Below are 57,671 nucleotides of genomic sequence, written 5' to 3'. Positions count from 1 at the left end.
ACAAGGGTTTTCGGAATTTAATCTCGGCTTCCCTCACAACCAAAACCAAGCCGAAATCCTTGTACAAATCACTGGTTGTTCCACCCAACCGTCGTATACTTTCTGTCCGAGCGCGATCTGCAATTCCGAAATAACGGGCATGATAGACGATACCTGCCGCATCAACATCTTCATAACAAACCCTGAACCGGTAAGTTTCGACTTCCTCTTTCGCCAAAGCAGGATTACTTATACCTTTGTCAAATGAATTACTAGGGATGATCTCCATAATTTTCATTCCTCTTCCACATCATTATCCAGCAAATCAAATTGAGTATTTAATAATGCAGGGGGTTTCAGATGAAGATGTTGCCAGCCTCTCTCTCCCAAAACACGGCCACGACTTGTACGAAGAACCAAACCTTCCTGGATCAGGAAAGGTTCAATAACATCTTCAAGAGTATCCCTTGATTCTGCCAAGGCCGCAGCTAACGTTTCAACACCGACCGGCCCACCCTGATGAAATTCAGCAATACGCAATAAATAGCGACGATCCATTGCATCCAATCCAAGCTGATCAACCTCCAATCTTGATAAGGCTGCATCAGCAATCTCGCGATCAACCGCTTTTTCACTCTTATGCTTGACAAACGCAAAATCACGTACACGACGTAACAACCTGCCCGCTATTCTGGGCGTCCCACGAGATCTTCTGGCAATTTCCGCAGCCCCATCTTCAGTCAATTCAAATCCTAGCTTACAGGCCCCTCTTTCAACAATCAATTTGAGTTCATCTGTTGTATAAAATATCAACCGTAACGGAATGCCAAACCGATCCCGCAAAGGTGTGGCAAGCAAACCTGACCGTGTTGTTGCTGCGACAAGCGTAAAAGGGGGCAAATCTATACGAACCGATCGAGCCGCAGGTCCTTCCCCGATTATTAAATCAAGCTGGAAATCCTCCATTGCCGGATAAAGAATTTCTTCAATTGAAGGATGCAATCGATGAATTTCATCAATAAATAATACATCCTTTGGTTGTAAATTGGTTAAAATTGCCGCCAAATCACCAGCCCTTTGAATTACAGGGCCAGATGTTGCACGAAAACCAACCCCCAACTCCCTGGAAACAATCTGCGCCAAGGTTGTTTTTCCCAGCCCTGGTGGTCCATGTAACAAAACATGGTCCAACGCCTCATCTCGCTGTCTTGCCGCCTCTATAAAAATTGAAAGGTTTTCTCGTGATGATTTTTGTCCAATGAATTCAGCCAAAGATTGAGGTCTTAACGCGACCTCCACAGTGTCTTCCTGACGTTTCGTTGCATCTATGGGACGATTTATTTCAGACTTCATCGGGCCAACTCACGTAAAGCTTCTCGAATAATATGATCAAGTTGAAGGGGTTGATTTTTCTCTTTCAAACCTTTAATCACTCGCCCGACGATTGGTTGGGATTCCATTCGACGAAATCCAAGTCCCTCCAGGGCCAGCAACACATCCACAACAATATTAGTCTCATTATTGTCGGTTGTCTGACCTGAAATTGTAATTGAATTAATCACATCTGAACCAGAAGCCACTTTACCATTCAGTTCAGTTAATATGCGCGTAGCCAATCTTGCCCCTACGCCTGGAGCCCGCATTAAACTTGCCTTGTCAGCTGTCATAATGGCCGAAGTCAATTCATCCGGCGTAAGAACGGATTGAATCGCCAGCGCCATACGAACCCCAACACCTTGTACCGTTGTTAGCAGCCTGAACCATTCCTGTTCCTTTCCATCAGCAAATCCATAAAGTAATATGGCATCCTCTCTGACGATGGTTTCAATCAATACACGGGCAATTTCTGGAGGACGAGGCAATTTTGATAAGGTCCGGCTTGAAACATAGACCACATATCCCACCCCATTCACGTCAATGAGACAACGATCCCTGTCATTTTGGTCAATCAAAAGCCCAGTCAATTGTCCTATCATGCCATTATTGTTCCTTTATTAACACGAATTTGACTTATCCGATGATGGGCATGACAAATCGCTATCGCCAAAGCGTCAGCTGCATCAGCTCTTGGAATTTTGGCTCCCGGCAATAAACGCTGAATCATAACAGATACCTGATCTTTGGTCGCCGCTCCCGTTCCAACCACGGCACGCTTAACTGTTTTAGCACCATATTCATTAACATTAATATATTTTTGCGCGGGCACTAATAATGCCACCCCCCTAGCATATCCCAACTTCAAGGTGGCAGAGCCATTCCGGTTGACATAGGTTTCTTCAACCGCAACCTCTTCAGGTTGATAAAGACCAATCAGTTTTTCCAAACCTGATGCTAATACACAGAGACGTTGAGGAACAAAATGATCACTATTCGTAGACAGGACACCACTTGCCACATAGGTAAGACGGTTGTCACGTGCATCAATTATCCCCCATCCGGTAAACCGCAAACCGGGATCTATCCCAAGAATTCTAACCACAACTCTTAAGCCGATAGCCGTTCAGCAATCTCGTCCGAAAGGTCAAAATTGGCAAAAACATTCTGAACATCATCATGATCTTCCAGAACTTCAATTAATTTTAGCAAGGTGCGAGCATTATCTTCATCTAATGCAACTGTATTGGATGGACGCCATTCAATTTTTGCACTTTCAGGATCTTTAAACCGGGCTTCCAATGCGTCACGGACTGCAAAGAAATTTTCCATCGCACATGTTATTTCATAAACATCATCATTTTCTTCAACATTATCCGCTTCTGCCTCAATAGCCGCCTCAAATATTGAATCAAAATTTGCAACCGTTTTTGGATAGGTAATAACTCCCATACGTTCAAACATGAATGCGACAGAATTCATTTCCCCCAAGGATCCGCCATATTTATTGAATGCGGCCCTAACATCTGAAGCTGTACGATTACGATTATCTGTCAATGCCTCAACGATAATGGCAACTCCGGATGGACCATATCCTTCATAGCGCACTTCTTGATAATTATCTCCATCTGCGCCACCTGCGGCTTTCTTAATCGCACGATCAATATTGTCCTTTGGCATATTAACAGCACGAGCTGCCGCAATGGCTGCACGTAAACGGGGATTGGCGGCTGGATCAGGTAAACCTGATTTTGCTGAAACGGTTATTTCACGAATTATTTTTGAAAATTCTTTTGCCCGACGGGCATCCTGAGCCCCTTTGCGATGCATAATATTTTTAAATTGCGAATGTCCTGCCATTAATTTTTCTCTTAATTCTTACAGTTTGATTTCAATCTTAATCTAATAAACATGTCCCGATTTTTAAACAAACCGACCATGACAATGTTTAAATTTTTTACCTGAACCACATGGACATGGTGCATTTCTGGGCGTATCTGCCCATTCTTTTGGTGCATCAGATAATGTCTGAGGGGTTTCCCCCTCTATAAAATCCGAAGAAGAATTTTCCCCTTCATCATCAGAGACGTTGACTTCAACCTTGGCCAAAAGTGAGGTAATCCGTTCACGAAGCTCATCCAGCATATAATTGAAAAGAACAAAAGCTTCCTTCTTATATTCATTAAGCGGATCTTTCTGACCATAGGCCCGCAGTCCGATACCCTGACGCATTTGATCTAATCGCAACAAATGTTCTTTCCACACAGCATCAAGCGTTGTTAGCAAAACTTGCTTTTCAACATATCGCATAATTGAAACACCATAATTCGCGACCTTGGTGGCCATCATTTCATTAGCGGCTTTCGTAATGCGCTCTTCAAGTGTATCAATTGAAATATCTTTCTCTTCTGACCATTCATTAATCGGTAGATCAAGATTAAATATCCGTTTTATATCCGCAGTTAATTCTTTAATATGCCATTGTTCTGCAAAGGATTTTTCAGGTATGTATTTTTCGATCAACATATTGATCACATCATGTCTTATAGACGCAATCACTTCTGAAACATCTTCCAGAGCCATATATTCCCGACGCTGAGAATATACCTCCTTACGTTGATCATTGATGACATCATCATATTTTAAAGTGTTTTTACGCATATCGAAATTGCGCGCCTCAACTTTTTTCTGGGCTTTTTCAAGTGCCTTGTTGATCCAGGGGTGAACAATGGCCTCCCCTTTTTTCAAGCCCATTTTTTGAAGCATACCACCCATGCGTTCGGAACCAAATATCCGCATCAGGTCATCCTCGAGGGATAAAAAGAAACGTGAATTTCCCGGATCTCCCTGACGCCCCGAACGTCCTCGCAACTGGTTGTCAATTCGACGACTTTCATGACGTTCCGTACCAATTACAAACAGTCCGCCGCTCTCTTTAACCAGTTCATGATCTTTTTGAACTTTTTCTTTAAGGGCCGTTTCTTGTTTCAAGCGTTCATCTTCATTCTCGATATGGGAAAGCTGCTGATGGATAAGCATATCCACATTCCCACCCAATTTAATGTCAGTACCACGACCCGCCATATTCGTGGCAATTGTAATGGCTCCCGGAATTCCAGCTTGAGCAACTATCTGAGCTTCTTTTTCATGAAAACGCGCATTCAATACATTATGCTTTATGCCTTTTTTATTCAACAAATTTGAAAGATGTTCACTTTTCTCAATCGATGTTGTTCCAACCAAGATAGGCTGTTTCTTTTTATGAACCTCTTCGATAAGCTGGCTAACCGCATCATATTTTTCAGCCGCGGTCAGATAGATTTCATCATGTTCATCCTTACGCTGAACTTTAAGATTGGTTGGAATTGACACAACGTCCAGCTTGTAAATTTCGGCAAATTCATCGGCTTCTGTCATTGCCGTTCCCGTCATACCGGCGAGTTTCGGATAAAGACGAAAATAATTTTGAAAAGTGATTGAAGCTAGAGTCTGGTTTTCCTGCTGTATTTCCACATGTTCCTTGGCTTCCAGTGCTTGATGCAATCCATCGGAATATCGACGTCCATCCATCATACGTCCAGTAAATTCATCAATTAAAATTACCTTATTGTTACGGACGATATAATCCACATCCCTGGCAAACAAGGTATGCGCCCGTAATGCCTGCTGCATATGATGCACCAACGCGATATTATGAGTGTCATACAGCCCCCCCTCTTTCAATACACCCTTTTCACGCATTAACTGCTCTATATGTTCGGTTCCCATTTCTGTTGGAATGACATTACGGAATTTTTCATCTTTTTCATAATTGGCAGGATCTTTGACTATCTCTTTTATAATCTCATCAACGGAACGATATAGATCTGAACTGTCATCCGCAACCCCCGAAATAATCAATGGAGTACGAGCCTCATCTATCAAGATCGAATCAACTTCATCCACAATGGCGTAATTAAACGGACGCTGAACCATTTCATCAAGACTGTATTTCATATTGTCACGAAGATAGTCGAAGCCGAATTCATTATTTGTCCCATATGTAATATCGGCGGCATAAGCAGCCTTACGTTCAATATCACTCAAATCCGCGATAATCGTTCCGACATTCATGCCAAGAAAACTATAGAGCCGGCCCATTTCAGCAGCATCACGTGAGGCAAGATAATCATTCACCGTTACAACATGCACCCCTTTTCCCGATAGTGCATTCAGATATACGGCCAAGGTTGCCACCAATGTTTTACCTTCACCCGTACGCATTTCGGCAACCTTACCATCGTGAAGAACCATTCCCCCTATCAGCTGGACATCGAAATGACGCATTCCCAAAACCCTTTTCGAAGCTTCTCTGACCACAGCAAACACTTCTGGCAATAAATTGTCCAGTGTTTCTCCATCAGCTAACCTTTGACGAAATTCAACCGTTTTATTAGCCAATGCAACATCATCCAGAGCCTGTATTTCAGGTTCCAATTGATTGATTTCAGGTAGTCGCTTTTGATAAGCTTTTAATGAACGCTCATTAGAGGTGCCGAAAAAGACACGGGCAAATTTTGCAAACATCAATGTTTTCCAAATAACGCTTTGTAATCCTGCCTGTCATTACAAAGGGCTAGTTATAATTAAATTAGAACACAATTCAATCCAGACAGAAAAATACATATAGAAATAAGTTCATCGGTATTATAACCAACTTTACTTACACCATAAATATCATTTTAAAATTTTAAAAGTGGTTTAACTTTTTTTCAAGAAAGGAACTTTATTAAAATAATGGGACAATTTCACCTTTCCATGATATAAACATATTCAAAATTATCTTTAATCCTCTCAATAATAAAGGTACTATATGTCTTTTTACAACAAATCATTCAAATTTGCAGCAACCCTTCTTTTTTCCTCAAGCCTTTTGACAACAGCAGTTATTGCCGCTGAACCTGCTGTCACAACTACCCCGTCAGCACCTGCCGCTCAAAATCAGTCAAGTCCCAGCAAAATAGATGAAAATACTGTTTTGGCAACTGTTAATGATAAAAATATTACGTATCATGATGTCCAAAACATGCGCAAGATGTTGCCCGATCAATATAAAAGTCTGCCTGCACCTGTTTTGACAACAATAATCCTTCAGCAATTAATTGTTCAAAATGCAGTGCTACAAGTTGCTGAAAAACAGAATTTACAGAATTCCCCTGAGGTCAAGCAACAAATTGAATTCATGCAAAAGGATATCCTGTTTTCGACATTCCAAAAATCTGAATTGGAAAAGAATTTAAAACAAAATCCAATTGACGATAAAGCCATTCAAACTTTTTACGATCAGCATTTCGCCAACGCAGCCCCTGTTAAAGAGGCGCATATATGTCATATTCTCGTAAAAACACAACCGGAAGCTGTAAAAATCATCAGTCAACTTCATGCAGGCAAAAATTTCGCTAATCTTGCCAAACAATATTCAACCGATAAAGAGAGCGGTAGCGAAAATGGCGGTGATTTGGGATGGGTCAAACAAAATGACCCTCTTGCACCGGAATTCATCAATGCAGCCTTTGCGCTGAAAGCAAATACAATTACAACCGCTCCGGTGAAAACCCAATTTGGTTGGCATGTCATCAAGGTTCTTGGTTATAGAAACGCTCCGGTACCACCATTGGATAAGATAAAAGATGAAATTCGCAAAAACCTGTATCAACAAAGAATGAAAACCATTATTGAAAATGTAATTAAACAAAGTAAAATTACCAAAAATGATGAAGCCATTCATTCTTTAACACAAATGCCTGCCACACAAAAAAAATAACTCTGACAGAACAAATCATTAAAAATTTTTATAAAAGGGAAAATAAATTTTCCCTTTTATAAATTCAAAATGTTTATTGATTAATATCCCTAAAAAATTTAGTTCAAAAAACATATCATTAAATCCTTTTTTCTTATAAAGAAAACTTGTAAAAAACATTTTCAGTAAAATATAAATATTTCATTATAACCGGATATGAATCAACCCTGTCGTATCCATTATTTTGCTCCATTGTTGAAAAAGAGTCTACCATGTCGAGTTATCCTGTTTCTCCGCTTGCCGTAACCCTCCCTGAACTTTGCCCCGTTGCCGGTGTAAAACTTGCATCTGTTCAAGCGGGATTACGATATACTGGACGTCTTGATTTATCGTTAATGGAATTCGCTCCGAACACAACCGTCGCAGGAGTATTTACCAAAAACAAATGTCCAGGTGCACCTATTGATTGGTGCAGAAAAATTTTATCTCGCGGTAAGGCCAGGGGATTACTTGTCAATGCCGGTATTGCCAATGTATTTACGGGTCAGGCAGGTTTTGATGCAGTTAAATATTCAGCACAGGCAGCTGCAAAAACAATAAACTGCGCACCCGAAGAAATTTTTGTTGCCTCTACAGGGGTTATTGGCGAACAGCTTCCTTATCAAAAAATCATCAATTATCTTCCAGAACTTTATTCGAAATTGGCTTCTGATCAATGGAAGGAAACAGCTCAAGCAATCCTGACTACGGATACATTTGCCAAAGGCTTTTCCCTTAAAACAGATATTGACAATATTCCTGTCACTATTCAGGGAATCGCCAAGGGGAGCGGTATGATCGCACCTGATATGGCCACTATGCTTTGTTTTGTTACAACTGACGCAAAATTGCCCGCTACTGTCTTACAAAAATTATTAAATGAAAAAGTCAAAACAACCTTTAATTCAATAACAGTTGATTCCGATACATCAACCTCTGATACCCTTCTTTTATTTGCCACGGGTCAGACCCCCAATACCGAAATCAATGATATTGATGACCCAAGATTAAGCAATTTTTCAAATGCCTTAGAAAAATTGTTACAAGAATTGGCTCTTTTGGTTATTAGGGATGGTGAAGGCGTAACAAAACTGATTGAAATCAAGGTTGAAGGTGCCGTTAACAATGAATCAGCTTTTAAAATCGGACAATCAATCGGTAACTCCCCTCTTGTGAAAACAGCAATAACAGGTGAGGATGCCAATTGGGGACGTGTTGTAATGGCGGTAGGCAAAGCCGGCGAACCAGCCGACCGTGACCTTTTGTCAGTGGCAATAGGTAATATTTGGGTTGCCAAACAAGGTGAGGTTTTATCAGATTATGACAAAGATAAAATTAACAAGCATATGCAAGAACAAGTCATAAAAATTAAAGTCAACCTGAATCTGGGAGAGGGACACGCAAAAATTTGGAGCTGTAACCTAACACAAGGTTATATTGAAATTAACGGCTCTTATCTGCGTTCCTAATTTCTTTTATTTATTATCAATTGAATCGTTTCTTTATGAATACCCCTATTATCTCCGATTTTTCTGAAGAAGAAAAAAAAAGAATTCTAGCAAAGTCAGCACTTTTCAGTCCTCCGTCCTTGAAATTATCAGATGGAAGACAAGAACTTGTTGGACTTTCACGGGAAGAATTGGAAGAGGTCCTAATGGGTATGGGGGAAAAATCCTTCCGTACGAAACAGTTATGGCACTGGATTTATCATAAAGGTGTTACCGATTTCTCTTTGATGAGTTCAATCAGTAAACCCTTGCAAGCCAAATTGGCAGAACATTGTGTGATCAGCCGACCGGAACTGGTTATGCAACAGACCTCAAAAGATGATACCCGCAAGTTTCTTTTTCGCTTCAGGGATAAACAAGAAGCTGAAACAGTTTATATTCCAGATCGTCGAGAAGATCGTGGTGCTGTCTGCATTTCCTCACAGGTCGGATGTACGTTGTCCTGCCGTTTTTGTCATACCGGCACGCAAAATCTGGTTCGAAATCTTGGTGCAACAGAAATCGTAGGTCAATTCATGGCGGCAAGGGATAGTTATAATGAATGGCCAACCCCGACCGCTGGAAGACCCCGTCTTCTATCAACCATAGTTCTGATGGGAATGGGCGAACCTCTTTATAATTATGACAATGTTGCCAAGGCAATGCGTATCGTTATGGATGATGAGGGAATTGGAATCTCTCGTCGCCGGATTACCTTGTCAACGTCCGGTGTAGTTCCCATGATGGATCAATGTGGAAGGGAACTGGCAATTAATCTAGCCATTTCCCTTCATGCTGTCAGGGATGATTTACGAAATGAGCTCGTTCCCTTAAATCGTAAATATCCTATCAAAGACGTTCTGGCAGCCTGTCGTCGATACCCTGCAGCAAGTAATTCACGTCGTATAACGTTTGAATACATTATGTTAAGGGGAATTAATGACAGTGAATCAGATGCACGTGAACTGGTGCATCTATTAAAGGGTATTCATGCCAAGGTTAATCTAATTCCATTTAATCCATGGCCAGGCAGTGATTACAAACCCTCCAAAACTGAACAGGTGCAAAAATTTGCCGATATCATTATGCAGGCAGGTTATTCCTCGCCCATCCGCACCCCAAGAGGGCGTGACATTCTTGCAGCATGCGGACAATTACGCACTGAAAGTCAAAAAGCCAAAATTTCTAAAAATTTAAAACAAAACGAAACAATTTCTGACTGACAATATTGTTTTAAAATCAAATAAAAATTGTGAAAATGATTTATTTAATCTTATTTTCACAATTTTTCGAAATAAATTAATTCACATGATTATATGAATTTATCATCAATAATTATAGACTTGAAAAATTTCTACCAGGCATAGGCTTCAGGTGCCTCACCCCCCATACCGGGCCAAATATCATTTAAAGTATGTATTATTTCATCTGACAATGTAATGGAAAGCCCTTCAATAGCATTATCCAGCTGTGTTTCAGTACGAGGTCCAATAATCGGTGCTGTGACATCAGGTTGATGTCTTAACCAGGCAAGGACTAAATTTGCAGGAGTTATTTTATGTTCAGCAGCAAGATTCTCATATTTTTCAAGTTGGTATCTTAATTTTTCAATTATTTTCAGTTCCTGTTCTCCAAAACATCGCTCGCCATTTTTCTGTTTCGAGAGGACACCCCCAAGCAGTCCACCTGCCAATGGAGAATAGGGAGTAAATCCAAGACCATGATATCGACAGAATAGAAGGACTTCCAGCTCAACTGTACGTTCTGTCAGATTATAGAGGCTTTGCTCAGAAACCAGTCCGTAAAAATGACGTTCCTTGGCCAATCCCTGAGCTGTGGCTATTTGCCAACCAGCAAAATTACAACTTCCTATATATAAAACTTTTCCCTGTTGAACCAATAACTCCATTGCCTGCCATATTTCCTCCCATGGAGTTTCTCGATCAATATGATGCATTTGATAAAGATCAATATGATCAGTTTTTAGGCGTCGCAAACTGTCTTCACACGCTTTTCGAATATGATAAGCTGACAAATGCCGGCCTTCGGCCCAAAATCCATAGGCTGGTATTTTTGGTAGCCAATACAACCTTGTCCTCTCTGACCGCTCTTTTTAAACCATCGTCCTATAATTTCTTCAGAAATGCCATATCCCCCTTGAAATTTCTGACCATTGTAATCCTCCATAAACATCTGCCGTATCAAAAAAATTAATTCCTGCATCAATTGCCTTATCCATAATCATGCAGCTTTCTTTTTCATCCGTGACATCACCAAAATTCATGGTTCCAAGACATAAATCACTTATCGTCAGACCTGTTCTTCCCAAAAATCGATATCTCATGATACCTAAATCTTTTTATTAACAATTTTAAATATTTTTGATTTTGCAGATAAAGCAATTCAAATGAATTGGAATATCTACACCCTGGGCGGTGTAATTGTCATAGGTTCCTTTGACAATGGAGGAATAATTCCATTTACAGGATGCGGTACATACGGTGCTTCAAGACTGTTTATTTCATTTTCTGTTAAAGAAACAATCAAGCGCCTTTACAGCCGTTGTCAAATGTTCAGCCTTTGTTACCCCAATAATAGGTGCCGTTACGTATTTTTTTGATAATAACCAGCCCAATGCGACATATGCACGAGGGACATGATGCAAGTTGGCAATCTTTGCGACAACCTCCACGACTTTTCGATCCTGCTGTTCTGCATCCTGATACATTTTCAAAGCAAAAGCATCATTTTGAGTACGTCGTGTAACCTCATCAAAATCACGAGTCAATCGTCCCCTTGCCATTGGACTCCAAGGAATAACACCAATACCTTGATCCGCACAAAAAGGCAACATTTCACGTTCCTCTTCCCGATAAAGCAAATTATATTGAGGCTGCATGGAAACAAAACGTGTCCATCCATTTTGCCTTGCAATATGTTGCATTTTTGCAAAACGCCATGTTTCCATAGAGGATGCTCCAATATAGCGAACCTTTCCTGATTTCACGATGTCATGCAAGGCCTCCATGGTTTCCTCGATCGGGGTTCCATGGTCAAAACGGTGAATTTGGTAAAGATCTACATAATCCATTTTTAATCGTGACAAACTGTCATCAATTGATTGAAAAAGAGCTTTACGCGATAGAAAACCTGTATTAGGCGAATTCCGCCAAGGGAAAAAAACCTTGGTCGCCACCACAATTTCTTCTCGCCGTGCCATATCATTCAATGCTCGCCCCGTTATTTCCTCTGAACTGCCTCCAGAATAAATATTTGCCGTATCAAAAAAATTAATTCCCGCCTCAATGGCCTGTTTAAAAAAAGGGCGTGCAGCAGTTTCATCAATTGACCAGGCTTGTGGCAACCGGTTGGGTTCACCGAAACTCATGCATCCCAAACATAATCTCGATACTTTAAGACCCGTATGACCTAAATTTATATACTTCATTTTTTTATCTCAAATATGATATGAAAATTATCGAAAATCTTTTTTATTGTTTGATTTTCAAATAAATAATACGGTAAAAAAAGCGTTGTATAATATCTTGATATTCCGTAATAATTACCTGATCCTGCAAATAATTTATGTTTAGTTATAAAATCTGAATAATCATCAATTTGTCTAATCCATTATAATGACACTCAATCAGTCTTCAGACAGTCAAACCGAATTATTTTATCAAAAAATAATCAATATTCTTGAACGACATGTAAAAACACCGGGTGCACATACCACCCTGATTAAAGATCTCAAACTTTTTAGAAAAGAGATACCTCGTCAAGCATGTGCCTGTTTTTATCAACCGAGTATCAGTTTGTTATGCCAGGGTACTAAACAGATAATCGTTGATAAAAATATCTTTCCATACGACAAACATCATTTGCTCATTACTTCTCTGGACATCCCTACGAACAGCCAAATAATGGAAGCATCCCCTATTAAACCCTGTTTTGGAATTTCCTTAAATTTGGAACGCAATATTATTGCAGAGTTAAGTACACAAATTGATCTTAGGAATTCAAACAAAACGAAATGTAGCAGTGTATCTATTTGCAGTGTTAATGTATCCTTTTTGGAACCCATGTACAGGCTTTTATCCTTAATGGATGAGCCCGAAACCATTCCAGTTCTTGCCCCGTTAGTCATCAGGGAAATTTACTATCGACTGCTAACCAGCGATGCCGCACCAATTCTTTTACAGATTATAACAACTGGTAATACAGGATCTAATATCAGAAAAGCAATTGAATGGCTTAAACAAAATTATTCTCAACCCTTGAAAATAAGCCATCCTGCCAGTGCTGTTAACATGAGTCCCTCAAGCTTGCATCATCATTTCCGCCAACTAACCGGAAAAAGCCCGTTACAATATCAAAAATGGTTACGCGTTAATGAAGCAAAACGTCTGATGATCAATAATAATCTTAACGCTGCCACTGCTTCCTATCAGGTTGGTTATGAAAGTCCCTCACATTTTAGTCGTGATTACAAAGCCATATTTGGCAAGTCTCCCCAAAAAGATATAAAAAATTTTAATCAAATATAGTTTTTCATTCCAGAATGTCATTCTTTCGTATAGCTCCACTAAAAAAATGCTTATTCAGTTTCTAACAGTAATTTTACCTGACTGGAATTATTCCTCTCATAGAAAGGTCCACGATGTCGATCCGTTTTAATGCTTATCAACAACCGATTGGTCAAGCTCTTCCTTCATGGAAAAAAGCAAAGCTTCCCAAAAAAGTAACAATCACGGGACAATATTGCCGGCTTGAACGCATAAATGTCAGACAACATGCTTTGCAACTTTATGATGCCTTTTTTAACGGTACTGATAAAGGGCTATGGACCTATCTTTTATCCGGCCCGTTTAATGACTTTAATGAATATCGGGAATGGCTACTTAAATTAGAAAATATCAAAGATCCATTTCATTATGCCATTCTTGACAAGAATTCCAATCAAGCAATCGGTTCAATTGCTCTCATGCGAATAGATCCAACAAATGGAGTGATAGAAATTGGTAGCGTTATTTTTTCTGAACGATTAAAAAAAACAACAATGGCCACGGAGGCAATCTATCTTTTAATGAAATATGCATTCGAGGAACTTGGTTATCGTCGTCTTGAATGGAAATGTGATACCTTAAATGCACCCTCTCGCGCTGCGGCATTACGCTACGGTTTCACATTCGAGGGAATATTCCGTTAAGCTTTGGTTATTCATGGCCGTAACCGGGATACAGCATGGTATTCAATTCTCGACCTTGAATTTCCAAAACTTTCCAAGGCATTTAATGACTGGCTTGATCCTGACAATTTTGATTCTGAAGGAATTCAGAAGAAATCCTTGCAAAAATTGATGGATTATTATGTTAAATAAAAAAATGTAATTGTATTTCAATAAATAATCAATTTTTTAAAAGAAAAAATACAATCAACAAAAATAAACCATAGTTTTCCATTAGTTTGTTTAGTAAAATCAATAACTATCCATTATAATGATGAAAATTAAACTATGATTGTAAACCCGAAACGTGGACTTCTTTTTCTTATACAGACAAGTTTTAAACCTTTACTCATTTTATTTATTTGGGACATGCTAGTCGTAATTGGATATAAAATTTTTAATCTACACTGGTTTGATCAATCGGCATTACCGACCGCCCTGATTGGATCTGTGCTCGTCCTTTTTATGAATTTCAGAAACAATACGGCATATAATCGATGGTGGGAGGCACGTATACATTGGGGATCAGTCACAAATAACTGTCGATCATTTGCCAGGCAATGCATGAGTATTCTCGATAGCAAACCCGAGCTTATATATGCCATGGCCGGATATGCATACAGTCTATCCTATCATTTAAGAAATAAAAATTCCCTGACCAGTTATAATGTTAAAAAAATATTGCCCCATTCCATTCAAACCTATATTAAAAATCAGCGCAACCAGCCTAATGGCATTCTCGTTCAGATCGGCTATATGGTAACCCAGGAAAGCCGCCAAAAAAATATTGACGGCGCCCTTCACTCTCAAATCGACAGAATTTTATCTGACTTGGCCAATGCACAAGGTTCCTTGGAAAGAATTAAAAATACACCCTTATCAATCCAGTTTTCCACCCTGCCCCGTTTACTAAGTGAAGTTATCTGCATCATTCTTCCTTTTTCAATGGTGGATACACTTGGGTGGATCACACCATTAGGATCCGCACTTGTGGGTTTCTTATTTTTGGCTCTGGACCGAATTGGAAATGATTTGCAAGATCCCTTTGATGAAAGTCCGCATTCCTTGCCCATGTTAACAATGTCACGCAGCATCGAGATCGATTTGCTTGAACAAATCAATCAATCTTCTCAACGCCCTATTCCTTCCATTAACGGAATTCAATGGTAAATTAAAATAAAATACCTATATATACACATTATATAAAATTTTGCCTTTTCTAAAATATCAAATGACAATTTATCCTGAATATGGTATAGTATATTAAATGAGTGTATTGAAAAATTCTTCCAAAGGTGGTGTAACCGACGAAATGGCTCAAGCAGCCGTCGCAGAAACCGCCGCACAACAATCCAATAGTAAAACCTCTTTTCCTTTTCAAGAAGGCGATGCCATTGTCTATGCTGCACATGGTGTAGGCCGAATTGATCGTATTGGCGTGGAAGAGATTGCAGGCACGAAACTGGAAATGATCCAGATCTCTTTTCCAGATAATCAGATGACCCTGCGTATCCCTTTAGATAAAGCAAAAAAAGCTGGATTACGCAAAATTGCTTCTCGTGAAATTGTCGGAAAAGCCATGTCAATTATTAAAAGCAAGCCGCAAACCAGCAAAGGTATGTGGGCAAGACGGGCTTTGGTTTATCAGGAAAAAATCAATTCTGGTGATCTGATGCAGATTGCTGAAGTTTTAAGGGATCTACGCAGAAACGCTGACAGTCTTGATGGCAGTTTTAGCGAAAGAAAACTATTTGAAGCGGCTCAAGACCGTTTTGTAACCGAGGTGGCCGTTTTGGAATCAAAAAAACCAGAAGACGTTCTCAACGAATTAACAAACGTGATGAAAACAGCTTAGAATTTATCAATTGATCATTACAATTACAACGAAAGGAGAGTTACTCTCCTTTTTTTATGTCTTTATTTGTAATAAATGAATATATTAATGACATTTTGTTAGTCTTTACAAATGATATTAAACAAGTATGATAAAAGGCTTATTAACTATTTATAAAAATTATTAGAACCTGAATAATTTTTAGATTGTCAAAAGCGTATACAAAATGTTTTTTCAAAAAAAATCGATTTCTGCCTCTCATAATACATCCAATCAAAATTTGATTGCTCAATTAACAAAAATAACTGGAAGCAGAAACGTTATAACTGACCCATCCAAAATGGGATTATATTGTAATGGTTTTCGATATGGATCTGGGAAAGCAATAGCAATTGTAACGCCAGAGCATATTCTGGATCAGTGGAATGTTGTCAAGGCCTGTATAGAATCAAATGTAATAATTATCATGCAGGCCGCCAATACTGGACTGACCGGTGGATCTACCCCCGATGGCAATGATTATGATCGTGACATTGTCATTATTAACACCATGAAAATGAAAAAAATTTATGTGATTAATAATGGTGAGCAGGTAATATGTCTTCCCGGGGCGACTTTAAATGAACTTGAACAAAAATTAAGGCCCTATCATCGTGATCCTCATTCTGTAATCGGATCATCTTGCATCGGTGCTTCAGTTCTTGGAGGAATAAGCAATAATTCTGGTGGGGCATTGGTTCAGCGAGGCCCCGCCTATACCGAGATGGCCCTTTATGCCCAATGTAACAAAGAGGGTAAATTAGAACTTGTTAATCATCTTGGCGTTGAGTTGGGAAACACACCTGAGGAAATTCTGGGACGACTTGATCACGGTAATTTCGATCATGAATTGATAAAACAATCTGATAAATGCTGTTCAGACCATCATTATAGGGATCATGTCTGCGAAGTTGATGCCCCTACACCCGCCCGTTATAATGCCGATCCCAATCATTTATATGAAGCCTCTGGATGTGCCGGTAAACTCTCAATTTTTGCTGTACGCCTTGATACATTTCCACAGGAAAAGGAAACAAGAGTTTTTTATATCGGTACAAACGATCCAAATGATCTTACCAATATTCGATATAATATGCTCAGCAAGAAAATAGTTCCCATATCCGGTGAGTATATCCATCAAGATGCTTACAATATTGCCGCTATTTACGGAAAAGATACATTCATTTTTATAAATTGTCTGGGTACTGCACATATTCCACAATTATTCTCCCTGAAAAACAAATTTGATTTTATTACAAATAAAATCCCGTTTTTCCCAAAACATTTCAGTGACAAGGCAATGCAGTTTTTTAGCAAATTATTTCCCCAGCATTTGCCGGAACGAATGAACGAATATGCAAAAAAATATGAACATCATTTGCTATTGAAAGTGGGCAAAGAAGAAATTGAACCTGTTCGTTCCCATTTAAAATCTTATTTTAAGGAAAAAACATCGGGTAGCTTTTTTGAATGCAATGCCGAAGAAGGTCGCAAAGCATTCCTGCATCGCTTTGCCGTGGCAGGCGCTGCTGTTCGTTACAGGAATGTCCATACGGATACGGTTGAAAATATTCTGGCCATTGATGTTGCCCTACGCCGTAATGATAAAGAATGGGTGGAACATTTGCCTGAAGAAATAGAAGAACCAATTCTCCATAAATTATATTACGGTCATTTCTTTTGTCACGTTTTTCATCAGGATTATATTATTCAAAAAGGATATGATGTATTTGCACTTGAAGAAAAAATGTTGAGAATTCTTGATCAAAGAGGAGCGGAATATCCCGCTGAACATAATGTCGGTCATCTTTACCCAGCCAAAGATCCTTTGAAGAATTTTTACAAAGACCTTGATCCTTGCAATGCTTTCAATCCTGGCATTGGAAAAACTAGCAAATTAAAAAACTGGAAAGAATAACAGCTTTAAGAAAAAAAGACGCTTGAATAATCATACTGTTTCAAAACATATTCAAATCGTCTTTTTTTAATGTTAAATAAGCGAATTCCTGATTGGTTGTATAAATTCTTGATATCAAATTAAAATTAATATTTTCTGATTTACCTTAATAATCAAACTCATAAAGCAATCCCACGTTACTACCTGGATCATTATCTGGGGTAACAAATCTTGAATTGTCTTTTCCCGTACCAACCGCTGCAGTAGCTTTCAAGTGTTTGGTGATATCAATCTGCATCTCGGCCTGTGTACCTGCATTGCCTGTAGATTGTTTGGCACCAATATAAACACCTTTTGCCACATACTTCCCTGCCGCAACACTTGCTCCATTATTGGAGCCTCCATTTTCATTGCTACGACTCCCCCCTCCTAAAGAAAGTCGATCCAATCCAAGGCTTTTTCTCACGGTACCCAAGGGATCAATCCCTGCACTTTGTCCACCCAACGTTGCCAATGCCAATCCTATTTCTGCCATTTGGGTTGCCGAAAGACTTTGTGAATCAACACCAAATAATAGAATGGCTAGAACCCTGTCTTGTGACAATGGAGGGGAAGAGGTTAACGTGATTTTGGGTGAACTTGCAAAACCTGTAATCAATAATCTGGCCGTGTTTCCTTCAACCGTTTTTTTTACCTCAAAATCCAGAGAAGGATCAATCTTGCGATCTACATTACTTCCCTGAAACCCGATCACACCCCTTGTGAAATCCAATGATATTCCTGAAAGATCAATATGACCGTTTTGCATCTTCATTCCCCCCGCAACTGAAGGCGCATCAGCTGTTCCAGTGATATGCAATGCGCCTGCCATATCTGTAAACAGTCCGAAACCTTGAACCAAGATTTGACCGGCAGATTTAATGGTTAAATCCAAACCGATAATGGGTCCTGGAAGATTTGGCCTGCTTTCTGTTTCAATCTTGTCACCTGGACGAATTACTTTTAATGGTACAACAGAACTTGAAATAGAATGCGGTATATTAATCTCGGCATGTTTGATCCTAATTGTTCCCTTCATATCAATTTTTGATTTTGCCATTCCACTAACATCGATATCGCCATCAAGAATGGCTGTTAACAAATCACTAACCAATGGACGGGCATTTTTCATATTCATATGCAAGCTTACCGGAATACCCGGTTGAAAAACTCCAATTTGTCCATTGGCATATATATCCCCATGTCCCGCCTTGGCAGTGAGTGATTCAAGGGTTATATGATCTTTTTTCCCAACAAGCTTTGCCTGTATATCCTGAATACTTGTCCCTTGTGCGTAATCTCTAAAACTTCCTTTGAAAAGCTGTACAGTTCCATTAACAATCGGTTCCATAAAACTACCCGCAATTTGCATGGCAAGATTGATATTGCCCTTGACTTGCTGACCATAGGCACCCGCAATCGCATTTCCCAATCCCAAATCAATTTTCCCTTCGAGATTCAAATCCATCTTACCATTTGAATTTAAAGGTATTAAACCATTCATACTCAAATCACATTTCTTTCCCATCAGTAAATGCGTATGCGTTTGGGCATTTTTACCCATCAAATTTGTCCGAGAAATCAATTGTGCAACAGGTAGAGAGGCGGCTTCTCCTGTAAGCATTTTAATATTCGCTGCTTTAATTTGAATTGAACCTGTGGGTTTTTCCAACGTCCCTTTTAACCTAGCCTGGGCATCCAAGGTTCCATTAGCCTGTAACTGAGGTAAAAAAGGTTTTAAAATGGCAGGAGTCACATTTTGAATACTAGCATTCAAATTTAATGCTGGCATAATTACTCCAGCCAAATCGATAATGGCCAAGGGCGCATTTGGAGGAGCCAAGGTTAAACGAAAATGATCTATGGCTACTTTCTCCCCAAAATCCACCTTGGCTGGAGCAGTCAGGTGTATATTTTCACCTTTTGCCAATACATTCAGTTTTTGCAAAAAAACATTTTTTTTCTTCAAATCCAACACTAGTGCTGTATCAAATGCACCTTTATTTTGCATTAACAAAGGAAAATCAGCATTTGCCACTACTTTCAAGTTATCGATAAAACCATTGGCACTTAACTGGATATTACCTTTTGCCTGTGGAAGCTGAAAATCCGAAATTTGCGCCTTTAAATTGATTAAGGGCTTGTCTAATGGATGATCAATATAACCCGTTAAAAGCAAATTATTGAACCTGTAATTAGGCATATTCACTTTGCTGCTTGCATTAACGAATAATTTTTGGTTTGTATGCGGTGAGGAATGAATTAGTAAGGCAAGATTGCCTTCAATATTCTGTCGAACCAATTTTTTAAAATCGGCCAGTCGAGTTATTTTTATATCAAGGTTACCATTAGGAATTATATTTTTACCGGAAATACTAAAATCAGCGAGACCATTCAAGGATCGCCAATTCAATTTTCTTAAATTAAAATAATAATTATCAGTATTTTTCTTTTGACTTGCCAACAGTTCCATTTCTATCGGTGAACGGTCAAGATTTCCATTCAAGGATACCAAAAGCGTTGGTAGCGCAAATAAATGATTCAGCTCAGCCTTCATTTTTAAATCGCTTGGCGCTATTGCATAATCTCTTTTTGATGATGTTTGAAATTTAGTAGCCATTTCAAATTTCAAACCCAGATCTTCCAGAGATCCATCAGCTTTTAAAACAGCCTTTCCCTGACCCGTCAATAACGGGGAAAGTGCCATAAGATTATTTATATTAAGATTAACAACCGCCCTGACCTGTTGATCCAATAAATGTCCATTACCTTGAATTGATAAATTTTGACCTGATATTGTCAAATTATCCAAATAGATATCAGGTTTTTCTTTATGGAAAATACGTGCATGAATACCAAGATGTCCCTTGGATCCAACCATATTTACTATTTCAGGTAATCCTTGATTAACCTGTATGGGACCATCCAAATCAAATAAAATTGGATTATCTGCATGCTCTGGCATGGTAAAAGCAAGATTGAATACTGATTGACCTCCCAACCTAACACCTGTAAATTCGGCTATATCACTTAAATGTGGTAGAGCCAGATCAATCGATCCTTTTAAGACAGGTTGAAAAAAGATATGTCCCACAGCCTTCACAAGGTCATGTTGAACTCGAAAATCAATTGATTGTTCAGGTTCATTTACTCCATATACAGCATCAGCTATAATTGGGACTTTGGCAAACATCATTGGATGTTTTCCGGGAACACGCAACCCTTCTGCAATTAAATGTATATGGGCTCTATCGATTTGCCTTGAATTTATGGCTTGCAAATCATCATTTTGCTCTCCCGAAAAAGAAACAATAAGATTATTCAAAAACATTTTACCAGCCGCTAGATTGACCAGTTTGAATTTTCCCTGACCGATTGGTTTTGTTAATAATCCAGTTAATCTGGCATCTAGATCCCATCCATCCCAATGAATTTGTGGATTCAAGGTCACTGCTGGAGAATGACCGGATAAATCAACATTCATTTTTGAATGATTAAGGTCAATATGTCCATTTTCCCTTAAATACGTCTGATTTGATTTCAGTTCCATTTTTGTATTCAATGAATCAAACGGTCCATCAAGCGACAAATTAAATGATAAGGGAGTTAATTGATCGGACTTTAATAAACGTTCAAGAATTCCATCTGGATTGGATTTTGCCAAAAAAGTTAACTGTCCTTTTGAAACCTGATGATTTTTAACTGTTAACTTCAAGGAAAGATTTGTTGATTTATTAAGTTCTTCACCATCAAGCTCCAGATTTGTGTCAGGCAATGCATTCAGTTTAAATTCATCTAGAAAGAATAATAGATTAGAAGTCGATAGTTTTCCGTTAACTTTTAAATCAAACGTTTTTGAAAAAACTGTCTGAGCAAGATGCAATTTATTAATTTGTAAATGGTTAATCGAGGCAGATAACCAAAAAAATGACAAATCGGATGATGTGGAATATGATGCTTCTGGTGATTGTGTGGATTTTGGTAAATCCTCAATATCTATTTCTTCAGCCAAAATACTTTGAATAAATAATTTTTTATACAGTAATTCAAAAAAAGACCAATCAAGTTTGACTTTTTTTAATATTAACCACGATTTATCCGTTGATGGCAATTTTTTCAACGTGATTTCTTCAACAATCAGATGATTAGGAAAATTCCCGTGAATCCCCTTAACATTTATGGAATGATCGGTCCAAACATCAATTTTATCTGAAAGAAATTCTTTTCCACTCTGCGTATTAAGATAAATGAATAATGCAAAAACCATAGCTACAAGCAATATGAGTATGCTTGCCAGAAACCATAATATACACTTGCTTATAGAATATTTGACTTTTCTAACCTTTATATTCCTTGACACTTTGTCGATGGATTGCTTCTTTTCAGATTCCTTACTAGATTGAGACATTAGAAGGTTTCCCCCAAACCTATATAAACTTCGAACCGATCTCCTCGATATGGTCGCTTAACGGGTACTGCGATATCTAAACGTATGGGTCCCATGGGCGTATAATATCGAAATCCACCACCAACACCTACCTGAACCTTTCCCTCAAAAGGCATACTGTCACTGCTGACCTGACCGGCATCAATAAAGGCTTGGACACCAAATTGTCCAAGGATTCTTTGTCGGAATTCAGCCGTTCCCGTATCCATTGCCTTTCCCCCTTTTGCATATTTACTCCCCTTAAATTGAGGACCGACACCCTGGAAACGAAATCCTCTTACAGTTGAAGTACCTCCTGCGTATAAACGTTGGTCAGGGGGAAGATTCATTCGTGAAGCCCCTTGAATACTGCCAATGTTTCCACGAAATGCAAAAATTGAACGACCAGGTTTCGTTAATCCCAGATGCGTTAAATCAAAATAGGTAGAGGCTGTTCCTTGCATGATTGCAAAAAATATAGTCTTGTCTCCAAAAGATTCCGTCGGCGTTATAGAGACAGATGCTTTCATTCCGTGATCTGGAGACATCATTGGATTGGCCAATTCCGTTCCATCATATGCCGCACCCAGTGGAAGGTTGATCATGGTATAATTGTTTCTTTCACCTCGCTGAATAATATGTTCTTGTATTCCACCCAAATAAGCTGACATGCTCCAGCGTTTACCAAATTTTCTTGTCATTCCAACCTTTGCAAGAAACGCTGTTTGATTATACGAGTACAGCTTCTGTTTTACAGCTTCAACACGGGCATTAAAATCCTGGTTACGATGTCCAAAATCAGGCTTGGTAAAATCCGCATACACATCATATCCCAGTCCCCGTTGGGCTGTTCCTGCTATACCCGTCGCTATGGCTGCCAATTTTAACTGTTCGGCATTACCAAATATGTTATGATGCGTCCATTTTGCACCTAACCTTCCCCCAAGATCCGTCGAATATCCCGCTTCAACACTTACGGTTCTTCGTTTAGCCTCTTTAAAGGTTATGGTTAATGGTATTCGACCCGATTGATCAACATGATCTGCAACGTGCATATCAATACTCGAAAAAACACCAGTTGAAGAAAGATCCATGCGTGCGTTTTCAATAGTTGAGGGTTGATATAACTGTCCAGCATGCAATAACAACCGGCGACGAATATATTTCGCGTTGACCTTTTTCAAACCCTTGAAATCGATATCACCTATGTCCACTACAGGACCCATATTCATATCAAAAACAACATTCAAGGTTTTATTGTCTGGATGCAGATAGGCAACGAGCTCTCCCATTTTAGCCAAGGCATGTCCCTCTTCCTGCAACCCCTTGATCAATTTGTCCCGAGCGGCAACGATATCAGCAGAAACGGCAGGATCACCAATTTTCAATCCGAATTCCCTTTGCTGCCTAACTGATAACTGGATGATTTCATTTTTTTGTAAGTTCTTGAACTCTAACTGACCTATGCGATATTGGGATCCCTTTTGGATATGAACAATAATGATAACATCCTGCTGGACAGGCACTTTATCAATAAAATTCGGTAAATCCGTACTTGCACCATCAATTATTCCATTGGCAATGATATCTTTTTCATGTTTGAATATATCATCGGATTGCTCTCTTTTATTCAATTTTACATTTTTTTGATTATGTAACGCAGCCGCAGTTCCAACCTTGATACTGATTTTCGCATCATAATATCCGAAACTGTCCATAGCATTTTTAAAACGGGCATAATCACTTTTAATTCGACCAGCCAACGCAAACGCATTTACAGCATTTGTTTTTTGTAAAGTAACCAAATTGGATGTGTTTGACAAAACTTTATCAATTGTCTCATTTCCTATTGAATATATTTTCACTCTATAATATTGAGGATCTGCAGCCACTCCCTGCTTAAAACAGCTCAAAATAAATAACACTATGAATATGAAATAATCACGAATGCCTAATTTTCTATTATCACCTTTATATTGTATGGATTTTTCGTTTTCAAACCAAAACCACAAAGATGACAAAACGCATATTCCCTATAGTATACTGAATAAAAATTGGATTTTATAAAAAGTATTTTCTTTTATAAAAATTAAAGGAACTCTTCAAAAGAAAAATACATTAAAATAAAAAAACGCCAAAAATTTGGTAAATTATTTTAAATTTTTCTTTATGAATAAATCTTGTCGTTACACATATTTTCAGATAACAATTATAAAGTCCGTGATTATTACTTTTATATTACAATACTGAGAAAACTGTATTTTATTTTTTGTTAAAATTATGAATTTTGTTATTTATGTTATCCAAAATTAAGAATATTATTTTTCATTCAAATAATAAAAAAATTAAAGATAGGTCACGTATAGATTTCAATTCATTATTTGACAATAATGAAAATGCAGTTAATACCTATAATCCTAAATTTTTGAAAAAAATTAGGGCAATACTCAGAATCTTCACCATTTTGGGATGGACTGGAATGGCTATTCCAGTACAATCAATCTTTGTCAAACTCCCTGGAAAATTAAAAACCAATTTTGCAGGGTATTATTGGTATATTGTGGGAAAATTACTGGGGCTACGCCTTCATACCTTCGGCAAGATTATTGCCCTGGACTCAAAAAAAGGACAGGATCGTCCAATCTTATACATTGCCAATCATTGTTCATGGCTGGATATCGTCACTATAGGCGGATTATTGCCTGGATGTTTTGTTGCAAAAAAGGAAGTCGGAACCTGGCCTCTTATCAGTATTTTATGTAAACTTGGCCGCGTTTCCTTTGTCAGCAGACAACGACACTCAACAGCTAAAGAACAAATTGAACTACAATCAAGATTAAGAAACAATGATAGCCTAATCTTATTTCCAGAAGGCACCTCTTCTGATGGATCGCATTTATACCCTTTTATGTCCTCTTTTTTTGCATTGGCAAAACCCAATGGTAAGAACACCATAACTTATAAAATACCCATTATTCAACCAATTTCAATTACATATGATCGTTTGGACATGTTACCTGTCAACAGGTTCACCCGACCCATTTACTGCTGGTATGGTGATATGGAATTGGCACCACATTTATGGAATCTCAGTCAATATTCCGATATGCATGCATCCGTTATTTTTCATGATCCTTTATATCCAGAAAATTTCAAGACCCGTAAACATCTTGCGCAGGAAACCTGGGATATTATTGCCAAGGGTACTGTTGCATTAAGATCAAATCATTCTAAAGATGAAATAAAGAAAATAATTTAATATTTTTATCCGATAAAATATGAATTACGATTTATCATACCTATATTAAATTATATAAATGTTAATGAACTAATTCAATTTTTTCTTGCAACATTTCTGGATATACAAAATATTAATTCATATTTAAATAATAAAAACCTTTTACTTATCTTCAATTTGAATATTAATTTTCATATATTAATGGATAAATAGCTTGTATCTATTCCTGTCTTTTTATAAAAAGTGTATTTTATTGTAATTCAAAAATATCCTAATACCAAGGCCAAATCCTGATATGGTTCAACGAGACTTTACTTTGACAAATGCAAATTTAGATAATGAAACATCACGGCGATATCTGCATATAATCACATGGGGATGTCAAATGAATGTTTATGACAGCAACCGAATGGTCGATTTGCTGCGTCCATTAGGATACAAAGTAACGGATAAAGCTGAACAGGCGGATGTTCTCATTCTTAACACTTGCCATATACGCGATAAAGCCACTGAAAAGGTTTTTTCCGAACTAGGACGTTTGAAACAGATAAAGGAATATCGTAATCAGCTGGGTAACCCCACCCTTATAGCAGTGGCTGGATGTGTAGCTCAGGCTGAGGGAAATATCATTCTTCAGAGGGCTCCCTATGTTGATATCGTGTTAGGTCCTCAAACTTATCACCGTCTTCCAAAAATGATTTTGGAAGTGGCTCGGCAATCGGGGAGTATAATCGAAACCGATTTTCCTGTTGAAAGCAAATTTGATTTTTTGCCCATACCTCAGGAAAATACAGGTTACAGTGCTTTCTTAACAATTCAAGAGGGATGTGACAAATTTTGTTCATTCTGTGTTGTTCCCTATACACGTGGTTCCGAAGTCAGTCGTCCAGTTCAGGCAATTCTTGATGAAGCTACTCATCTTTGCAGTATTGGCGTAAAGGAAATCACTTTACTGGGTCAAAACGTTAATGCCTATCATGGAGAGGGTCCTGACGGAAACATTTGGAATCTGGCTCGTCTCGCAGAAAAACTTTCAACATTACCAGAATTAAGCCGTATTCGTTACACGACTTCCCATCCAAGGGATATGGATGACAGCCTTATCAACGCACATCGTGATTTACCTGCATTAATGCCATTTCTGCATTTGCCGGTTCAGTCCGGATCAGACCGTATTCTCAAGGCCATGAACCGTGGGCATACAGCTGATGAATACCGTAAGATTATTGATAAATTGCGCAAGGCACGTCCTGATATTGCTTTATCTTCAGACTTTATTGTCGGTCATCCTGGTGAAAACCTGAAAGATTTTGAAGATACCATGCAACTTGTCCGTGACGTTCAGTTTTCACAAACTTTTTCCTTTAAATATTCCCCCAGACCCGGAACGGCTGCCGCTATTTCCATGCATCAGGTTAGGGAAGAAGAAAAAGATGCTCGTCTTCAGGTTTTACAGGCTTTGTTAAGAGAACAGCAAGATCAATTTAACCAGAATACGGTCGGACGTACCATTCCCATCCTTTTTGTTGGTAAAGGTCGAAAACAAGGTCAGATAACGGGAAAATCCCCCTATTTGCAAGCGGTTCACATTCAGGGTGACACATCGCTAATCGGTCGGGAATGTCAAGTTAGAATTGATAAATCTTTGACAAATTCGCTTTCAGGAACATTAGTTTAAAAAGGAACCATTTTGAATAATAAAATTTCCCTACAGATTTATCCCATTCTTTTATCAGAAGAAGTAAAAAACGAATCTTTTTTAAAAACAACCCTGCAATTTCCTGACAATTTATTACTGGCTCAAATGTTGGGAGATCATGACCGTTATTTGGTTCAGATTGAAAACGAACTTCAGGTCACCATGGGTTGTCGGGGAAACTATCTGGTCATTGAAGGGGATATCCAACAGGTTGAACTTACCAAAACAGTAGTAAGCAATCTGTATCAACATATATATACCCATAATGAAATTAACTCTACCATCGTTAATAATTTCATACGCATGGCCTATAACGGACTCTTATCCATTCTTTATCCATCAAAGCAAAATGAACCTCCTGAATCCATGGAACTCAAACAACCAGAATCAATTCCAACAATTTCTGTACGTAAAGGTACCATTTCACCTCGCACAACGGGACAGGCAAACTATTTGAAAATGCTGGCAAGAAATGAAATGGTTTTCGGAATTGGCCCCGCTGGAACAGGAAAAACATTTCTTGCTGTAGCCCAGGCAGTTTCCATGCTTTTATCTGGTCAGATTGATCGTATTATTCTATCTCGTCCCGCTGTAGAGGCTGGCGAGCGATTGGGGTTTCTGCCTGGAGATATGAAAGACAAAATTGACCCATATCTTCGTCCCCTTTACGATGCTCTATATGCCATGATGCCAGGAGATCAAGTTGTCAAAAGACTGACCAGCGGGGAAATTGAAGTGGCTCCTCTTGCCTTTATGCGAGGCAGAACACTTGAACATGCCTATGTCATACTTGATGAAGCCCAAAATACCACTCCTGCTCAGATGAAAATGTTTTTGACACGGTTAGGGGCTGGTTCACGAATGGTCATAACCGGCGATCTTAGCCAAATTGATCTGCCACCCATGATCAAATCAGGATTAAAGGATGCAGTTGATACATTACAGGATGTTTCTGGTATTGAGATTCTTCGTTTCAAGGCAGAAGATGTTGTCAGACATCCTCTTGTTAATCGTATTGTAAGGGCTTATGACAAACAGTCAGCAAAATTAAAAATATCTTCCGAGAATAAATCCTAGAAAGAAATTTCCTGATGACGTTCCTCTTCCGGCAATATCGATATCAAATTCTTGATTTTCTTTTTAGTGAAGTAATAATTATACAAGACAAGAGGTGGTATAAACTGATTCCTGATCTCAAGGAATTGATATACCGTATTTATACCCTGCAACCTTTTGCTGAACAAACCACGCTTTGTTTTGCCAATGACCAGACAATACAAAAATTGAATTGCCAATTCAGGAATAAAAATAAACCTACAAATGTTCTTACTTTTGAGCATCCAGATCCCCAATCCTATGGAGGGGACATTATTCTTGCCTTGGAAACCATTCAAAAAGAATCCCGTCGAGCTCGAAAACCAATGCGCCATCATTTGACACACCTTATTTTTCACGGCTTATTGCATTTAGAGGGATATGACCACCTTAAATGTAATGAAACAAAAATCATGGAAATGAAGGAATCCTATTTTTTAGGTAAAATCGGGATCCCGAATCCCTGGAAAAACTCGTCTTTTGGGAGTATATAGCCATGTTTCGTGCGCCAGGTAATAATGCGCCGAATAATACCGCATCAGAACAGTCACAATCAAACACAAAGCCAAACCGTTACAGATCTTTTTTTAAACGTTGGTTCCATCAAAGACATCAGCACAATTTGCGACAATCAATTGTCAACCTTGTAGATGACAGAAACAATCATTTACCTACAATTCCCGATGACAACAAGGAGGAATTCAATCCGCATGAGCGATTACTGATCTCCAATATATTGAGATTGAAAGATAAAACGGCTGATGATGTAATGATACCAAGGGCTGATATATTTGCCATTGATGATTCAATCAGTTTCAAGCGGGCACTGGAAATTATGCAGCATGAAAATCATTCCCGAGTTCCTGTCTATCATCAGGAATTAGACAATATCCAGGGGATGTTGCACGTTAAGGATCTTATTTCCTATATTGGACACAGTGAAGATTTCGATTTTGGTAAAGTCATTCGACAGCCTCTTTTTATCGCACCTCAAATACCAGTTCTTGATCTCCTGCTACAAATGCGTGTACACCGGATTCATTTGGGGCTGGTAATTGATGAGCATGGCAGCATTGATGGATTGATAACGATTGAAGATCTGGTGGAAACAATCGTGGGCGATATTGCTGATGAACATGATGAACCTGAGGCCAACATGATTATCGAACGGGGAAACAATACGCTGGATGTGGATGCAAGAGCACATCTTGAAGATCTTGAGGAAAAAATTGGAACATTCTTGACCGAAGAAGAAAAAAATTCAGATATGGATACGTTGGGTGGACTTGTTTTCCATCTGGCTGAACATATTCCGACCAAGGGAGAGGTATTAACTCACCCATCTGGATTGATATTCAGGGTTCTGGAGGCTGACCCGCGACATATACGTCGTCTGCGAATGCATATCCCTCAAAACTGGTCTTTACCCACATCCAACGATTCAGACACCCTATCAGAAACCAATTCAAACAATATATAACCCTGGTTATCAAACAGGGTTCATATCACTCTATAATTTTATAGCTTTCCTTTTAATCCGTTCATCAACCTCTTGTTCCCAAGGAGGATTGGCTCCACGCCGTTCACAAATCATTGCCGCAGCAACCGATGCATATTTTAAGGCTTTGGTAATTTCAGCAGGCGTGATAGTCTTAATTTTGTCAAGTGTCAAAAATCCATTTTTTTGTAAATAGGTCAGGGTTGCCGCCATAAAGGTATCCCCTGCCCCGATTGAATCTACCACATCATCAATATAATCAGGTGGAATCTCAATGACTTCATGACCTGGCAGATAACAAAGAACACCCTCGCTTCCACGTGTAATGATAACAATGGAGGTACCCTGATTGATCCAATGTTTGGCAGCATCATCAACTCTGGTGTCAGGCAATAAGAATTCCAGATCAGATTTGGATAATTTAATAATATCCGCCATGGCTGTCAGACGTGCCATACGTGCTCTATAAACAGCTGGATGATGTGTATTGCTGGGTCGACAATTTGGATCAATTGATAAAATTCTTTTTCCTTTTTCCATTCTGAACATCTGCTCACAAGATTCAGAAATAGGAGGTTCAATCAGAGAAGTAGAACCAATGTGGATCAAATTGACATCGTCGGAAAATCCGGGGGATTGTGAACGGACCCATAATCTCGATACAGTATTTTCATCATAAAAGGCATAGGCGGGTTCTTCATTGCCCAATTCAACAAAGGCAAGGGTTGTTTGTTGGTTTCCCCTGGCAACATATCTTACATCAACGTTGGATGTTTCGAGAAATTCCATCAATTTCTCACCCCAAAAATCAGTGGAAATTCCGCCCATAAATCCGACAGCGCCACCAAGACGACCTATTGCAACAGATATATTTGCACAAGATCCGCCCGGGGCTGGACAATAGCAATCTGCACCATCTTTTGTTTTATCGGGAATGAAGTCAATTAAAACATCACCACAAACAATAATCATCCAAATCTCCTTTTTGAAAATACTGCATATTTTGATGAATCACCAAGATGTTACTAACATTATATTAGGGAATACAAATTAAAAAACCAGTATTAATATTGTAAAAAATAGAAATCGAGACACAAATAACAATCCCAATTTATTTAAAAATTCATTTTTAAATAAATTATATTGGAAATAAGATTACTCTTTACACCTTATTCATTTCAATCATTCCAAGATTGATATCACCAACAAACCTATGAACATAAGGAAAATCTATGCCTGTTTGGCTTATTACAGCATTGATGCTTGTCTGCTCAAATTTATTCATGACCTATGCATGGTATGGTCATTTGAAAACATTATCCGGCAAACCCTGGTATATAGCTGCATTAATCAGCTGGGGCATCGCTCTTGGAGAATATCTTATCCAGGTTCCTGCCAACAGGATTGGGTTTACAAAACTATCCCTTGGTGAGTTAAAGATTATGCAGGAAGCAATAACTCTTTCCGTATTTATCCCTTTCAGCATATTTTTCATGCATCAGTCTTTTAAGCTTGATTATATATGGGCAGGTTTATGCATTATGGGAGCTGTATATTTTATATTTCGTGGTGGTTGAAAGTTTTTTAACTTGCTTTCCAGCACTGTATGGTTTTTCTTTGTTATAAAAATTATAAATGAGAAATAATTAATAATTTTACCAATCCTTTGGGATATTATCTAAATTGTAATTTCTCTCATACTTGAACTTATTTTACTGGAAATAATATCATGTCCATAACACGACGCTCTTTACTAGCCTCAGTTTTGCCTGTTTTGACTATTATGGCAACCAAAATTCCGACTCATGCGGAAATACCTAAAAATTTTTCAACTCCTCGTACACTCGGGAATTCCAATGCAAAAGTTCATGTTGAAGAATGGTTTTCGCTAACCTGTGTGCATTGTGGACGTTTTGCACATGATATACTTCCTCAAATACAAAAAAAATATATTGATACTGGAAAAGTTTTCTACATTTTTAAAGATTTTCCCCTGGATAAAATAGCTCTAAAAGCCGCGATTGTGGCACGCTCCCTACCAGTAGATCAATATAAACCGTTTATTACAGCCCTCCTGAGTAATCTTGATCAATGGGCTTTCAATGAAAATGCTGATCCCTTGCAAGAATTGCAAAAATATTCAATTTTGGCTGGTATGTCCAAAGAGCGTTTTCAGCAGGTAACTCATGATGATGCAATTCAAAAAATAATATTGGAAGAAAGCAATTACGCTGAAAAACATTTCAAAATAGACAGTACACCAACCTTTATCTTCAACGGTAAAAAGGTTGTTGGTGAATTAACGCTTGATAAATTTGATCAGGAAGTTAATGATTCGTTGACAAGACCTGTACCTTCATAATTTCATTACCAACAAACTTATATGCCAATATATTTTACCCATTTAAAAATTTCTGGTTTTAAAAGTTTCGCAAATACGACTTCACTTGATATTTTACCTGGATTAACTGGTATAGTTGGTCCCAATGGATGTGGTAAATCAAATATTGTAGAGGCTATTCGCTGGGTTATGGGGGAAAATTCCGCCCGTTCCCTTCGGGGTACAGGAATGGATGATGTCATATTTGCAGGAACTGCACGACGTGCAGCCTTTAACATTGGCGAAGTTGCAATAACTCTTGAAAATATTAAAAACCAAACCGAAAACGGGTTTGATGAGGTTATTCCAAACTGTTTTCACAACCAAAATCAAATTGAGATTTCCCGCCAAATTGAACGGGAAGGAGGCAGTCAATATCGCCTTAATGGAAAAATACAACGCGCCAGGGACATTCAAACACTATTTGCTGATCTTGGATCAGGTCCACGTTCAACAGCAATTATAAGTCAAAATCGCATAGCACAACTTATTTACGCCTCACCAGAGGAAAGAAGACAGGTTCTAGAAGAGGCTGCAGGGATATCTGGGTTATATAACCGTCGACGAGAGGCAGAGCTGAAATTAAAAGCAACTGAAGAAAATCTAGACAGATTAAATGACCTGAAAGAGCAGCTGACAAATCAAACCCAAACACTTAAAGAACAATCTGTACAAGCCACTAGATACCGTGAGATATCTACAACTGTACGCGATAAAGAAACCAATTTGCAGATACTTTATTACCAACGGGCGCAAAAACTGCTTCTTGATCTTAAAACGCAAGTTTCAATTATTCTAAGTAGAATTAGGGAAAAAGAAAATTGTATTCTGGATTTGCACAACAATCTGAAAGCTATGGAAAAAGAATCCTCTGTCCTGCATCAACAGGAAATTCAGGCACACGTTCATTGTGATCATCAGCGTCAGCAGATTTCTAGACTTGAAAATGAATTAAATCAGAAAATACAAGAAATAAAACAATTGAATGACCGACTGAGAGAAAACAAAACCCAACTGATAGACATACAGTCTCATCTTGAAAATAATCAATCCGATCAGGAAAATATTCTAATCAAAATCAACACAATTAATGAAAAACTTGACCATCATCCAACAAAAATTCTCCAGATTGAACAGGAGGTTAAAACCCTAGAAGAAAAAAGTGCTATCCTGCTTGATTTAATCCATGAAGATGAAAAAAAACTGTCTGCATCTATAAATAAAAATCATGAGATAACGCAATATTTTAATCAGGTGAATGATGAAAAAACCAAATTTCAATCCGAATATGAACAGCTTTTATCCGAACAAAAAAGTTGTCTTGAAAAACTTCCTTCAGCTGAAAAACTGCAAAAAAAACGAGAGCAACTAAATATTCTCGAAAAAAAACTAGAGGAGATTGAAGCAAACCGAAAAATTCTTCAGAAAACCATTCAGTCCAAGGAATTTGAAAAGGAAAAACAAACTTATCATTCTCAACAGGTAGAAAAAAATCATAATGATCTCAATCAGACAATAAGACAAATCAAATCACAAGAAAAGCGATTAAATGATGATTATCAAAATGTTATAAATCAGATCACTCAACTGCAAAGTCAGTCTTTAGCAACAGAAGAACAACAGCAATTTCAGGAAAAGTTGATCAACACACAAATTACTCTTGAAAAAAGTAAAAAAGAAATTGATTTGGCACTCGAGCATCATCAAGCAGCCATAAAAAAACGCTTTGAACAGGAAAATTCTTATAATCAAGCATTACAGATCCATGATCAAAACAAAAAGAATCTTGACATAATTCATACCAACTTACAACAGGCACAGAATTCATTCGAGACTTTAACCAAACAACAGGAATATCTGGCAAAACAGCTAATTGCTCCTGAATATCTTCAGGAACAACAAACACAATATGAAAATATTAATTTACAATTAAAAAAACAGCATCAATTAATTGAACAAATTGAAAGTAATCTAAAGAAAAATACAGAAGCTTTGGAAAAACAGTCCTCCATTGTCCAACAACATGAAAGTGAAATTCGTAATTTAGAAGCAAGACAGCAAGGATTGGCACAAATCCTTAAACAAACATCAGAGGAAAACATCAATACTGAATTACCAGCCGTTCTTGATCCTTTATCAATACCTCAGAAATGGATAAAAACTATAGCTGCAATTTTTGATGACACTATTGATGCACCAACTGGTCTTGATGCATCCCGGGGCTGGGTTACCCTAAGTAATATCAAGACAACATTAACAGGTGCATTGCCAACCCTGTTTGATGTTATTTCCCCGCCTCCGCCCTTACAAAGAGCATTTCAGCAAATTGGAATTGTAAATTCAGTTGAAGAAGGGAATAAACTTTTTCCCTATCTTTTACCAGGACAAATGCTGGCTACTCAACAAGGAGATATCTGGCGCTGGGATGGTTATTACCAAACACATGCCATTCAAAACAAATCTGCCCAACGATTGGTTCAAAAACACCTTCTGCAAAATATCGAAGAGGATTTAAAACGTCATTTACAAAAATCACCACAGATAGAAAAGTTGTATGAACAATTAAAAAATACACAAATAAAATTTAAAAATAAATTATTGCAAATCAAAAGCGAATATAGGGATATTGAAAAACGCGCACAAATAATTACTCAGGATTTTTACGCTTTGCAAAATGAAGCCAGAATGGCTGAGACGCAATTTAACGCCATTGAACCTGCTGTCCAACAGGCTCAAAACGAGCTTAAAACAAAAAAATTATATTTTGAACAAGCACAAAAAAAGACCCAGATACCCTTGCCAGATAAAGAGAAAATTTATCAATATTTACGTATAGAACGTGAAAAAGAACAGATTGTCCAGCAAAAAAAAGAGGATTGTAATAGATTTGAACATCAATATTCATTAGTCAAGGAACAATATCAACAACGCTTGAACCAAAATGCACAAAACAAAATTCAGATTGAATCTCTACAGGAAAAACTTGCACATCTTGAAATAGAGATTGATCGAAACAGGAAAAATTTAAATAATTTGGAAAGGCAACTGAATCAAGCAGAAAATCCTAAAGAAATATTTCAATCTGTTCATGTTATTGAAGATACGATCAATACGCTTAGCAAAAAGTTAGATAATGAAAATGAATTTTTTCTAAAAACGGAAACTGAATTAAATCAGGCTCAACTTTCTTATCAATCTCTTAAGGAAATTACTATTCAGCAGCAAAGCCGGCTGGATGCCCTGACTCCACGATGTCAGAAACTTGAAAACGATCTAAAAGAAATTTCCGTTCTTTTTCATCGAGCGGAATATAATCTTAATCATCGCATTAATTGTGAAGAAATGGAAAATAAATTAAAAAAACTGAAAGAGGACTATGGAATTAATGAAACAGAAAAAGAAAAAAAACGGCTTGACTATCATTTAATTCTTCAAGAAAAAGATAATCTGGACATTCAAAAAAAATCCCTTGCTCAGCAATTGGACAAATGGCAAGAACATTTCAGGGAAAGACAAAACGAAAAAGAGCAAATTCTTAAAAAAATACTGAATCTTGAAAATCAACTTAAAGATATAGATAAACTACCTGAGATCTTAAAATCCAAACTTAATGAATTTAAAAATGCAGAACGGCAATCTGTTGCAGATTATCAAGAATTGCAAAAAAGAAATATAGAATATGATCAAGCAAAAAAAAATGCCGAACAGAATTTACAAAATATAAAGCTGGAAAAAAATAAAATTCAAGAACAACTTATAAAAGCCGAAACCAAAAAAGAACAAGCCGAGATTGTATTTGCTCAACTTGATAGCGACATTACCGACGAAATCAAAAACCTGTCAAACGAGAGAAATGATCATGATCTGGATGATCAGGCAGAAAAAAAATTAAAAAATTCAATTGCATCATTAAAGGCACAGCGGGAAGCACTTGGAGCTGTCAATTTGCGGGCAGACATCGAATATCAGGAAAAACTGACAGAACTTAACCATCTTGAAAACGAATTCAATGAATTAACCACAGCAATCCAACAGTTACGTGAATCTATCTGTAAACTTAATAAACAGGGAAGAAGCAAATTAAACGCTATTTTTAAGGAAGTGGATCATCATTTTCAGGAATTATTTACCCGTATGTTTAATGGCGGACAAGCTTATCTTAAGCTTTTACCTCATGAAGATCCATTACAATCCGGTTTGGAAATTTATGCTCAACCTCCAGGAAAAAATCTTTCAACGCTCTCTTTACTTTCTGGTGGTGAGCAAGCGTTGACAACCTTATCACTTGTATTTGCTGTCAGCCGATGTAATCCTGTTCCAATTTGTATTCTTGATGAAGTTGATGCCCCTCTAGATGATCCCAATGTTGAACGTTTCTGTAAATTGTTGTCTGACATGTCACAGGCAGGGACACGTTTTTTAGTTGTAACCCATCATCAACTTACCATGAGTCACATGCAACGCCTCTATGGTGTCACGATGCAGGAACGCGGCATAAGCCAACTGATTTCAATCGATCTTGAAGATGCTGTTAAAATTCAACAAAATAAACAACATGAACAACTGGAACTTTATTAGTTTGTCAAAATGTAAATTGTACCCTGGACATAATCAGATTACTTGTGCGTCCAGTTGAATTATAGTAATTATTTCTAGACCGTGTCGCCATTACATGATTATAATCAAGTGATATCCGCATATGTGACGAGGGATACCAATTCAACCCTGTTGCAAATATATTTTGTTTTCCTCCTTGAACCCCAAGATAATGACCGTTTTCATTCATACGATATTTATAATGATTAAGGTCCATGTTGCTCCATCGGATTGACCATTCCAAAGCTCCCCATTCTCCCGCGACAGGATTGAAAAAGCTCCCGACAGGGGGAGTGAAAACAGCTTTACTTTCATCATAGGATCTTGGTTGTCCAAACAGGACATAATTGACGCTAATATACCAGCCAGAAAAATGCAAATTGGGCCTATTGCCTGACTTTTCCGCAACCCGTTGCAAAAACATGGAGTAATATTCAGACTGTATCAGAAAACGATTCAATCTTACCGCAAATTCAGGTCCTATTGCCCATATATTATTAACACCCTGAATAGTTCCTGTTCGCAAATAAGGACGGCCCAACCAAACTTGCCCCTCCTGTCCCGTACTTAATGAATATTTTCGGCTATCACCATGTGTCACAAAAGTTGTTGATAAACCCAAATGCATATCATAATGATTGATAGCTAAAGGTCTTACCGCCGCTCTTACAATACCGCCAAGTTCATTTCTTTGAAAATCCTGATAGGTTCCTCCCAACCTTTGTCCGGTAACTGAAGCGCTAAGATAATACCGTTTATTCCAGTGAGTCATCATCAAGGCAAGACGGGCATCTGATCCTGTTAAATTTCTAACCAGATCAACAATCATTGGACGTTCAACCAAAATAAATCCATTTGAGCTTTCAGTATCCAGCATAGTTATGGGAGGTTGTAACAGACCGATAGCGATAATGGTGTTTTCAAATCCGACATATTTTAAATAGGCCTCATAAATGGAATTATTAACCAATGCTGGGCGCCCTGCATCCGGTGTTATATTAATGATGAAATCATCATAGCGGATAGCAACATTAAATCGCCCCCTACGCAAAAATGCCTGTGAACCATCCATTCTAGATCCATTGCGTTTATTATCCGGACCTATAATTCCACCAATATCAAACTGTAAACTTGCCCCAAGAGAGATACTAAATCGACGATCACTGGATACCAGAGTTGGATGTCCCTTGGGAAAATTCAAATTGAAATGACCTATTTGATAAGAAATATCCCTATAAATATCAATGTTTCGAATTTTGTCAGCATTCCACATTGTACAATCCTGTTTATGATCCAAACATAGGTAAATGGATTGTTTGTTTCTGGAATTAGGCAACGCAGAAATCAATAAATTAGAAACACGTTCTGTTTGAGCATAGGCAAAAGAAATAGTAGCTTTTAAAACAATAATATTAAATGAACATGACAAAATAGGTCTTATATTCCTATATAAGGCCTCTACACTATTTATTCGATTTTTTTGAACCATGAAGGATCCTACTGTATTAACAGCTTTAAACTGAAGAAAGATTAAACAGAGCAGTTCTGTCTATAAATTTTGTCTCATTTCAGTAATGAATAATCATTCAAATCCTTTTAAATTTGTATATTCTCAAAAACAGCTTAAAGCCTTACCTCTAAAAATCAAGCCCTTGGGAGAATTAAATTTCTAAAAATTAAATTCGATACGAGAAATGAGAATATTACTTTTACGACCAGCACTATTGTAATAATTATTTCTTGAACGAGTGGCAAAAACATAATTATATTCAAGCGAAAATCGCATCTGATCAGCTGGATACCAATTGAAACCTGTTGCGATAACGTGCTGTTTTCCACCATGTATATTTTTTGGTTTGCCGTTATCCCAATCGTATCGATGGCTGTTTAAATTCATGGTGCTCCAGCGTGCTGTCCATTCCAGTGCTCCCCAATCCCCTACCGCTGGATTAAAAAGCGCATTTTTTGGTGCGGAAAAATAGGCACGTTCGGAATAATATTGTCTTGGTTGACCGAACAAGACATAATTTGTACTGACATACCATCCAGCAAACTTTAAATTTGATCGGCGTGAATTATTTTCCGAATTTCTTTGCAAATCAATTGAGTAATATTCTGACTGAATAATAAAACGGTTGAATCTAAAGACGAATTCAGGACCTATTGCCCAAACATTGTTTACCCCGTTAATTTTTCCGGTACGAATATAGGGACGCCCCGGCCAGATAAAGGCCTCTGGCAGTGCATTCATGGAATATCTCCGATTATCTCCATGAAATGCGACCGTTCCACTCACTCCCATATGCAAATCATAATTTTGAGATCCTATTGGATGGATGACAGCACGAATAATTCCCCCTTTTTGATTCTTTTGAAAATCCTGATAAAATTTACCAAAACGCTGTCCGGTAACTGAAGCGCCAATATAATAATTTTTTCCCCAATGAGAGGCTGTAAATCCTATTCTGGCATTCGCACCGGCTATATTTCTTACAAGATCAATGATCATGGGGCGTTCTACCAGGGTAAATCCTGCAGATGTTTCAGATCCCAGCAAAGTGACTGATGGTTGTATCAAACCAATGGATAAATCTGTATGATGAAACCCGATATAATTAAGATTAATCTCATGAAATGAATCATTAACCAATGCACCACGTCCAACATCAGGAGCAACAATAATTTTAAAGTTATCATAGGCAATTGTTATGATAAATCTTGCACGCCTCAATACAGCCTGTGACCCACCCATATCGGGTTGATTATGTTTTTTATCGGATCCTATGAAACCACCAATATCATATTGAATGGACGTTCCAATTGATAGACTGAAATGATTATTCATTGATTTTAATAAAAATCTACCTTTGGGAAAGCTGATTTTAAAATCACCCATGTCATAAATTATATTTTTATATGGATCCAAATAAGTAACCTGATTTGTTTGGAATAAAGAATCATCATTGGCTTTCGCGGCTGAAACCCAATTCAATAAAAAATATAATGATATTGAATAAATCCCGAATTTTGAAAAAGCCATAGAAGTTTCATAAGATTTTCGCATTTTACAATTTCCATGGATTTTCTTTAATAAAGACCTGTTTAATCTTTGAAAGAATTTTCAATTATTTTTTTCAAATATTAATGTATCCAGTATTGATTATGTATACAATATTTTTGTAATATATTTTTATTTACGTTAAAATATAGTATTATATTTAGAAAAAATAATTTTTCATGTTAAATAAATTTTAAAAATAGCACTTCAAAACCTTAAAAAGTTAGTTGTAAACGTGAAATTATTAAATTGCTATCCTTTTTTCTTAAATGCCATAAATTGTTTCTAGCACGTGATGAAATTATATGATTATAATCAATCATCACCCTGAAATGTGGTGACGGATACCAGTTAAACCCCGTTGCTATGACTTTCTGTTTTCCACCTTGCACCCCTGCTGCATATTTGTTATTTTCATAATCCCCAGCATGACTATTGAGGTTCAGATAACTCCAACGGACTGACCATTCCAAAGCTCCCCAATCCCCAGCGGCAGGATTAAACAGTGAACCTTCTGGTACTGCAAAAATAGCGCGAGAGGGTAAATAATGACGATGAGCCCCGAAAATCGCGTAATTTAAACTTCCATACCATCCCCAAAAATGAAGATTATCATTATGTCCATATCCCTCATTCTTTCTTGGCATAAAAAATGAATAATATTCCCCTTGAAAAATCAACCTTTTCCATCGTAAGGCAAATTCAGGACCTACAGCCCATATACTGTTGACACCATTGATGGTTCCTGTCTTAAAATCTGCCGCGGAAGGAAAAAGACGGGATTCATTATAACTTACAATAGAATATTTTCTATTTTCACCATGAACGGCAAATGTTCCTGTTACGCCCAAATGAAGATCAATATTTCTTGAAGCTATTGGACGACCCGCCAATCTTAAAACGCCTCCCTTCTGCCCCTGTTGAAAATTGGTAAATTTTTTACCAACGCGTTGCCCTGTATAGCCAACACTGATAAGGTATCGCTGCCCCCAATGAATAACATTGAAACCAGCACGAGGTTCCCCTCCGGCAACATTTCTTAACATATCGATAACCATGGGTCGTTCTGCAAGAAAAAATCCCCTGGAAGTTTCAGAATCCAACATTGATAAAGTGGGTTGGAGTAAACCCCCTCCAATTACCAGATTCTTAATACCTGTATATTTCAAATCCGCTCCGAACAGATCATGATGTTCAAGTCCAAAACGTCCAATATCTGGTGTAACCGTTAAGGCGAAATCAGTATATTTTACAACAATAATCGGACGTCCACGACGTAAAGTTCCTTGATAACTTGAAACTTTTGGTCCATTTGCTCGTTTATTTGGACCTAATAAAGCCCCAATGTCGTAATTAATATAAAGACCAAAAGCGATACTAAGTTTTTTACTCGCTGAATAAAATGTCGGTCTTCCCTTTGGAAAGGCAAGCGTTGAATAACCTACTTGATAATGAAGGTCTTTATATGGATCAACATTTACGACCCTATCCGCATTCCACATTGTGCAACGGATGGATTTTTCATAACAAATATATTCAGCCTGTTGATCATTTTCATCTTTGTCTTTTTTTTCTTCTTTTTCTTTATTTAAAAAAGGAGTTATATTTGATCTCCATCGGTTAGTCTGATAGACATTTGCATAAGAAAATGAAATCGAGATCTTCAAAAAAAGAATACCCATTGTACATGATCGTAAAAACCCTTTTTTACGTCCATATGAGAGGTTACTTTGTACGGCTTCAATATTGTTTACCATTATCAATGACCCCTATATAATTTTATTAGACGAAAATAAGCTCAATACCCATTTATAAGCCACTTAAGATTGAAATATAATTTCACAAATATTTCAATTTTTATTCAAAAATGTTAAAATAAACCAAATTAAGTTTTTAATAATTTTATAATTTAAAATAATTGTCGAATAACAAACGTGAGATGATATGTCACTTTTCCGAGATTTTTTCTATTTTGAAAGGTTATTACCCTCTAAATATCAAAAAAAATGGTGCCTGATTTCCGTAAAATTACATAAAAAATTACCCAAAACGATCCCATTGTATCTATATATAAACCATAGGGATGACCCAACATTTGAACCTTTAACTTATCTTGTCTCCGGTAGGTTTCTTCCCAACTTTTGGCGTGTATCTCTTGTTTATTTTCCTGAGAAAACGAACTGTTTACGAATCTATCCAATCGCCAAAATTTTTAATTCCGCTTTACAATCAATTTCATCAGTAAAAATTCAGGCTCTGAGCCGCTTAACGACGGCTTTAATATTAATTATTATAAATCCTTTTACTTTTATAAAAATTTTTTGTTATCCCTTCATTCATCTAAACAAACGTATTCGAATGGGATTATTACAAAATCAACAAATATTTTTTCCTAATTTACCATATAAATATTGGTACAATTTATATGAAAACTGGAATGGTAACGAGATAAAGAAACTATATGAAAGTAATTATATTCATCTATGGCCTGTTTTTTCATTATTTACATATTATGGTAAAACCATGGAAATTGACTGGAACAATTTTTACCAGCATCCGAATACTAGAGGAAGAACCACTCCCCAAGCTTTTCAAGCACATTATATCATTCTTAAAAATTCAAACGAAATTTTAGAAGAACACAGTTTGGCTGTTTTTGCCGATCAGGCTACTCGTCAACATTATCCGGCCGCACTTTACGCTGATTCAGATGAAATCAATAATCTGAATGAACACAGCAACCCTGTATTCAAGCAAAATTTTAACTTGTCGATTCTACTGACAGGTTTTCTTACCCAAGATATATGGATTATCAGAAAAGATATATTTGATGATTTCATAAAAGAATTTGATTCTCCAATTCGTTCCATTTATGCCATTAGAATGGCTTTGGCCCTTTATTTATGGAAAAAAAATCATTTTATTTATCATGTCCCTCTGATCTTAAGTCATAGGACTGCAAAAGTATCATTACATGATAAAAATGAAATAATTGAAATCATCAAAAATTTCAAAACTGAGCTGAATTGGCAATTTAGTGTTAATACGCATATATTTCCCTTTGATATAAATTATATAAATTATCAAGATCCCGTAAGTCTCATCATCCCGACAACCCTCAGTTCCGAAACCATACATCAATGTATTACAAAACTAATAAAAAAAACCTCTTACCCAAAATTAGAAATTATTCTTGTCATCTCGCAAAATAAACCGTTGACAAAACAACAGGAAAAATTTCTCAGTTCATTCCAGTATTATAAATATTTAAAAGTTCTATTTGTTAAAACAGATCAATTCAATTTTTCGAAAAGTTGCAACGTTGCCATCAGGCATTCTAAATACCCTTTTATAGCCCTAATAAACGATGATATTGAACCTCTGAATCAAAACTGGTTATCCTTAATGATGGGTCATATGCAAAATGAAAAAGTAGGCGCTGTTGGTGCAAAACTATTTTATCCTGATAAAAATATTCAGCATGCGGGCGTTATAATGGGTGCCGCTAATTTATGTGAACATGCCGGTCGTTTTCACAAGTCAGATAATTTTTACCTGACGCATGATCATGAGGTCAGTGCCGTGACGGGTGCCTGTATGGTTATTCGCCGTCTGGCTTTTAACGACGTAAATGGATTTGATGAGACATTTGAAATAGCATATAACGATATTGATTTCTGTTTACGTTTAAGAGAGAAAAAATATCATATCATCCAGTGTCAGAATGCACAATTGATCCATTACGAATCTCTTTCACTCGGAAATCATTACAAGGGTGAACGTGCCGGAAAAGAACGACAGGAAATTCTTTCCCTGAAAAAAAAACATTTTAAAATCATAAATCATGATCCATTTTATAATCCCAATTATTCCCTGCAACGTGGAAGAGATTACCAGCTTGCCTTTCCTCCTCGCATTTCAATTCCATTCGGATTAACTGAAAATAATGTCTGATTCCAATCCCCCAAGCATTTTGATAGAGAATGTTTCATTAACCTTCAATAATTGTCAATTGTTCAAAAATCTAAACACTGTTTTTCCAGCCGGAAAATTCAGTATTATTCTTGGTGCAAGTGGTGTGGGTAAAAGTAGTCTTTTAAAAATTATTGCAGGATTGCAACATTGTAAGCTGGGAAGTGTAAAAGCGGATGATAACAAATCTTTATCAAAACGGATCAGTTATATGGGACAACAGGATCTGTTAATGCCTTGGGCAAAAATACTATATAATGTCACCCTAGGCAGTAAACTCCGTGGTGAAAAACCAAATCGGCATAAAGCTTTAGATATCCTTGAACAAGTAGGCCTATCCCATGTTGCAAATGTATATCCATCCGAACTGTCTGGCGGAATGCGTCAACGTATCGCTCTTGCAAGAACACTGTATGAAAATCGCCCCATCGTTTTAATGGATGAACCTTTTTCAGCATTGGATAGTGTAACACGAACCAACATGCAAACCTATACGGCAAAATTGTTGAAAGGTAAAACAGTTATTCTTATCACACATGATCCTTTCGAAGCTTGTCGATTGGGAGAACAAATTCAGATTATGGCAGGAACTCCTGCAAAACTATACGATTCTTTGGTAGTTCCTGGATCTATACCTCATCCGCTGGAAAATCTCGACTTACAAAAGGCCCAAGCCCATTTATTATCTCTTTTGATAGAAAAAACACAATCATGAAAACTCATTTACATGAATCTTTTTTAATAAGTATCCGCATTGTTTCATTAATCGGAAGCTTGATTTTTATCTGGTGGTTGATCAGTTTTTTCAATTACATCCCCGCTTATCTTTTACCCTCACCTTCAGCGGTCATTCAGGCTCTAAACATTAATCATCAGCTTTTATGGCAAGCCACGCTTACAACAACACAAGAAACCATAATAGGGTTGGTAATTGGATGTTTTTTTGGAATGTTTCTTGCTCTTTTTATGATACTTGTTCCTTTTCTCCGTCACTGGTTAATGCCCATCATCATTATCAGTCAATCAATTCCCACCTTTGCTCTAGCCCCTTTACTCGTATTATGGTTTGGTTTCGGAATAAGTTCAAAAGTTGTAATGACCGTTATAATGATTTTTTTTCCCGTAACTTCATCCTTTTTTGACGGCCTAAACAGAACACCTCAAGGATATCTTGATTTAAGCAAAACCATGAATACCTCTGCCTTACGACAACTTTTGTTTATACGTATTCCTGCTGCTTTACCCGCTTTTTCGTCAGGTTTGAAAATCGCAGCAGCTATCGCTCCCATTGGTGCGGTCATTGGAGAATGGGTCGGCGCGTCTTCCGGTTTGGGATATTTAATGCAAAACGCCAACAACCGTTTTCAAACAGATTTGATGTTTGCCGCTCTTTTGATATTATCATTCATGACAATGAGTTTGTGGGGAATCGTTACATTAACAACGAAAACCTTAATTTCCTGGTCAAATGAATAAACTTAATTATATTAGCATCTGACCTTCGGAACAAACTTCCTTAAAGGAACGAATTATGACACTTTCAAATAAACCTGCTTTTGCATAAGGATCACTGATGGCAAATCCCTCGGCAGCTGCTCGATCTTCTACATTCAAAATAATGAGTGAGCCACAACTTTTTCCCTCATTATCCAATAAGGGGCCAGCAATTTTTATTTGTTTTTCATAAGTTTTAAGATACGCCAGATGTTGAGAGCGAACAGCCATTCTCATTTCTAGAGACGAAGGTTTGTCATTACACATTATTACAAATAACATTTGTTCTCCCATCACTACTTTACAAATCATAAATAAAAAAACATATTATGACCAAGAATGGATAAGCTTGCCAGTTTTTTAAATATAAAATATCCTCTTATTTTCCATAAACCCTGATTATTTTTCAATGACTGATTCAAGAACTCTATCAAAACCAAGAAATAATCGATTTTTTTCAATCAATCGATTAGCAAATCCGAAATTTTTTTTTCAGTTTACGACAAAACTGCAGCCCTGGATCAACGGGTTTGCTTTGTTTTTCATCGTCATTGGAATAATATGGGGCCTTTTTATCTCCCCAGCAGATTGGCAGCAAGGGGATAGCGTAAGAATTATGTATATTCATGTTCCCATGGCCATGCTTGCCAGTGCCGGTTATATTTTACTTGCTTTTTGCGGTTTTTCATCTTTAGTCTGGAAACATCCCTTAGCCGATCTAGCGGCCAAAGAAATTGGACCTGTTGGAGCTATTGTAACTGCCCTATGTTTAATAACGGGGTCCATTTGGGGAAAACCCATGTGGGGCACTTGGTGGGTTTGGGATGCACGATTAACATCAGTTCTGATATTGTTTTTTCTCTATTTAGGACATATCACTTTATGTCATGCCTTTGATGAACCTCAAAAGGGTTATAAGGCAGCTTCCATTCTTGCCCTTGCAGGCGTTTTTGATCTCCCTATAATCAAATTCAGTGTTCAATGGTGGAACACATTACATCAGCCAAATACATTCAGTTTAACCCATGCCTCTTCAATCACTCTTTCCATTGCTACCCCATTGATTTTCTGTTCGCTGGGTTTTTCCCTTGGATTTATAGGTATACTATTTACACGAATTCGAACCGCCATTCTTGAAAACCAGATCCATCGCCTACTTATCAATTCACAATCTTTGTCAATGCAATGATCATGTCGCATCTCCCCTACTTGATTTTCGCTTATGGAATTACCCTGTTAACTGTTTTGGCTTTATTGCTTACCACTTATAGACGATTTCACCAGGCAAAAAATAAACTGGACATTATGAAAAAACTTAGTCATGAAACGTAAAACTCAACGTCTATGGATAATCCTAACTTGCATGATAGGCTTCGCGATTGCAATCGCATTGATTTTATCAGCTTTTTCAAGTAATTTAGTCTATTTCAAAGTTCCTTCCCAACTCATAAACCAATCCATATCTAATTCTACCACAATACGATTGGGAGGAATGGTTGTAGCCAACTCCCTTCATCATCAGAATGACCATCACACACCAATCGCTATATTTGATATTACAGATGGAAAAGCTGCCATTCATGTAAAATATAGAGGCATTTTACCCGATCTATTTCGAGAGGGACAAAGCGTTATTGCCATTGGTTACTTAAATCCTCAAGGAATATTCATCGCCACTGAAGTATTGGCCAAACATGATGAAACTTACATGCCTAAAGAAATCGCCGACGCTTTGCGCAAAAATGGCAAGTGGGATCCGCGTTTTGGTCCACCACCCGATCCAGACAGCTGGAACCACATGATAAAACCCCAATAAGCAATGGAATGACAAATGTTTTCAATTCTTCTAAGTCCCGAACTTGGTCATTTTGCATTGGCACTTGCCTGCTGTTTGGCGGGGGCTCAATTTGTTCTGCCATTACTAGGAAACAAAAAATATAATTTTCATTTAATGAATCTAGCGTCCCCCCTGGCATGGGGACAGTTTTTCACTCTATTGATAACATTTATTTGTTTGGTTACAGCAGCATTGAATAATGACTTTTCTGTGCAAAATATCTTACAGAATAGTGCAAGTGACAAACCCATTCTTTATAAAGTAACAGGCATATGGGGAAATCACGAAGGTTCAATTCTCTTGTGGGCATTTATACTTTCCTTTTTCGGGGTTCTTTTTTCAAGTTTCAGTCATCATCTTCCATTTTCATTAAGAATAAAAATCATAGCCATTCTTGGCGGATGCGCAGCTGGTTTTGAACTTTTTTGCCTGATTACATCAAATCCTTTCCTGCGAATCTGGCCTGCCCCGATGGAAGGTCAAGGAATGAACCCGCTACTTCAGGACCCGGGATTGGCGTTTCATCCCCCAATTCTTTATACTGGCTATGTAGGTTTTTCAATTCCATTCGCCTTTGCTGTTGCCGCATTGATGGAAAAACAAGTTGATGCAGCCTGGGGACGATGGATTAGACCCTGGGTTATTACTGCATGGATTTTTCTTACCGCTGGCATAGCAATTGGATCATGGTGGTCCTACTATGTTCTTGGATGGGGAGGCTACTGGTTTTGGGATCCTGTCGAAAATGCCGCATTAATTCCATGGTTGACGGGAACCGCCTTATTACACTCAGCCTTGATCGTTGAAAAACGTGAAGCCCTGAAAGCATGGACGATTTTTCTTTCCATTATAACTTTTTCTCTTGCATTATGTGGAACTTTTCTGGTTCGTTCTGGCATATTAAATTCCGTACACGCATTTGCATCAGATCCAACCCGTGGAATTTTCATTCTTGTATTACTAACAATTATTTGTGGAGGTGCTTTGGTTCTGTTTGCGTGGCAGGCTCCACTTCTTTTATTCACGGCATTATTTGCGCCCATATCTCGAGAAGGCTCAATCATTCTCAACAATATATTATTCTGCTCCCTGGCTGCCATTATTTTGGTAGGCACCCTCTACCCTCCTGTTTTACAAATGATTGATGGAGAAACTATTTCCGTTGGAAAACCATTTTTTGACAAAACCTTTATCCCTCCGGCCCTCATTGCAATTTTTTTTATGGCCTTTGCACCTTGGTTGGCATTTAAAAAAGCAAAAATAAAAAATTTGCTTCGTCCTTTATCCATTATGGGAATTATTACGATCATTATCGTCATCGTAAGTTTTATTTATTTACATCGTTTCTTACCAGCGATTGCGACAGGGGTTTCATTCTGGGTAATCATGGGGGTCCTCACAGATTTCAGCGGTAAATTATCTTTATTTCATACCTCTTTCAAAAATAATATCAGCCGGATGAAAAATTTACCCAGATCCTTTTATGCTGCCTATATTGCTCATATTGGCGTTGCTGTTACCTTATTGGGAATTGTGGGAATGGCATATAGTCAACAAAAAATTGTTGAGGTACCTATTGGGACAACTCTGCATCTGGCAGGCTATAAATGGACCCTGGAATCTGTACAGAAAAGAAATGGACCCAACTATCAATCCGAGGAAGCGGTTCTTAAAATCAGTAGACATAATAAAACAATATGCTGGATGTTTCCTGCCCGACATTTTTTTCCTCGCCAGCAACAGGTCATAACAGATGTAGCCATTCATACCAATTTTATCGCTGATTTGTACGCTGTTCTTGGAGATAACAGGAACAATCATGACAAAGCTAGCGTCTATGTCCTGAGATTACACTTCAACCCCTTGGCACCCTGGATCTGGATCGGTGGTTTCATTATGATATTAGGCGGTATCATCACCCTTATTGATCTTTGCGCCAATAAGAACAATAAAAAATTTTCTATGCAAAAAATGGAACAATCATCATGAAATCCATTACCAGACGACGATTGATATGGGGATTACCACTGGGTGCAACCGTTCTTGCAGGTGGAGGGTTTGCCACGATGCTATCCAGTTTAAAAAAAGGAAAATTCGATCCGCATAAAATAGAACTTCCCAATTTGAACAAACCTATTCCAAATTTTAAACTCAAACCAATATTATCCTACAAAAATTTTGACAGCCTATTGTTAAAACAACAGCACAAACCTGTATTAATCAATTTTTTTGCTTCATGGTGTCTACCCTGTATCAGTGAGATGCCAATTTTGAATCAGCTTTCCACCAGGCTTTCCATATGGGGCATAGCTTATAAAGACAAAAATAATACGATAAACCAGTTTCTAAACCGTCATGAAAATCCATATCAATATCTAGGACAGGATGATGAGGGGATGATTGGAATCAATTGGGGAATCTCTGGCGTGCCTGAAAGTTTTCTTATTATCCCGGGGGGAATTATACATTGGCATTATGCCAAACCTTTGGATAAAACTGCCGTTTCATCCCTGCTTTCACTTGTAGGGACCTGATCAATGCGATTAGTTATCATTCTTGTCCTGATAATCATAAACTTTTTTTCTATTTCCACCTATGGTCTCGACAGCCCTGATGAAATATTGCCAAACCAACGGCAGGAAAAAAAAGCCGAAGAGATTGGCTCGCAATTACGCTGTCTTGTTTGCCAGAATGAATCCATAGAAGACAGTAATGCCGAACTGGCAAAGGATCTAAGAAAAGTCGTTCGCCAACATGTTCAGGCTGGTGAAACCGATGATCAAATCATCCAATGGATGGTTGACCGTTACGGCAATTTCGTGCGGTTAAGTCCTCCCCTTAATCTTGCAACCGCGTTATTGTGGTTTATGCCTTTACTTGCCCTTTTGACAGGGTGTCTAATAGCTCTCATAAATTTCAGGAAAAAAGGGTTGAAGCCATCTCCCTTAAATAAAGATGAAGAAAAACGTCTCGAAAAATTGATGAAAGAACCTTGATCCATGTTATGGATAATGATGATCTTAATCAGTCTTATCAGTTTGATACCCTGTTTTATAAGTCTGTACCGGAAAAAATATCCTTCAATAGCAAACAATCCTTCAATAGCTTTTTACCAGTTACAACTTAAAGAACTGGAAAGTGAATTGCGACAGGAATTGATTTTACCAGAAGAATATCATCAGGCAAAACTTGAAATTCAACGCCGGCTTCTAAATTCTGACGATCAAAGTGAAAAAAATAATTCCATATCTTGTGATCCGGCAATCAATGGTCATTTTTTTATTCTGTGCGGCTTGATTTGCATTCCCCTGACCGCCATAGGTCTCTATTTGCTTAATGGTGTACCTGCCTTGCCTTCTCAACCCTTACGAACAAGAATAGCTGAACAGCAAAAACAGAATAAAGATCTCGCACCTTATGTAAAACAATTGAAAGAAAAAATTGTCACGCTTGCTTATAATGATCCGAAACGGATAGAAGGTTACCTCTTACTGGGTCGGATTGAAGCTGAACAAGGTCAGTTAGACAATGCTATTCAAGCCTGGAAAACAGCTCTTGACCAACGTTTTGACCCTTATCTGGCCGCGCAAATTGCCGAACTGATAATTCAAAAAAATGGTCAAATGACCGAAGAATCATTCACTCTTTTCCAACAGGCCCTACAACGCGCACCTTCAGATGCACCGTGGCGAAATATGGCTGAACAGAGAGTCATGGAATATCAGAAAAACAATCCTTAATTCTGTTTGGATTGATAATCCCTGAAAGCATTATATAAAAAACAATATTTGTCGCGGTAAGATGTAAAACATATTCCGCCATATAAATTGATGGCGATGGAGATTGAGACGAACTGCCGTGACCACCAAAATGATTTCGCAATTCTGGCACCCCTGTTTTGAGAGTCATGATATAACTGTCGATTGTCTTTTCCATCCCAACAGGAAACAATCCATTTTTGTGTATAATTTTTATAAGGTCACTGGCCCGGTTGTTTGGATCATATTCCCATTCACATTCATTGCAAATCGATTTCAACAAAGATTCAAAAGCACGATTACATGCGACAATACAATCCTTGATATATTGATTCCGGTAATGTTTATGTGCATTACTATATTCTTCATTAACCTTTTCAAAAGCCTTATTATGAATAATCTCCAATGCAGGTTTAACGATTTCCTTATGAACATATTGATGATCAATACGGATTATTTCACCATTTTCATACTGATACCCTACGCCTGCATATAGGAAACGTTTATTTAATTCCTCAATCAACCCAATTAAAATTTTATCGTTTTTAAACTCATAAAAGGGATTAACATTTGAAAAACTTGCTGTCCTTATATTAATTCCACATTCAATTAAATCTAAAACATGTTCGTATTTATTATCATATTTAACAATATAAGATTCGAATTGATCAATAAAATTCAATGAATTAGAATTTAAAAATTTTTTTCCCCATTCCCTTGATACAATTTCATAAATAGAAATCCAAAAAAATTACTGTCTTCTAAATATCAATTATATTCGGTTTCTAATAAATTCTTTAAAACGAAAAAATCTGTGTTTTTAATTCTTCAGAAAAACAGTCATAAACATAGACATCATTTTTGATAGCTTTTTCAGCTTTTATACGATTTGAATGAAGATTCATGATTACCATTTTTAAAAACTTCTTTTTATGGAATTAAAATATTTATTACATTGTATTCAATGAAAAAGCGGTTTGACGTTTCTTTTCTGGCGGAGGGTTGGGCTGACAGGAGATAAGATAGATGCCAAATACAAAAATTGTATTACTGATGCTGTTCAATAATAATGTTTCCTGAAAACGCTGATCCGCGACGATTCCTAGATAGATTGAATAGATTGCAAATGGAATCGAGATAATTCTTATGCCAGCCAGCATCATACGAAACGGATTGAGAAATCCTACCCGAATAATGGATTGCATACGATAAATGGAGAAATAAAATAACACGCCAAGACACCATGCCATTACATTAAAAAGCACAGAAAAAATACTCATTTCAAAATAAAGAACAAGTAGAATCAGGGAACCGGCTGAAAAAACCAGCGATCCGAGCTGTAAACTCATTCCAATTTTCAATGCTGACCATTTTTCTGGCAGACGGTCAGCAATTGGTTGGAAAAAACGATCCAGTAACCATAGATCAAGAGCGAGGATTCGATCAGAAACGGGGGGTTTATTATTTGAAAACATGAAACTTTTATCCAGCAACTTTTAAAAAAAGTTATAGCATTATATCAAGCTTAATCAAACAATATACATTTCCAAAAATTATATTTTAACCTTCGCAAAAAGAACCCGCTTTAATTAAAAAAAGCGGGTTAAAGGATATCAAGAAACAAACATACAAAATTAGGGTTGGATCGCGTTTTGCCTATGTTCTTTCAACATACTCAAAATCCGTTGAATACATCGGCCACAGTCGGGTTTTGAACCACAAGATTTATAGACTTTGCTTGGACAGTCTGCACCATCCTTAATAGCATTTCCTATATCCTTGTCGGTTAATGCACGACATGAACAAATATACATCGCCAAGGCCCCATCACAACTAGGTTGTTAATAATGATTATAATAACCATTCTTAATAACTATGTCTACAATTTTTTTATTACGTATCTAAACTTTTTTTGATCATGGATTTATTTCTTTTTTTATTTATAAAAAAAACATATAATTAACTAAATAATCACAAAGATTATTTTAATAATATCAAGTAATTTAAACATACATCAACTAAGGATTTCATTAATGATCAAAGATAAAAAAGTAATTGAATATTTGAATATTCAACTTACAAATGAATTAACAGCCATCAATCAATATTATCTTCACTACAAAACCCTGTGTCATTGGGGAGTCACCATTCTTGGCAAAAAAGAATACCAGGAATCCATTGAGGAAATGAAACATGCAGATTCGCTGATTGAACGTATTCTCATGCTTGACGGATTGCCCAATATGCAAAGACTAAACACCGTACAGATTGGTCAGTCAGTTGAAGAGATCCTCCATGCTGATCGCCAGATGGAGATGAAGGCTTGCAAAGATTTACGCGAGGCAGTTTCCTATTGTGAACAGATACAGGATTACGTGACTCGTCATATTTTTGTTTCAATTTTGGATTCTGAAGAAAAACATATTGACTTCATTGACAAACAATTTGATCTGATCAAACAAATTTCTATAGGTCGATACATCACTTTGAATTCCGATCACGCAACGGAACAAGAATCGTAATTCAAATTTTATTCAATATGGATATCTTACTAAAGTAAGATGTTACTATCTTACTTTTTAAGAAAATTACGAATTATCCTTTTTCATACAAATCAAGTTAATATATCCATCCAATCTTACAATAGATTGTCTTTGACAGATCCTCTGTAATTAAGCAAGATTAGCTTTTACAAATTAAACAACCCTGTTTTAAATATTTCAATAGACAAGACCCGAACAGGAAATCAAAGACATGAGATCAATCCTACCCCCTTTGACACTAAGCTTGACTTTGCTTGCAACCACCCCTTTTAGCGGGTTTCTTCTTCCTGCCTATTCTGTTCCCACCAGTCATATTTCATCAAAAAATATACCTTCTTCAAAACAGCAGGTAATTCGCGCCACTTTGAAAAATGGATTACGGGTGATTATCATTAAAAATAATTTGGCCCCTGTTGTTACGGCGCAAGTCAACTATCTTGCCGGTTCCAACCAAACGCCAAAGGGATTCCCGGGAACTGCACACGCATTGGAACATATGATGTTTCGTGGAAGCAAAGGTCTAGACAAAGATCAGCTGGCAATTATCGGGGCACAATTGGGCGGAAGCTATAATGCCTTTACCACAGAACACGTCACACAGTATTATTACACAGCTCCTGCCGAAGATTTAGATGTTATCCTGAAAATTGAAGCTTTACGAATGAATGGATTAAGCCTAAATGCCGCGGATTGGGACAAGGAACGTGGAGCGATTGAACAAGAAGTTTCAAGGGATTTGTCCAATCCAATTTATAAATATGTTTCTGAATTACAAAAGATTTTATTCAAGGACACCCCATATGAACATGATGCTTTGGGAACCCGTCCATCTTTTGATAAAACAACCGTTCAGGATTTACGTGAATTCTATGAAACTTACTACACACCCAATAATGCAATCCTTGTTATCTCAGGCGATATTGATCCCCAAAAAACCCTGGCAACTGTCAAACAAAATTTTTCTTCCCTACCTCGCAAAAATCTACCCAAACAAACCTCTTTCAAATTAAAGCCAATAAAAGCCAAAACATTACATTTTCCAACGGATCTCCCAGCTGGACTTATAACAATGGCATGGCGCATGCCTGGGGAAAAATCCAGTGATTATGCCGCCGCGACCATTCTGAGTGACGTTATTTCAAGCCAGCGGGAAAAGTTATATGGTTTAGTGCCACAGGGAAAGGCCCTGTCAGCTGATTTTGAATATATTCCCAAAGGCAATACGGGCTTTGGCGTGGCCATTGCAGCATTTCCAAAAAACAGGAATTATCAATCCCTTTTGAACGAGGTTCAGACAATCCTTAGATATTTTCATGAAAATGGTGTTCCGGCCGAATTTGTTGAAGCGGCAAAACGCAAGGAGATTGCATCCCTCAAATTCTCTGCCAACAGTATCACGGGATTGGCCAGCAGCTGGTCAAATGCCTTGGCTTTTCAGGAATTAAATAGTCCTGATGATATGATTGCCGCTCTTAAGGCAGTCACTCCAGAAAAAGTTAACCAATTGGCAAAAAGGATTTTAAAATCGGAAGAAGCGATCACGGCGATTCTCACACCTGAGGATTCCGGAAATCCTCTATCGAAAAAAGGTTATGGAGGCGCTGAATCCTTTGCCTCAATTCCTGATAGACCTGTCCCCTTGCCTGAATGGGCTGATAAGGCACTGAAAAAACTTAATATACCCAAGGCATCCCCTTTACCTACAGATATAACCCTGAAAAATGGTATTCGTTTGATTGTTCAGCCAATCAATGTCAGTGATACCATAAGTGTATTCGGTGCCATTCGACAGAACTCAAGTCTGCAAGAGGAAAAAGATAAGGAAGGTATTTCAGACATTACAGATGAGATGTTCAAGTATGGGACCAAGACTTATGATCGTCTGGCTTTTCGTAAACAGATTGATGACATCGCTGCCGATATCAATACAGGAAGCGACTTTTCATTATCTGTTCTTACGCCCTATTTTGACCGTGGTATGCAGTTATTGGCTGATAGCGAGTTAAATCCGTCTTTCAAACAAGAAAACCTAGATATCGTCAAATCACAAACAGCGCAGTCCCTAAAAGGATTATACCAGTCCCCAGGTTATCATTTTGACAGATCCGTTGCAAAAGCGGTTAATCCCATTAATGACCCAAGTTTACGTCAGCCAGTCCCTGAAAAAGTTATGAAATTAACCTTAAATGATTTGGAAAATTTCTATCAGCAATCCTTTCGTCCAGACCTTGCAACAATTGTTGTGGCAGGCAACATAACGCCTGAAAAAGCGAAGGCAACCGTTGAAAAATATTTCGGGTCATGGAAGGCGAAAGGTGTCAGGCCCAATCTTGATTTGCCTCAACGTCCAAATAGCAAGACCTCCTACATTCATGTTCCCGATAAAAGCGCAGTGCAAAGCAGCGTTGCATTGGTTGAATCCATCCCGCTGAACGTTTACCATCCGGATCATTATGCCCTGAACCTTGGCAATGAAATATTAAGTGGCGGATTTGCAGGGCGGTTTTACAAGGACTTGCGGGTTAAGACAGGATATGTCTATAACGTAAACAGCTCTTTTGACTGGTCCCGCACACGTGCGGGATATAACATCAGTTTTGGTGCGGATCCTGACAAGGTTGATCTCGCCCGCAAGGCAGCCCTGAAAGACTTGCAGGCCATGCAGACGCAACCCGTCAGCGAACATGAACTGCAACTGGCCAAGGCGTCATTGCTGAGGAGCATCCCATTGCAACGTTCCAGCATTGACAAACTCGCGTCACAATATTTGACCTTCAGCGAATTGGGATTGCCCCTGGACACACCGCAAAGATCAGCCCAAATCTATTATCGGATGAGTACCGGCGATATTCGGAAAGCCTTTAAAACATGGATCAGAATTGATGACCTCGCCCAGATTACCAAAGGGCCAATTAACCAGAAATAAGATTATATATTGTTGCTATTTTAAAACAAAAATTATAATCTTTATTCATCATCTTATAAAAATTAAGTTTTGGGGATTTATATGTCAAAAAATATTTTAATTACATTTGCCGGTCGCCAAGACAGAATGGAAAATTTAAATCAATATATACGATATGCACTAAACAATAATTTATTAGATGAATGGCATATATGGGATTTTACCCGTAATAAAACTGATAAAGAATATATCAGAAACAGTTATGGACCAATAGCATATATGCAAGATAATGCCGGTTACCAATTTTATAAAGATTTACCCAAGAATTCTAAACTTACCATTCCTTTAAGAATATCAAATGATTTTCATATTGCATTTGTAGAAAAAAACCAGGATAAATTTACAGAGGTTGTCATAGGTGGATGGGGTAATTCTGGTTCAGAAATAAGAAGAGTTGATTCAAAAAATTTATATGACAATAATAGAGATAATACAGAGGAAATTTTTAAAACAGAATTTTTCACTCTCCTAAACGCTTACTGCGATAATATCCTCACGATCAGCAGGGGAAGTGATAACGACATAAATATTTCAATCAACGGATATGAATTTCCAACATTCAACCTCCTTAATAGAGACAATATACCAAAACTATACTTACAAGGCGGATTTGGTGCATGGCTGGAGTTCTGTTATGTCAATGACAGAATAAAACAATTCATAGGCAACTTAAACGAATCTTATCCCTATTATCATGCCTATCGATATTATGCTTCAAGAATTGACCTTTTCAAAGATGATGTTTTCCTGAAATGTGATGATGATATAGTTTATATTGAACTTGAAAAACTGAAGGAATTCATTGATTTCAGACGAAGAAATGATGAATATTTCCTGTTATCAGCAAACGTTGTCAACAACGGCGTATGTGCCTATTTTCAAAAAGAGAATTTATCCATCCCTGATGAGGTAGGTGAATTTGAACTTCCACCTAACGGTTTTAAGGGTAGTTTATGGGAAAATGGAGAAAAAGCTGAAAAGCTGCACTCTTATTTCATTAAAAATCGTGGAAAGCCCCTACCTTTAACATCAAAAATTGTAGAATGGGACAAAAGGTTATCAATTAATTTTATATCTTGGAAAGGAAGAGATTTACGCTTTATGATGTTGCCTTTTCAATGCGATGATGAACAAATTTTAACAAGCAATACACCACAATATTTAAATCGTAAAACAGCTTTATTTTCCGATTTTACTGTCTCTCATTTAAGTTTTTATTCACAAGAATCTCATATGAATACAGGATTACTTATCAATGAATATGTAAAATTGAGAAAAGAAAAATATAATATTTAAATATCAGTAATTTCCGGTTTTGACCTGAAAAAATTCAGCAATCCTTTCGTCCAGACCTTGCAACAATTGTTGTGGCAGGCAACATAACGCCTGAAAAAGCGAAGGCAACCGTTGAAAAA

The 57,671-nt window shown here is 37.5% G+C and carries 47 protein-coding genes and 1 pseudogene (1 of these 48 running past the window's edge); 30 read left to right on the top strand and 18 right to left on the bottom strand.

The features are described from left to right. The 6 genes from H3T46_RS00240 to secA form a co-directional block, all read right to left on the bottom strand. Positions 1–268: the 5' portion of a YbgC/FadM family acyl-CoA thioesterase gene (locus H3T46_RS00240; RefSeq protein WP_198197086.1), read on the bottom strand. Its footprint begins 197 nt before the window's first position; 268 of the gene's 465 nt are visible here — the first part of the coding sequence; its start codon is at positions 266–268; the stop codon falls past the left edge of the window. Between the two features lie 5 nt (positions 269–273). Beyond that, the gene (gene ruvB / locus H3T46_RS00235) at positions 274–1,332 is read right to left on the bottom strand and encodes a Holliday junction branch migration DNA helicase RuvB (RefSeq protein WP_155567930.1); all 1,059 of its coding nucleotides are present in this window, start codon (positions 1,330–1,332) and stop codon (positions 274–276) included. Continuing rightward, positions 1,329–1,955, bottom strand: a complete 627-nt coding sequence (gene ruvA / locus H3T46_RS00230; RefSeq protein WP_198197085.1) for a Holliday junction branch migration protein RuvA — start codon at positions 1,953–1,955, stop codon at positions 1,329–1,331. Before ruvA ends, ruvB begins: the two co-directional genes overlap by 4 nt. After that, complete coding sequence (ruvC, locus tag H3T46_RS00225) at positions 1,952–2,458, bottom strand: crossover junction endodeoxyribonuclease RuvC (protein WP_198193336.1); 507 nt, start codon at positions 2,456–2,458, stop codon at positions 1,952–1,954. Before ruvC ends, ruvA begins: the two co-directional genes overlap by 4 nt. 5 nt (positions 2,459–2,463) lie before the next feature. Then, positions 2,464–3,213, bottom strand: a complete 750-nt coding sequence (locus H3T46_RS00220; RefSeq protein WP_122123364.1) for a YebC/PmpR family DNA-binding transcriptional regulator — start codon at positions 3,211–3,213, stop codon at positions 2,464–2,466. A 63-nt stretch (positions 3,214–3,276) separates the two neighbouring features. After that, complete coding sequence (gene secA / locus H3T46_RS00215; protein WP_198197084.1) at positions 3,277–5,919, bottom strand: preprotein translocase subunit SecA; 2,643 nt, start codon at positions 5,917–5,919, stop codon at positions 3,277–3,279. Positions 5,920–6,205: 286 nt separating this feature from the next. On the opposite strand from secA, the gene H3T46_RS00210 reads away from it, so the two are divergent. From H3T46_RS00210 to rlmN, 3 genes are all read left to right on the top strand, one after another. Continuing rightward, a complete protein-coding gene (locus tag H3T46_RS00210) occupies positions 6,206–7,156 on the top strand; it encodes a peptidylprolyl isomerase (RefSeq protein ID WP_198197083.1) in 951 nt (316 codons plus the stop codon). Positions 7,157–7,407: 251 nt separating this feature from the next. After that, on the top strand, positions 7,408–8,643 hold the full coding sequence (argJ, locus tag H3T46_RS00205) for a bifunctional glutamate N-acetyltransferase/amino-acid acetyltransferase ArgJ (protein ID WP_198197082.1): 1,236 nt from the start codon (positions 7,408–7,410) through the stop codon (positions 8,641–8,643). Between the two features lie 35 nt (positions 8,644–8,678). Continuing rightward, positions 8,679–9,884 carry a 23S rRNA (adenine(2503)-C(2))-methyltransferase RlmN gene (gene rlmN, locus H3T46_RS00200; RefSeq protein WP_198197081.1) on the top strand — a complete coding sequence of 402 codons (1,206 nt, stop codon included), beginning with the start codon at positions 8,679–8,681 and terminating at the stop codon, positions 9,882–9,884. 131 nt (positions 9,885–10,015) lie between these two features. Here the strand turns inward: rlmN and H3T46_RS00195 are convergent. Beyond that, positions 10,016–11,005: pseudogene (locus tag H3T46_RS00195) on the bottom strand (aldo/keto reductase). 177 nt (positions 11,006–11,182) lie between these two features. Next, entirely contained in the window at positions 11,183–12,109 is a 927-nt protein-coding gene (locus tag H3T46_RS00190; RefSeq protein WP_232349960.1) for an aldo/keto reductase, read from the bottom strand. A 187-nt stretch (positions 12,110–12,296) separates the two neighbouring features. On the opposite strand from H3T46_RS00190, the gene H3T46_RS00185 reads away from it, so the two are divergent. The 6 genes from H3T46_RS00185 (at position 12,297) to dld (ending at position 17,679) form a co-directional block, all read left to right on the top strand. Beyond that, positions 12,297–13,208, top strand: coding sequence for an AraC family transcriptional regulator (locus H3T46_RS00185; protein ID WP_198197080.1), 912 nt, complete (start codon positions 12,297–12,299; stop codon positions 13,206–13,208). A gap of 113 nt (positions 13,209–13,321) precedes the next feature. Further along, positions 13,322–13,870 carry a GNAT family N-acetyltransferase gene (locus tag H3T46_RS00180; RefSeq protein WP_198197079.1) on the top strand — a complete coding sequence of 183 codons (549 nt, stop codon included), beginning with the start codon at positions 13,322–13,324 and terminating at the stop codon, positions 13,868–13,870. A gap of 3 nt (positions 13,871–13,873) precedes the next feature. Beyond that, positions 13,874–14,041, top strand: a complete 168-nt coding sequence (locus H3T46_RS00175; RefSeq protein ID WP_198197078.1) for a hypothetical protein — start codon at positions 13,874–13,876, stop codon at positions 14,039–14,041. A gap of 135 nt (positions 14,042–14,176) precedes the next feature. Next, the gene (locus H3T46_RS00170; protein ID WP_198197077.1) at positions 14,177–15,058 is read left to right on the top strand and encodes a bestrophin family protein; all 882 of its coding nucleotides are present in this window, start codon (positions 14,177–14,179) and stop codon (positions 15,056–15,058) included. 97 nt (positions 15,059–15,155) lie between these two features. Beyond that, on the top strand, positions 15,156–15,743 hold the full coding sequence (locus H3T46_RS00165; protein WP_122123352.1) for a CarD family transcriptional regulator: 588 nt from the start codon (positions 15,156–15,158) through the stop codon (positions 15,741–15,743). Positions 15,744–15,948: 205 nt separating this feature from the next. After that, positions 15,949–17,679, top strand: a complete 1,731-nt coding sequence (dld, locus tag H3T46_RS00160) for a D-lactate dehydrogenase (RefSeq protein WP_198197076.1) — start codon at positions 15,949–15,951, stop codon at positions 17,677–17,679. A gap of 145 nt (positions 17,680–17,824) precedes the next feature. Here the strand turns inward: dld and H3T46_RS00155 are convergent, their stop codons facing one another. Together H3T46_RS00155 and H3T46_RS00150 are read right to left on the bottom strand one after the other, a co-directional pair. After that, positions 17,825–22,105, bottom strand: coding sequence for a translocation/assembly module TamB domain-containing protein (locus tag H3T46_RS00155; RefSeq protein ID WP_198197075.1), 4,281 nt, complete (start codon positions 22,103–22,105; stop codon positions 17,825–17,827). Then, a complete protein-coding gene (locus tag H3T46_RS00150; RefSeq protein ID WP_232349961.1) occupies positions 22,105–24,144 on the bottom strand; it encodes an autotransporter assembly complex family protein in 2,040 nt (679 codons plus the stop codon). Before H3T46_RS00150 ends, H3T46_RS00155 begins: the two co-directional genes overlap by 1 nt. 458 nt (positions 24,145–24,602) lie before the next feature. On the opposite strand from H3T46_RS00150, the gene H3T46_RS00145 reads away from it, so the two are divergent. The 5 genes from H3T46_RS00145 to H3T46_RS00125 all read left to right on the top strand — a co-directional run bounded on the left by H3T46_RS00145 (position 24,603) and on the right by H3T46_RS00125 (position 29,635). After that, on the top strand, positions 24,603–25,382 hold the full coding sequence (locus H3T46_RS00145) for a 1-acyl-sn-glycerol-3-phosphate acyltransferase (protein ID WP_198197074.1): 780 nt from the start codon (positions 24,603–24,605) through the stop codon (positions 25,380–25,382). Between the two features lie 274 nt (positions 25,383–25,656). Then, positions 25,657–27,039 carry a tRNA (N6-isopentenyl adenosine(37)-C2)-methylthiotransferase MiaB gene (gene miaB / locus H3T46_RS00140; RefSeq protein ID WP_198197073.1) on the top strand — a complete coding sequence of 461 codons (1,383 nt, stop codon included), beginning with the start codon at positions 25,657–25,659 and terminating at the stop codon, positions 27,037–27,039. Between the two features lie 126 nt (positions 27,040–27,165). Further along, a complete protein-coding gene (locus H3T46_RS00135; protein ID WP_198197621.1) occupies positions 27,166–28,137 on the top strand; it encodes a PhoH family protein in 972 nt (323 codons plus the stop codon). 14 nt (positions 28,138–28,151) lie between these two features. Next, the gene (ybeY, locus tag H3T46_RS00130; protein ID WP_198197072.1) at positions 28,152–28,649 is read left to right on the top strand and encodes an rRNA maturation RNase YbeY; all 498 of its coding nucleotides are present in this window, start codon (positions 28,152–28,154) and stop codon (positions 28,647–28,649) included. Between the two features lie 2 nt (positions 28,650–28,651). After that, positions 28,652–29,635, top strand: a complete 984-nt coding sequence (locus tag H3T46_RS00125) for a hemolysin family protein (protein ID WP_198197071.1) — start codon at positions 28,652–28,654, stop codon at positions 29,633–29,635. Between the two features lie 30 nt (positions 29,636–29,665). Here H3T46_RS00125 and H3T46_RS00120 read toward each other — a convergent pair whose 3' ends face one another. Next, positions 29,666–30,625 (bottom strand): carbohydrate kinase, encoded by a 960-nt coding sequence (locus H3T46_RS00120; protein ID WP_155566588.1) that lies wholly within the window; start codon positions 30,623–30,625, stop codon positions 29,666–29,668. A 260-nt stretch (positions 30,626–30,885) separates the two neighbouring features. Here H3T46_RS00120 and H3T46_RS00115 point away from each other — a divergent pair, with 260 nt between their 5' ends. The 3 genes from H3T46_RS00115 to H3T46_RS00105 all read left to right on the top strand — a co-directional run bounded on the left by H3T46_RS00115 (position 30,886) and on the right by H3T46_RS00105 (position 36,611). Further along, on the top strand, positions 30,886–31,230 hold the full coding sequence (locus H3T46_RS00115; RefSeq protein WP_198197070.1) for a DMT family protein: 345 nt from the start codon (positions 30,886–30,888) through the stop codon (positions 31,228–31,230). Between the two features lie 152 nt (positions 31,231–31,382). Further along, the gene (locus H3T46_RS00110) at positions 31,383–32,015 is read left to right on the top strand and encodes a thioredoxin domain-containing protein (protein ID WP_198197069.1); all 633 of its coding nucleotides are present in this window, start codon (positions 31,383–31,385) and stop codon (positions 32,013–32,015) included. A gap of 21 nt (positions 32,016–32,036) precedes the next feature. After that, positions 32,037–36,611 (top strand): AAA family ATPase, encoded by a 4,575-nt coding sequence (locus H3T46_RS00105; RefSeq protein ID WP_198197068.1) that lies wholly within the window; start codon positions 32,037–32,039, stop codon positions 36,609–36,611. Positions 36,612–36,615: 4 nt separating this feature from the next. Here H3T46_RS00105 and H3T46_RS00100 read toward each other — a convergent pair whose 3' ends face one another. The 3 genes from H3T46_RS00100 to H3T46_RS00090 all read right to left on the bottom strand — a co-directional run bounded on the left by H3T46_RS00100 (position 36,616) and on the right by H3T46_RS00090 (position 41,444). Next, on the bottom strand, positions 36,616–38,118 hold the full coding sequence (locus tag H3T46_RS00100; protein WP_198197067.1) for an OprO/OprP family phosphate-selective porin: 1,503 nt from the start codon (positions 38,116–38,118) through the stop codon (positions 36,616–36,618). Between the two features lie 180 nt (positions 38,119–38,298). Continuing rightward, positions 38,299–39,693 (bottom strand): OprO/OprP family phosphate-selective porin, encoded by a 1,395-nt coding sequence (locus tag H3T46_RS00095; RefSeq protein WP_198197066.1) that lies wholly within the window; start codon positions 39,691–39,693, stop codon positions 38,299–38,301. A 209-nt stretch (positions 39,694–39,902) separates the two neighbouring features. Next, positions 39,903–41,444 (bottom strand): OprO/OprP family phosphate-selective porin, encoded by a 1,542-nt coding sequence (locus tag H3T46_RS00090; protein WP_198197065.1) that lies wholly within the window; start codon positions 41,442–41,444, stop codon positions 39,903–39,905. Between the two features lie 187 nt (positions 41,445–41,631). Here H3T46_RS00090 and H3T46_RS00085 point away from each other — a divergent pair, with 187 nt between their 5' ends. The 3 genes from H3T46_RS00085 to H3T46_RS00075 are packed head-to-tail and all read left to right on the top strand — an operon-like array spanning position 41,632 to position 45,135. Beyond that, positions 41,632–43,641: a glycosyltransferase gene (locus H3T46_RS00085; RefSeq protein ID WP_198197064.1), complete on the top strand. Its 2,010-nt coding sequence runs from the start codon at positions 41,632–41,634 to the stop codon at positions 43,639–43,641. Next, a complete protein-coding gene (locus tag H3T46_RS00080; RefSeq protein WP_198197063.1) occupies positions 43,634–44,374 on the top strand; it encodes an ABC transporter ATP-binding protein in 741 nt (246 codons plus the stop codon). Before H3T46_RS00085 ends, H3T46_RS00080 begins: the two co-directional genes overlap by 8 nt. Continuing rightward, the gene (locus H3T46_RS00075) at positions 44,371–45,135 is read left to right on the top strand and encodes an ABC transporter permease (protein ID WP_198197062.1); all 765 of its coding nucleotides are present in this window, start codon (positions 44,371–44,373) and stop codon (positions 45,133–45,135) included. The genes H3T46_RS00080 and H3T46_RS00075 overlap by 4 nt, the downstream gene beginning before the upstream one ends. 6 nt (positions 45,136–45,141) lie before the next feature. On the opposite strand, the gene H3T46_RS00070 is transcribed toward H3T46_RS00075, so the two are convergent. Beyond that, a complete protein-coding gene (locus H3T46_RS00070) occupies positions 45,142–45,435 on the bottom strand; it encodes a YciI family protein (protein ID WP_122123336.1) in 294 nt (97 codons plus the stop codon). 127 nt (positions 45,436–45,562) lie between these two features. Here H3T46_RS00070 and H3T46_RS00065 point away from each other — a divergent pair, with 127 nt between their 5' ends. From H3T46_RS00065 to ccmI, 7 genes are read left to right on the top strand one after another with little or no spacing between them, the layout of a single operon-like run. Beyond that, on the top strand, positions 45,563–46,342 hold the full coding sequence (locus H3T46_RS00065; RefSeq protein WP_155565210.1) for a heme ABC transporter permease: 780 nt from the start codon (positions 45,563–45,565) through the stop codon (positions 46,340–46,342). A 2-nt stretch (positions 46,343–46,344) separates the two neighbouring features. Continuing rightward, positions 46,345–46,485, top strand: a complete 141-nt coding sequence (ccmD, locus tag H3T46_RS00060) for a heme exporter protein CcmD (RefSeq protein WP_198197061.1) — start codon at positions 46,345–46,347, stop codon at positions 46,483–46,485. Further along, complete coding sequence (ccmE, locus tag H3T46_RS00055) at positions 46,475–46,969, top strand: cytochrome c maturation protein CcmE (RefSeq protein ID WP_155565208.1); 495 nt, start codon at positions 46,475–46,477, stop codon at positions 46,967–46,969. The genes ccmD and ccmE overlap by 11 nt, the downstream gene beginning before the upstream one ends. A gap of 15 nt (positions 46,970–46,984) precedes the next feature. Beyond that, the gene (locus H3T46_RS00050; RefSeq protein WP_198197060.1) at positions 46,985–48,979 is read left to right on the top strand and encodes a heme lyase CcmF/NrfE family subunit; all 1,995 of its coding nucleotides are present in this window, start codon (positions 46,985–46,987) and stop codon (positions 48,977–48,979) included. Further along, entirely contained in the window at positions 48,976–49,524 is a 549-nt protein-coding gene (locus tag H3T46_RS00045; RefSeq protein WP_198197059.1) for a redoxin family protein, read from the top strand. The genes H3T46_RS00050 and H3T46_RS00045 overlap by 4 nt, the downstream gene beginning before the upstream one ends. Positions 49,525–49,527: 3 nt before the next feature. After that, on the top strand, positions 49,528–49,986 hold the full coding sequence (locus tag H3T46_RS00040) for a cytochrome c-type biogenesis protein (RefSeq protein WP_198197058.1): 459 nt from the start codon (positions 49,528–49,530) through the stop codon (positions 49,984–49,986). Positions 49,987–50,001: 15 nt separating this feature from the next. Next, positions 50,002–50,730: a c-type cytochrome biogenesis protein CcmI gene (ccmI, locus tag H3T46_RS00035; protein ID WP_198197057.1), complete on the top strand. Its 729-nt coding sequence runs from the start codon at positions 50,002–50,004 to the stop codon at positions 50,728–50,730. Here ccmI and H3T46_RS00030 read toward each other — a convergent pair. The 3 genes from H3T46_RS00030 to H3T46_RS00020 all read right to left on the bottom strand — a co-directional run bounded on the left by H3T46_RS00030 (position 50,702) and on the right by H3T46_RS00020 (position 52,562). Next, a complete protein-coding gene (locus tag H3T46_RS00030; protein WP_370552769.1) occupies positions 50,702–51,484 on the bottom strand; it encodes an STM4504/CBY_0614 family protein in 783 nt (260 codons plus the stop codon). The two genes, ccmI and H3T46_RS00030, sit on opposite strands and share 29 nt — an antisense overlap. A gap of 214 nt (positions 51,485–51,698) precedes the next feature. Further along, complete coding sequence (locus tag H3T46_RS00025; protein WP_198197056.1) at positions 51,699–52,223, bottom strand: hypothetical protein; 525 nt, start codon at positions 52,221–52,223, stop codon at positions 51,699–51,701. A gap of 159 nt (positions 52,224–52,382) precedes the next feature. Then, positions 52,383–52,562 carry a bacterioferritin-associated ferredoxin gene (locus tag H3T46_RS00020; protein WP_155565201.1) on the bottom strand — a complete coding sequence of 60 codons (180 nt, stop codon included), beginning with the start codon at positions 52,560–52,562 and terminating at the stop codon, positions 52,383–52,385. A 219-nt stretch (positions 52,563–52,781) separates the two neighbouring features. On the opposite strand from H3T46_RS00020, the gene bfr reads away from it, so the two are divergent. The 3 genes from bfr (at position 52,782) to H3T46_RS00005 (ending at position 57,552) form a co-directional block, all read left to right on the top strand. Continuing rightward, on the top strand, positions 52,782–53,270 hold the full coding sequence (gene bfr, locus H3T46_RS00015) for a bacterioferritin (RefSeq protein ID WP_110438757.1): 489 nt from the start codon (positions 52,782–52,784) through the stop codon (positions 53,268–53,270). A 232-nt stretch (positions 53,271–53,502) separates the two neighbouring features. Next, a complete protein-coding gene (locus H3T46_RS00010) occupies positions 53,503–56,217 on the top strand; it encodes a pitrilysin family protein (RefSeq protein WP_198197055.1) in 2,715 nt (904 codons plus the stop codon). Positions 56,218–56,298: 81 nt separating this feature from the next. Next, positions 56,299–57,552: a hypothetical protein gene (locus tag H3T46_RS00005; protein WP_155580192.1), complete on the top strand. Its 1,254-nt coding sequence runs from the start codon at positions 56,299–56,301 to the stop codon at positions 57,550–57,552. Positions 57,553–57,671 lie beyond the last annotated feature (119 nt).

This window comes from Commensalibacter sp. M0133 (assembly GCF_016101485.1).
Lineage (GTDB): Bacteria > Pseudomonadota > Alphaproteobacteria > Acetobacterales > Acetobacteraceae > Commensalibacter > Commensalibacter melissae.
The sequence above is the reverse complement of the archived record's forward strand: the minus strand, read 5'-3'. Positions and strand labels throughout refer to the sequence as shown.

Coding starts and splice junctions, on each gene's coding strand:
- ruvB (WP_155567930.1), bottom strand. CDS start 1,332: ATGAAGTCTGAAATAAATCGTCCCATAGATGCAACGAAACGTCAGGAA.
- ruvA (WP_198197085.1), bottom strand. CDS start 1,955: ATGATAGGACAATTGACTGGGCTTTTGATTGACCAAAATGACAGGGAT.
- H3T46_RS00220 (WP_122123364.1), bottom strand. CDS start 3,213: ATGGCAGGACATTCGCAATTTAAAAATATTATGCATCGCAAAGGGGCT.
- secA (WP_198197084.1), bottom strand. CDS start 5,919: ATGTTTGCAAAATTTGCCCGTGTCTTTTTCGGCACCTCTAATGAGCGT.
- H3T46_RS00210 (WP_198197083.1), top strand. CDS start 6,206: ATGTCTTTTTACAACAAATCATTCAAATTTGCAGCAACCCTTCTTTTT.
- argJ (WP_198197082.1), top strand. CDS start 7,408: ATGTCGAGTTATCCTGTTTCTCCGCTTGCCGTAACCCTCCCTGAACTT.
- rlmN (WP_198197081.1), top strand. CDS start 8,679: ATGAATACCCCTATTATCTCCGATTTTTCTGAAGAAGAAAAAAAAAGA.
- H3T46_RS00190 (WP_232349960.1), bottom strand. CDS start 12,109: ATGAAGTATATAAATTTAGGTCATACGGGTCTTAAAGTATCGAGATTA.
- H3T46_RS00185 (WP_198197080.1), top strand. CDS start 12,297: ATGACACTCAATCAGTCTTCAGACAGTCAAACCGAATTATTTTATCAA.
- H3T46_RS00180 (WP_198197079.1), top strand. CDS start 13,322: ATGTCGATCCGTTTTAATGCTTATCAACAACCGATTGGTCAAGCTCTT.
- H3T46_RS00170 (WP_198197077.1), top strand. CDS start 14,177: ATGATTGTAAACCCGAAACGTGGACTTCTTTTTCTTATACAGACAAGT.
- H3T46_RS00165 (WP_122123352.1), top strand. CDS start 15,156: ATGAGTGTATTGAAAAATTCTTCCAAAGGTGGTGTAACCGACGAAATG.
- dld (WP_198197076.1), top strand. CDS start 15,949: ATGTTTTTTCAAAAAAAATCGATTTCTGCCTCTCATAATACATCCAAT.
- H3T46_RS00155 (WP_198197075.1), bottom strand. CDS start 22,105: ATGTCTCAATCTAGTAAGGAATCTGAAAAGAAGCAATCCATCGACAAA.
- H3T46_RS00145 (WP_198197074.1), top strand. CDS start 24,603: ATGGCTATTCCAGTACAATCAATCTTTGTCAAACTCCCTGGAAAATTA.
- miaB (WP_198197073.1), top strand. CDS start 25,657: ATGGTTCAACGAGACTTTACTTTGACAAATGCAAATTTAGATAATGAA.
- H3T46_RS00135 (WP_198197621.1), top strand. CDS start 27,166: ATGTTGGGAGATCATGACCGTTATTTGGTTCAGATTGAAAACGAACTT.
- ybeY (WP_198197072.1), top strand. CDS start 28,152: ATGACGTTCCTCTTCCGGCAATATCGATATCAAATTCTTGATTTTCTT.
- H3T46_RS00125 (WP_198197071.1), top strand. CDS start 28,652: ATGTTTCGTGCGCCAGGTAATAATGCGCCGAATAATACCGCATCAGAA.
- H3T46_RS00120 (WP_155566588.1), bottom strand. CDS start 30,625: ATGATTATTGTTTGTGGTGATGTTTTAATTGACTTCATTCCCGATAAA.
- H3T46_RS00115 (WP_198197070.1), top strand. CDS start 30,886: ATGCCTGTTTGGCTTATTACAGCATTGATGCTTGTCTGCTCAAATTTA.
- H3T46_RS00110 (WP_198197069.1), top strand. CDS start 31,383: ATGTCCATAACACGACGCTCTTTACTAGCCTCAGTTTTGCCTGTTTTG.
- H3T46_RS00105 (WP_198197068.1), top strand. CDS start 32,037: ATGCCAATATATTTTACCCATTTAAAAATTTCTGGTTTTAAAAGTTTC.
- H3T46_RS00100 (WP_198197067.1), bottom strand. CDS start 38,118: ATGGTTCAAAAAAATCGAATAAATAGTGTAGAGGCCTTATATAGGAAT.
- H3T46_RS00095 (WP_198197066.1), bottom strand. CDS start 39,693: ATGCGAAAATCTTATGAAACTTCTATGGCTTTTTCAAAATTCGGGATT.
- H3T46_RS00090 (WP_198197065.1), bottom strand. CDS start 41,444: ATGGTAAACAATATTGAAGCCGTACAAAGTAACCTCTCATATGGACGT.
- H3T46_RS00085 (WP_198197064.1), top strand. CDS start 41,632: ATGTCACTTTTCCGAGATTTTTTCTATTTTGAAAGGTTATTACCCTCT.
- H3T46_RS00080 (WP_198197063.1), top strand. CDS start 43,634: ATGTCTGATTCCAATCCCCCAAGCATTTTGATAGAGAATGTTTCATTA.
- H3T46_RS00075 (WP_198197062.1), top strand. CDS start 44,371: ATGAAAACTCATTTACATGAATCTTTTTTAATAAGTATCCGCATTGTT.
- H3T46_RS00070 (WP_122123336.1), bottom strand. CDS start 45,435: ATGTTATTTGTAATAATGTGTAATGACAAACCTTCGTCTCTAGAAATG.
- H3T46_RS00065 (WP_155565210.1), top strand. CDS start 45,563: ATGACTGATTCAAGAACTCTATCAAAACCAAGAAATAATCGATTTTTT.
- ccmD (WP_198197061.1), top strand. CDS start 46,345: ATGTCGCATCTCCCCTACTTGATTTTCGCTTATGGAATTACCCTGTTA.
- ccmE (WP_155565208.1), top strand. CDS start 46,475: ATGAAACGTAAAACTCAACGTCTATGGATAATCCTAACTTGCATGATA.
- H3T46_RS00050 (WP_198197060.1), top strand. CDS start 46,985: ATGTTTTCAATTCTTCTAAGTCCCGAACTTGGTCATTTTGCATTGGCA.
- H3T46_RS00045 (WP_198197059.1), top strand. CDS start 48,976: ATGAAATCCATTACCAGACGACGATTGATATGGGGATTACCACTGGGT.
- H3T46_RS00040 (WP_198197058.1), top strand. CDS start 49,528: ATGCGATTAGTTATCATTCTTGTCCTGATAATCATAAACTTTTTTTCT.
- ccmI (WP_198197057.1), top strand. CDS start 50,002: ATGATGATCTTAATCAGTCTTATCAGTTTGATACCCTGTTTTATAAGT.
- H3T46_RS00025 (WP_198197056.1), bottom strand. CDS start 52,223: ATGTTTTCAAATAATAAACCCCCCGTTTCTGATCGAATCCTCGCTCTT.
- H3T46_RS00020 (WP_155565201.1), bottom strand. CDS start 52,562: ATGTATATTTGTTCATGTCGTGCATTAACCGACAAGGATATAGGAAAT.
- bfr (WP_110438757.1), top strand. CDS start 52,782: ATGATCAAAGATAAAAAAGTAATTGAATATTTGAATATTCAACTTACA.
- H3T46_RS00010 (WP_198197055.1), top strand. CDS start 53,503: ATGAGATCAATCCTACCCCCTTTGACACTAAGCTTGACTTTGCTTGCA.
- H3T46_RS00005 (WP_155580192.1), top strand. CDS start 56,299: ATGTCAAAAAATATTTTAATTACATTTGCCGGTCGCCAAGACAGAATG.